The following is a 55,967-nucleotide window of genomic DNA, read 5'->3' as shown; positions in this document are numbered from 1 at the left end:
CCGCGCAGATTGAACACGCGCCCCGCGCCGCCCTCGGCGAATCCGTTTTCAAAGGCCGAGAGCCGCGCGTGCTCGTCGAAGATTTCATGCGCGCTGCGATAGGCGAAGGCCGCGCCATGCCCCAGGCGCGCCGCCACCTGGCTCAGCGCCCACCAGTCGGGCTGCGCCTCGCCGGCGGCGGGCACGAAGGCGCGCTGGCGCGAGATGCAGCGTTCGGAATTGGTGACGGTGCCGTCCTTCTCGCCCCAGGCCTGCGCCGGCAGCAGCACATCGGCCAGCGCGGCGGTGTCGGTGTCGCGCACCACATCGGACACCGCCACGAACTCGCAGCGGCGCAGCGCCTCGCGCACGCGGTTGGCATCGGGCAGGCTCACCACCGGATTGGTGGCCATGATCCACAGCGCCTTGATGCGGCCCTCGTGCACGGCCTCGAACAAATCCACGGCCTTCAGGCCCGGCTTGCTGGCGATGGCGGGCGAATTCCAGAAGCGCTGCACACGTGCGCGGTCCTCGGTGCGCGCGAACTCCATGTGCGCGGCGAGCGTGTTGGCCAGACCGCCGACCTCGCGCCCGCCCATGGCATTGGGCTGGCCGGTCATCGAGAACGGCCCCATGCCGGGCTTGCCGATGCGGCCGGTGGCCAGATGGCAGTTGATGATGGCGTTGACCTTGTCGGTGCCCTGCGAGGACTGGTTCACGCCCTGGGAAAACAGCGTCACCGTCTTTTCGGTGGCGGCGAAGCGCTCGTAGAAGCTCTGCAGCTTGTCGCGGCCCAGGCCGCAGGTGCGCGCCAGCGTCTCGAAGTCGCCAGCGCTTTGCCGCGCCACCGCCAGCGCCGCTTCGAAGCCACGCGTGTGCGCGGCGATGTAGGCAGAGTCGGTGGCCTCGTGTGCGGCCAGCCACAGCAGCAGACCGTTGAACAGCGCCACATCGCTGCCCGGCGCCAGCGGCAGATGCAGATCGGCGATGTCGCAGCTGGCGGTGCGGCGCGGATCGATCACCACCACGTACAGCTCGGGCCGGCGTTCCTTCTCGGCGGCGATGCGCTGATACAGCACCGGATGACACCAGGCGGTGTTGGAGCCGACCAGCACGATCAGATCGGCGCACTCGAAGTCTTCGTAGCAGCCCGGCACCACGTCTTCGCCGAAGGCGCGCTTGTGCCCCGCCACCGCCGAGGACATGCACAGGCGCGAGTTGGTGTCGATGTTGCCGGAGCCGATGTAGCCCTTCATCAGCTTGTTGGCGACGTAGTAGTCCTCGGTGAGCAGCTGACCGGAGACATACAGCGCCACGCTGTCCGGCCCGTGCTCGGCAATGCTGCGCGCGAAGGCATCGGCGATGCGATCCAGCGCCGCGTTCCAGCCTGCGCTGCGCATGGCCGCGTCGCGCCGCTCGCGCAGCATGGGCGAGAGCAGGCGCGAGGACAGCCCCAGGGTTTCACCCAGTGCGCTGCCCTTCACGCACAGGCGGCCGTGATTGGCCGGATGCGTGATATCGCCCAGGGCCTGCGCGCCGCGCCCGCCCTGCATCTGCACGCCGCAACCGACGCCGCAATACGGGCAGGTGGTACGGATGGCGCCAGGCAGATCGTTCATGCGCACAGAATAAGCCGCATCGGGACGCGGCATCGGAGTGGAAAGACAGGCATGCCGGATGCGTTCTTATTCGCGCAGCGCGAATTCGCGGCCGAACAGCAGGCGGCTGCGGATCGCGCCGATCTCGCGCTGGTCGTTGATCAGTTCGAAATACCAAGGGCCATCGCGGGTGTCGCCGAACAGCACCGCGCCGGTCACGCGATTGTCTTTCAACACCAGGCGCTTGTAGATGCCGCGTTGCGGATCGCGCAGCACCAGGTCTTCGCTGCCCTCGCCGCCCATGAAGTCGCCGGCGGAAAACACCTGCACGCCGGCCACCTTCAGCTGCGTGGCCAGCTGCGAACCGCGATAGCGGCTGTAGCCGCGCTCGGCCAGATGCGCGGCGCAGACATAGGCCTGGCCCCAGAGCGGATCGACCAGGCCGTAGGTGCGGCCGCGATGCTGCACGCACTCGCCCACCGCGTACACGCGCGGATCGAAGGTCTGCATGGTGTCGTTGACCAGAATGCCGCGCTCGCAACGCAGGCCCGCGCGCTGTGCCAGCGCGATCTCGGGCTTGATGCCCACCGCCATCACCACCAGATCGGCCGGCAGCTCGGTGCCGTCCTTCAGGCGCACGGCGTTGACATGCCCGGCACCCAAAATCGCCTCGGTCTGCGCTTCCAGCAGCACCGCGATCTCGCGTTCTTCCAGCGTCTGGCGCAGCAGCTCGGCGGCCGGCGCATCGAGCTGACGCTCCATCAGACGGTCCATCAGATGCACCACGCTGACCTGCATGCCGCGCTTGGCCAGGCCATGCGCAGCTTCCAGGCCCAGCAGACCGCCGCCGATCACCACCGCGCGGCCGCGCGTGGCGGTGGCGGCAATCATCTTTTCCACATCGGCGAGATCACGAAACGTGGTCACGCCCGCCAGCTCCACACCGGGGATCGGCAGCACCACGGGCCTGGAGCCGGTGGCGATCAGCAGACGGTCATACGCCGTTTCCAGACCCGAGGCGGAACGCACGATGCGCTGGCGCCGGTCGATGCCCAGCACCGCATCGCCGCCATGAAAGGCGATGCCGCGCTCCGCATACCAGGCCGGCGCATGCAGCATCAGATCCGGCAGCTTCTTTTCGCCGGCCAGCAAGGGCGAGAGCAGGATGCGGTTGTAATTGCCATGCGGCTCGGCGCCGAACACTTCGATCTGATACAGATCGGGCGCGGTTTCCAGCAGCTCGTCGATCACGCGCATGCCGGCCATGCCATTGCCCACCACCACCAGACGCGGCTTCTCGCTGCGCGTCTTCGGCGCCGGCGTGTAGCGGCGCAGCGGACGCGGGTCCAGCCAGATCATGCCGTCTTCGAGGCGCGTGGCGTAGGCCTGCACCGACCTGCCCGGGTCTTCCAGACAGCGGCCGGTGGCCAGGGCGAAATGCTGCTTGTAGATCGGCGAGGCCACCACGCGCTCGCCCTGCAGATCACCCACCAGGCCACGCGCGAGCACATTGGCGCCGGAGAAGGGGTCGGTGTTGTCGATGGCGTAGACGCGGTCATCCACGCGCAGGCGGAACACCGCGATCTGCCTGCCATCGATCAGCGCGGCGACGCCGGTATCGGGCACGATCTCATCCAGCGCACAGACCGGCAGCCAGGACGCAGCGGCATTCATCACGCGCCCTCCCCGGCCGCTTCGGCGACGATGGGAATGTTCTTCAGCTTGGCGCGCTCGGCCGCGCGCGCGGGGCGGATCTGGCCGCGCTCCTGCACGAACTGCACATGCTCGTCCCGGGCATCGCTGTTGACGAAGCTGCGGAAGCGCTTGAGCGTGGCCGGATCTTCGACGGCGGTCCGCCACTCGTCCTGATAGCTGCCGACCACCAGGGCCATCTCGGCTTCCAGCTCGGCGCCGATGCCCAGCGAATCGTGCACGACCACGTCCTTCAGGTAATCCAGTCCGCCTTCGAGATTGTCGCGCCAGACGCTGGTGCGCTGCAGGCGATCCGCGGTGCGGATGTAGAACATCAGGAAGCGGTCCACGTAGCGGATCAGGGTGGCGCTGTCGAGATCGGCGGCCAGCAGCTCGGCGTGGCGCGGCTTCATGCCGCCGTTGCCGCAGACGTAGAGATTCCAGCCTTTTTCGGTAGCGATCACGCCCACGTCCTTGCTCTGCGCCTCGGCGCATTCGCGCGTGCAGCCGGACACCGCGAACTTGAGCTTGTGCGGTGAGCGCAGGCCCTTGTAGCGGTTCTCCAGATCGATGGCGAAGCCCACCGAGTCCTGCACGCCGTAGCGGCACCAGCTGCTGCCGACGCAGGACTTCACGGTGCGCAGCGACTTGCCGTAGGCGTGGCCGGACTCGAAGCCGGCGTCGATCAGCTCCTTCCAGATCAGCGGCAGCTCATGCACCTGCGCGCCGAACAGATCGATGCGCTGGCCGCCGGTGATTTTGGTGTACAGCCCGTACTTCTTTGCCACCGCGCCGATGGCAATCAGACCATCGGGCGTGATCTCGCCGCCCGGCACGCGCGGCACCACCGAGTAGGTGCCGTCCTTCTGGATGTTGGCCAGGTAGTAGTCATTGCTGTCCTGCAGGCTGGCATGCTGCTTCTGCAGGATGAAGGCGTTCCAGCAGGACGCGAGGATCGACGCCACGGTGGGCTTGCAGATATCGCAGCCCAGGCCACGGCCGTGCTTGTCCAGCACCTGCTCGAAACTTTCCAGCTTGCCGATGCGCACCAGGTGATACAGCTCCTGGCGTGAATACGGGAAGTGCTCGCAGAGATGATTGTTGACGGTGACGCCCTGGCGCTTGAGCTCGCTCTTCAGCACCTGCGTGACCAGGGGCGCGCAGCCGCCGCAGCTGGACGCCGCCTTGGTCTGCTTCTTGAGCGCCGCCAGCGTGGTGCAGCCGCCGCCGATGGCCTCGCAGAGCTGCAGCTTGGACACGTTGTTGCAGGAGCAGATCTGCGCACTGTCCGGCAGCGCGTCCACACCTATGCCGCCGGGCTTCGCGGCACCCGCCGCCAGCGGCAGGATCAGGGTCTCGGGCGCCTCGGGCAGCGCCGAGGCATTGAGCATCATCTGCAGCAGATCGCCGTACTCGCCGGCATCACCCACCAGCACCGCGCCCAGCACGCGCTGCTTGTCGGCGGACACCACCAGCTTCTTGTAGACCTCTTTGACCTCGTCGCAGAACTGATAGGCCAGACTGCCGGGCGTCGCCCCCTGCGCATCGCCGATGGAGGCCACGTCCACGCCCATCAGCTTGAGCTTGGTGCTCATGTCCGCGCCCTGGAACTTCAGGGCCTGCTTGCCGGCGATCTGATCGGCGGCCACGCGCGCCATCTCGTAGCCCGGCGCCACCAGACCGAAAATCCGGCCGCTCCACAGCGCGCATTCGCCGATCGCGTAGATGTCCGGATCGGAGGTTCGGCAGGCATCATCCACCACGATGCCGCCGCGCGGCCCCACGTCCAGGCCGGCCGCGCGCGCCAGATCGTCGCGCGGGCGGATGCCGGCGGAGAACACCACCAGATCCGCTTCCAGCGCCGTGCCGTCGGCAAACTTGAGCTGATGCCGTGCCTGCACCCCGTCGACGATTTCGGTGGTGCTCTTCTGCGTGTGCACGCCGACGCCCAGGGCTTCGATCTTCTTGCGCAGCACGCGCCCGCCGCCCTCATCCACCTGCACCGCCATCAGGCGCGGCGCGAACTCCACCACCTGCGTGGCCAGGCCCAGATCCTTGAGCGCCTTGGCCGCTTCCAGCCCCAGCAGACCGCCGCCGATCACCACGCCGGTCTTCGCGTCGCGGGCTGCGGCCTGCATCGCTTCCAGATCCTCGATGGTGCGATACACGAAGCAGCCGGGACGCTGGCTGCCGGGAATCGGCGGCACGAAGGGAAACGAGCCGGTGGCCAGCACCAGCTGGTCATAGCCCAGCACCGCACCGTCCTGCGTCGTCACCGTCTTGCCGGCACGGTCGATGCTCGCGGCACGCGCGTTCAGGCGCAGATCGATGCCGTAGGCATCGGCAAAGTCCGGACGCGCCAGCGCCAGATCCTCGGCGCTCTTGCCGTTGAAGAAGTCGGTGAGATGCACGCGGTCGTATGCCGGCCGCGGCTCCTCGCAGAGAATGGACAGCTGGAGGTCCGGATGCTCGGCCAGGGCTTCGGCGAGCTTGTGGCCCACCATGCCGTGACCCACGATGAGGACACGCTTACGCTGAGTCATGAGCTGGATATCGATCTAGTTTTAATTGGATGGGGGATGCGAGCCGCAGCCGTGATCAGCCCGGCTCCATCGCCGCCGCCGGCGTGGCCGGCATGGCGCTGGCACGTTCGGCGACCGCCTGTTGATACAGGGCTTCCTCGCGGGTCTTGTGTTCCTGGCTGAAGCGCACGGCAATGGCGCACAGCGAGGACAGCACCACGGCACTGCCGAGAATGGTGAAGGTCTGCACGATGTCGCCGTGCGCCCCCTTCATCACGAAGCCCGCCGCCACCGCACCGACATTGCCGCCGGCGCCGATGATGCCGGCCACACCACCCAGGGACTTGCGGTCGATGAAGGGCACCAGCGCGTAGGTGGCGCCGCAGGCCATGTGCGTGCACAGGCCGAAGGCCAGCATCGCCACCACCGCCAGCGCCACGGAATCCGCCGAGGAGAACCACAGCAGACCCAGACCTTCACCGATCATCAGCGCGAACAGCAGCAGGGTGCGGCCGTCCAGACCCTTGAGGCGCGCGATGCGGTCGGAGAGGATGCCGCCCAGTGCGCGCGCGAACAGCGCCAGCAGACCGAAGCTGCCGGCAGCCAGGCCCGCCGACTTCAGATCGAGCTGGAACTTGTCCACGTAATAGCTGGCCGCGATGTTGTGGATGAAGATCTCGATGCCGAAGCAGGCGCCGTAGGTGACGAACAGCATCCACACACGGTAGTTGGCGCTGGCGGCGAGAAACACCGCGAGCCCGCCCTTCTTGCCGCTTTCGATCTCCACGCCCTTCTCGCGCAGTTCCTTGTAATTGCCTTCCGGGCAGTCCTGCGTGTACTTCCAGTACAGCACCGCGACGATGAGCATCAGCACGCCGGGCACGATCATCGACAAACGCCAGCCCAGGGTCTGCTCGACACCGAAGGTCAGCACCGCCGCCAGCACCAGCGGCATCAGGGTCTGCGTGACACCACCGCCGGCATTACCCCAGCCGGCGGCTGCGGCATTGGCGGTGCCCACCACGTTCGGCGCGAACATCACCGAGGTGTGGTACTGCGTGATCACGAAGCTGGCACCGATGGCGCCGATGGCCAGGCGGAAGAACAGAAAGCCGGCATAGCTCTGCGCCAGGGCGATGCCCAGCACCGGAATCGCGCCCAGCACCAGCAGCGCGGTGTAGGTCTTGCGCGGACCGTATTTGTCGCACAGCGGACCCACCAGCAGACGGATCAGGATGGTCACCGCCACGGCGGCGATATTGATGTTGGCGATCTGATCCTTGCTCAGACCGAATTCGGTCTTGATCACCGGCATCAGCGGTGCGACCGCGAACCAGGCGAAGAAGCAGACGAAGAACGCCAGCCAGGTGAGATGGAACGCGCGCATCTGCGGCGTTTTGAGGCTGAACAGATTGATGGACGTGGCCTTTGACACGGCGGGCTCCTGGAAATGACGACACGGGAGCGGGCACCGTTGACCGCGAGAGGATGCAGCACTCGGTTCTGCATTGAACCGGGCAAGTCCCAGCACAGCAAAGCACATGCCAGACAGCATGCACGTGATTCACAGGGTCGCAGGACGGGGCGCCGCGCACTGTGCACCAAAAAAACAGCGTCGACGCACCGCAAGAAGGCAACACGGCCTCAATCGGTGCGCCGACGCCAAGCAGGCTCGGTGGGGAGAGCCTAAAACTTATTGCACGATGATCTTGCCCTTCATGGTCGTGTGAATCGCACAGGCATACGGGTATTCACCCGGCGTGGCAAAGCTGCGCTGCCAGCTCTTGCCCATCGCCAGCCGGGGGCTGGCCTGCCCGTCGGCGAACTGCACGATGTGATTGGAGCCGTCGTTGTTGATGAAGGTGACGGTGCTGCCCGCCGCCACCGTCAGCACTTCAGGCGAGAACGCGAAGTTGTCGATGCTCACCGTGCCCGGCGCGCTGGCGGCGGCCGGCTGCGCGTCCGGCGGCGGGGCATGCGACATCGGCATCTCGGTCGGCGGCGGCGCGGCCGCGGCGCCGGCAGGCGGTTCGCTGTCGCCATAGGTCTCCGCTGCCCGGCCCGCCTGCTCCACGGTCACCGGCGCGTCGGCGTCCAGCACCTTGAGCTCGACGCGGCGATTCAGTGCGCGTCCCTCATCGCTCTTGTTGTCGGCAATCGGCACCGACTCGCCGAAGCCCTTGGCGTTCATGCGCATCGGCGCAATGCCCTTGCCCAGCAGATAGTCCATCACCGATTTGGCACGACGATCCGAGAGCTTCAGGTTGTAGGCGTCCGAACCCTTGCTGTCGGTATGTCCGTCGATCTCGACCTTGATGTCGCCGCGCTTCATCAGCGCCGCCGCCACCTGATCGAGCAGGCCCTTGGCTTCGACCGTGAGCGTCCACTTGTCGAACTCGAAGTTGACGCCGCGCAGAATCACCACATCGCCCGCCTTGCAGCCGGTGAAGTCCACGGCCTCGCCGCTCTTGGGCAGCTCACAGGGCGGCGGCGGCGGAGGCGGCGGCGGCGGCGGTGCCGGCACCACCGCCGGCGGCGCGGGCTGCGGCGGCGGCACATAGGCGATGCGATGCGGGCCCAGCGGAATGCGCACACCGACATTGAACACCCAGTCGATGTAATCGCCGCTGCCATTGAGCTGCACCAGCGCTTCCGTGCGCAGCGCCCAGCCATTGTCGCCGAAGGCCCAATCCAGACCGGGGCCGGCGTGATACAGCGCGAGCTTGTCCTTGTTCGACGCCATCACGTCGAGATGGATGAAGGGCCCGCCGAAGGGCCGCTCGCCGAACAGTCCGAGAAACAGATTGGTGCCGAAGCCGCCGCCGGACACGGTCTGACTCTTGTTGTCGCAAGTCGCGAACAGGCCGCAGGAATGCGTGCCGCCGTCGTCCTTGTACTTGAGATAGGTGCCGAGCAGTTCCAGCTCCACCCCCTTGCTCAGTCGCCAGCCGGCACCCAGCGTGCCGCCCAGGCCGTCATCGGTGGGCCGGTCATGATCGGCCAGCGAATAGGAAAACATCGGCGCGACATAGGTGTCGTCGAACCAGCTGTCGGCCTGCGCGGCAAGCGGCGCGGCGCAGGCCATCAACAGTGCCACTGCCTTGAGGCTTTTTTGCTTCTTCATGGAGATCCCCTTCTCGCACGGCTGCGTGCTACAGCCGGCGGTTTTGACCAGCCAAAAAAAAATCCACGCCCCGGCCGTGTTGGCGACCGATGGCGTGGACGACTTTGTCCGCTGCGGGCGACGTTGCCCACATTTACTGTGCAGCCATACCAGCCTGCGCAGGATTTCCGGCGCAAGCCTTGTGCCAGCCGCTGCCTGCGCGCCTGGATAAGCAGTGCGACGCTTGCACCTTTAAAGACAAGTGCGGCGTCTGCGGCCAGCCCGCGCACGCACAGTTTCGGATCGCATGGCGTACTTTCCCTCGCGCACGCCCCAAGCTGGCTCACCAAAAAGAAGCGCATGTGGCCTGGGCAGCATCGCAGGGCTTCGGTCCTGAGCCCCGGACAGCAGCAGGCCTCATCGCTGTCGATGCGCCGCGCGATCAGCACCAGCATGTTTCGCATTAAATAGGAGTGAAAATGCGAGGTTTGTTCGCTCAGCGCGGCAATACAGGGATTTCCACTGCGCTTGTGTGACTCTTGGCACAGCACTTGCAACTTTGACCACGCATGCGCCAGGGAATGGCGCATCAGACGCGTCAAGGGGTGCGGGCAAAGAAGCTCCATCCAAGGGACATCGACGTCCACGTGAATGGCTGAATCAGCCAGGACCGTGGACGTTTTTTTTTGCTTGCGATGGACCGGGTCGGCCGACGAGGGATCTTCGCATCCGCCGTCGTGGGAGTCAGCTACAGCGCGCGAGGGTTTGGTCCTCGCCAGAGTTCTTCCGAACACAAAAGGAGTTGGGGCAAATGAAACGGGTACGATTGGGTGGTCTGCGTCTGCTGCAATCCGCGGCACTTCTGGTAACAGCAGTTTGCAGTTCGGCGGCACATGCCGACTGGTACAACGACGGCAAGGTGCTGCTCACCGGCGGCGTGTTCACGGTCGATGGCGCGGGTGGTGGTGGTGCGGTGCCCTGGGCCACGATCAGCGGCTACGAAACCCGCGATGGCATCAACGGCAGCGCCGCCTTCACCTACGTGAACCTGCCGGCACTGCAGGTCTCGTTCTACGGCGTGAACGTGGGGTTCTATGATCGCCTGGAGCTGTCCTATGTCACCGCGCGGCTGTCGCTGAATCTTTCCAATGTGGACCTGGTGGGCCTGCTGACCCAGTCGCTCAATCTCGGCGACTCGCTCGGCATCAACGCCTGGAACAACACGCTGCAGATGGACACCTATGGCGCCAAGCTGCGGCTGTTCGGTGATGCGGTGTACACCTCGGACAGCTGGATTCCGCAGGTCTCGCTCGGTGGTCTGTACAAGAACAACATGAGCAAGGATCTGGTCCACACCCTGGGCGCCAACAAGAACAAGGATTACGAGGTGTATCTGGCGGCGACCAAGGTGCTGTTCCCGATCAGCACGCTGGTGAACTACACCGCGCGCTATACCTCGGCCAACGAAGATGGACTGGTGGGCTTCGGTGAATGCAGCGGCAATGGCAACTGCACCAACAAGCGCAAGATCCGCTCGGAAGTCTCGATCGCGCATCTGGTGGCCAAGAACACTGCAATCGGCGGTGAGTGGCAGCAGCACGGCGACAATCTGGACGGCAAGAGCCTCAACCTCAATGGCCTCGACACCCAGGGCCTTGCCAGTCTCCTGCAGAATCTGGGTCTGGGCGGTCTGAGCAACTCGCTCACGCAGAAGAAGGAAGGCGACTGGTTCGACCTGTTCATGGCCTACGCCCCGAACAAGCACATCTCCTTCGTGGTGGCGTATCTGATGTTCGGCAACATCTCGGTGGCGCCGGATCAGAACGGCTTCTACTTCTCCACGCATCTGACGTTCTGATGCGCGGCCCCAGACAACTTCATTCGGGAAGGATCATCAAGGAGGTATGGCAATGACAATCAGGAAATCGACTCTGTCGCTGTGCGCCGCACTGCTGGCGCTGTGCAGCGCCTCGGGCGCCATCGCCGGCGAAACCAAGACCAAACCCATCATGGGCATTCCGGCCAGTTCGGTCGCTGCCTTCGGTGGCGTGGACGGCATCCACAACTGGGTGGAATCGCTGTTCTACTACATCATGCTCGACAACCGCATCAACTACATCTTCAAGGAGTTCGGCAATGTGGATCGCCAGATCGCCTTGAACACGCAGCTGGAGCACATGGTGCTGGGCGGCCCCAACGAGTATCAGGGCGCCAGCATGAGCGCGGCGCATGCGGACCTTGGCATCACCATGACCAAGTTCAACGCGGTGGTGGAAGCCGCGTACAACGCCTGCGAGCGCAACAACATTCCGTACTACAACTGCAATGACCTGATCGCTGCGCTGGCACCGTTCACGCGCGTGATCGTCACCCGCTAAACGCGGCCTGGCGATGGTGTGCCCGCATCCCGCGATGCGGGCACACCACCTGCCTCGAATATCCGGATCAAAGCGCGGGCCTTGCGCCCGCAAGCCGCCAGGATGGCGGCCTGACAACCAAAACATGAAAGAGAAGATGGACACAGAATTCGCATCATCCGCCGCCATGCCAGTCGCCGGGCGTCGCAGCCTGCTGCGGCTGCTGGCCAGCCTGCCGCTGCTGCTGACGCAGGCGCGCAGGGCCGAGGCCTTCGATGTCTACACCACCTACCAGACCGCCGATGCCTTCGTCGCCGAAGCCTTTGCGCCGGGCGCCGCGCCGGCGCCGCAGACGCTGATGCTGGACGCGGCCAGGCAGGCGCAGGTGGCCTCGGTGTTCGGCAAGCCGTTTCCGCAGGCACGCCTGCGCTACTGGCGCGCCGCAGGCCGCAGCGCCTGGATTTTCGACGACGTGGGCAAGGACGGCTATGTGCCCACCACCTGCGGCTTCGTGGTCACCGCCGGCAGCATCGAACACGCCCGCGTGCTGATCTATCGCGAGTCGCGTGGCCAGCAGGTGGCCGAGCCTTCGTTTCTCAAGCAGCTGATCGGCGCGCACGCGGCGGGCGCCGGCCTGGATCGCAACGTGGACAATATTTCCGGCGCCACGCTGTCGGTGAAGATGATGCAGCGCATGGCGCGCACCGCGCTGCTGTTCGACACCCTGGCGAGCTGAGCACCATGAACCGCGCCAGCCTGCTGATCAACGACACCGGCGCCGCTTCGACGGCCCCGGAACAGAATCGCCGGCGTCTGAGCCAGCGCCTGCGCCTGTGGCGCGGCGCTGCGGCGGCACCCCGGCATCCCAAGCCGAAGCGCAATCTGATGGCCGTGCTGCGGCAGTGGCACGGCCGCGCCGGCCTCGCTGCTTTCGCATTCCTGATCTGGCTGGCGCTCAGCGGCATCCTGCTCACCCGCAGTGTGGAACTGGGCTTTGACACCGCGCGCGTGGACTGGCCCTGGTTGACGCGACTCTATGGCCTGCACGCCGAAGCGCCCGCCAACGGCTTTGCCGCCGGGGCGCATTATCTGGCGCAGACGCATGACTACACCCTGCTCGACGGCAAGCCGCTGCCCACGCAGATCAGCGCGCCGCTGGGCATGGTCGCGGGCGGCGAGCCCAAGGACGGCCTGCTGTTCGTGGCCTCGCCCGAGAGTCTGGTGCTGCTCGACGCCCAGGGCCAGCGCATCGACGAGTTGCGCGCGCCGCTGCTGCCGAGCAGCGCGGTGCGCCGCATCGGCGTACTCAAGCGCGATCCGCGCGTCATTGCGATTCAGGATCTCGACGCCTTCCAGAGCGCCGACGAGGGCAACAGCTGGACGCCGGTGCAGCCAGGCGAGGTGAACTGGGCCACGCCCACGCCGCTGTCGGACACGCAGCGCGCACAGCTGCTGGACTATGCCCGGCCGCGCATCATCGTCGAGCAGCTGCTGATCGATCTGCACAGCGGCCGCCTGTTCGGACCGGTGGGCGCCTGGGCCATCACCCTGGTGGGTTTCGTGGCACTGCTGCTGTCGGTCACCGGCATCTGGATGTGGTGGCGCATGCATCAGAATCGCAAGCGCAATCAGGCACGCTGAAAATTTGGGGCCGGCCGGGGGCGGGCCGGGATTTGCACGCGCTGCGACGGGAAACCGGACGACACCGTCGCGTCGTCACGACACATGATCGTCCACATCGGGAGCACAGACATGGATAAGTCTTACCTGCATTACACGAGCCTGTTCCTTTTGCTGCTGAGCGCCGGCGTTGAAGCCGCCGCACCGCTGCCGGGCGCCAGCCTGGACAAGCCGGGTGCGCCAACCGTGGGCGCGCCCGCCAACACCTCACCGGTGTCGGCGATGTGGGTGGACAAGAACGGCGATGGCCTGATTCAGAAGGACGAGGTGATTCCGGGCACGCAGCTGGCCAAGCGCTTCGACACCCGCGATGCCAATCACGATGGCACGCTCAGCCGCGACGAATACTTTTACTGATCGCGACGATCCGCACCCTTGGCGTCGCCGACGGTCGGCATGCGGTGACGTCAGCGGTTTTTTCTGGCGCTGCGGCGATGGGCGCCTGACTGCTTCCGCGCAATGATGTGCCTCCATGGGCTGGTTAAGAAGACCCTCTCCGCTGCAGCGCCGCTTCATGGCGATGGGCACGCTGGTGACCGTGACGGTGGTTTTCGATCGCGGTCGCCGCGCCCAGGCCGAAGCGGCGATCGGCAATGTCGAACGCATGCTGCTCAACTTCGGCCGCGACGGCTGGGCCTGGGGCAGCGGCGCGCTGGCGCGGCTCAATCAAAGTCTCGCTGCCGGTCTGCGTGGCGAGGTGCCTTCATCGCTGCGTCCGCTGCTGCAGCGCGCCTGCGAAATCCGGGCCGCCAGCGGCGGTCTCTACGACGCGCGCATCGGCGCGCTGGTGCGGCTCTGGGGCTTTGATGAAGCCTCGCGCGTCGTCAGCGCGCCGCCGGCGGATGATGAAATCGCCGAGCTGCTGACGGCACTGCGCGAGGCCCCGACCTATGACGGCGGCCGGCATTACGGACCGGCGCCCGGCGTGGTCTGGGATCTCGGCGGCATCGGCAAGGGCTATATCGTGGACGCCGCGCTGGAGCGTCTGGCCATTCTCGGTTTTGCCGATGCCAGCGTGGATGCCGGCGGCAATCTCGCGGTGCGCGGCACGCGCGGTGATCGCGCCTGGCGCGTCGGCATCCGCGATGTGCGCGCCGACGGCGATGGCGAGGATGCGGGCGAAGGCTCGGTGCTGGGCAGCTTCGATGCCTGCGACGAGTCGGTGATCACGCACGGCACGGACCAGCGCTATTTCATGCACGGCGGATACCGCTATTCGCATCTGCTGGACCCGCGCAGCGGCCGTCCCGCGCAAGGTCTGCGGGCGCTGACGGTGGTGCATCGCGACGCGACGCTGGCCGACGCCGCCGGCGCCGCGCTGTTCGTCGCCGGCCGCGCCCACTGGCCGGCGCTGGCGCAGCGCTTCGGCATCGAGCAGGTGCTGAGCATCGACGATCAAGGCCATGTCGCCGCCACGCCCGCCCTGGCGCGGCGGCTGCGCATGCAGACCGGCGTGGCGATCAGACGCGTGGCCTGAAGCCCGCAGCGCTCAGGGCTTGCGCTCGCTATGGCCCAGATCGCGTCCCGGCGCGATGCGGTCGCGGATCGCCTGCTTGAGCAGCGGCAGATCGGGAAAGCCGCCGTCGCGCTTGCGGTCGGCGAGCAGCTCATCATTCAGCAGCACGCGGAACACGCCGCTGTCCGCCGGCCGCAGCGCCACCTCGCCCAGTTCCGCCTCGAAGGTGGTGAGCAGCTCCTGCGCCAGCCAGCCGGCACGCAGCAGCCAGCGGCAGCGCGGGCAGTACTCAATCACCACCCGGGGCGCGCTCATGCGCCGACCGCCTCGGCGCGCGGCCAGGGCTTGTAGATCTGGAACTCCGGCGGCATGCGCTTGGGTCTGCCGCTTTTCATGTCCACGCACACCCACTGCGTCTGGCCGCGCAGCACGATCTTGCGGTCCGCCACGCGGATGATCTGGTAGCGGCGCCACATGTTGAGACGGAAGTCGTTTTCGTGCACCCAGGTGGCCAGCGCCAGCTGGTCGCCGACGAAGGTCGCGGCGAGGTAATCGATTTCGTGGCGGCGCGCCACGCAGCCGCTGCCCAGGCGCTGAAAGGCGGCGAAGTCCAGGCCAAGGGCGCAGGAATGCGCCCAGGCCACCTTCTCCAGCCAGCCCAGGTACATGACGTTGTTGGTGTGGCCGAAGGCGTCCAGATGCTCAGGACCGACGGTGACGGTTTCGATGAAAGGCGCCTGGACGTCCCAGGGCAGGTCTTGTGGGTTCATCGCGCAAGCCTAGCGCATGCCGGCGCGCGCATTGCAGTGCCGGTCGCGAATCCGTAAACTTTCAATCCGTACTGAATCGGTCCTTATTCGTGCTGAAGCTGAGCAAACTCGCTGACTACGCCACGCTGCTGATGACCGCCGTGGCGCGCGAACCGACGCAGACGCTGACCGGCCAGCAGCTGTCCGAGCGCACCCGCATCCCCGTGCCCACCGTCGCCAAGCTGCTCAAGCTGCTGGCGCGCGGCGGCCTGCTGGAATCGGTGCGCGGCGCGCACGGCGGCTACCGTCTGGCGCGCGAGGCGGCGCGGATCAGCGTCGCCGACATCATCGGCGCGCTGGAAGGCCCCATTGCGGTCACCGCCTGCTCCAGCCACGGCGGCGAATGCAGCATCGAGACCGACTGCGCCACGCGCAGCAACTGGCGGCTGATCAACAGTGCCATCCGCGGCGCGCTGGAGGCGGTGAGCCTGGCGCAGATGGCCGCGCGTCACAGCGAGCCGGCGCGCAATCCCGGCATCAGGGAGTTCCCGCTGATCCGGCTCTGAAAAGCCCGAGCCGACAGCCCACTGGATAGCAACCCCATGGAAGCCAATCCCACCGACATCGAAAAACTGGTCGCCGGCCGCAAGTACGAAGCCGGCTTCATCACCGACATCGAATCCGAGCGCGTGCCGCCCGGCCTGTCGGAAGACGTGGTGCGCCTGATCTCGGCCAAGAAGAACGAGCCGGACTGGCTGCTCGACTTCCGCCTCAAGGCCTACCGCCGCTGGCTGAACATGCGCGAGCCGCGCTGGGCGCACGTGCAGTACCCGGCCATCGACTACCAGGCGCTGTCGTATTACTCGGCGCCCAAGTCCATGGCCAATGCCCCCAAGACCCTGGACGACGTCGATCCCAAGCTGCTGGAGACCTACAAGAAGCTGGGCATTCCGCTGCGCGAGCAGGAGATGCTGGCCGGCGTGCAGCAGGTGGCGGTGGACGTGGTCTTCGACTCGGTGTCGGTGGCCACCACCTTCCGCGCCAAGCTCGCGGAGGCCGGCGTGATCTTCTGCTCCATCTCCGAGGCGGTGCGCGAGCACCCGGAACTGGTGCGCAAGTACCTGGGCAGCGTGGTGCCGTTTGCCGACAACTTCTACGCGGCGCTCAACTCCGCGGTGTTCTCCGACGGCTCCTTCGTGTTCGTGCCCAAGGGCGTGCGCTGTCCCATGGAGCTGTCCACGTATTTCCGCATCAACGAGCGCAACACCGGCCAGTTCGAGCGCACCCTGATCGTCTGCGAGGACGACGCCCACGTCTCGTATCTGGAAGGCTGCACCGCGCCGCAGCGCGATGAAAACCAGCTGCACGCGGCGGTGGTGGAACTGGTGGCCCTGGACCGCGCCGAAATCAAATACTCCACGGTGCAGAACTGGTATCCGGGCGACGAGAACGGCGTCGGCGGCATCTACAACTTCGTCACCAAGCGCGGCGACTGTCGCGGCGTGGCCAGCAAGATCTCCTGGACGCAGGTGGAAACCGGCTCGGCGATCACCTGGAAGTATCCGAGCTGCATCCTGCGCGGCGACGACTCCGTCGGCGAGTTCTACTCGGTGGCGCTCACCCACCATCATCAGCAGGCCGACACCGGCACCAAGATGATTCACCTGGGCAGGAACACCCGTTCCACCATCGTCTCCAAGGGCATTTCCGCCGGCCAGGGCCAGCAGGCTTATCGCGGCCTGGTGCGCGTGCTGGAGAAGGCCGAAGGCGCGCGCAATCACACGCGCTGCGACTCGCTTTTGATCGGCGACAAATGCGGCGCACACACCTTCCCCTACACCGAGGTGCGCAATCCCAGCGCGATCATCGAGCACGAGGCCACCACCTCCAAGATCAGCGACGACCAGCTGTTCTACTGCCGCTCGCGCGGCATCGGCGAGGAAGACGCGGTGTCGATGATCGTCAACGGCTTCTGCAAGGACGTGTTCAAGGAACTGCCGATGGAGTTCGCGGTGGAAGCGCAGAAGCTCCTGCAGGTTTCGCTGGAAGGCGCCGTCGGGTGAGCACCGGTTTCCGCAGGAAATGGAAAGCCGCCGAATGTGGCTTTCCAAGGTGCGAACGCCCGGCCAGGGCTGGCCGGGCCGGGGCCAGCTTCCCGCGCTGCTGTCGCGCCGGGGATGGCCACCCTTTCACCCTGGACTGACGCATGCCCATCATCAAAGTCGAAATCCTCGAAGGCCGCTCGCGCGAACAGAAACGCGAGCTGGCGCAGGTGCTCACCCGCGAGACCGCGCGCATCTGCGCCTGCAGCGAAGCCAGCATTTTTGTCGTCATCGACGACGTGAAGAAAGAAAACTGGGCGGTGGGCGGCACCCTGCTCGCCGACAAGTATCCCGATTGAGTCCGCAACCATGACCACATTGCTCGACATCCAGGACCTGCACGCGCGCGTGCAGGACAAAGACATCCTCAAGGGCCTGAACCTGACGGTGAACGCCGGCACGGTGCACGCGATCATGGGCCCCAACGGCGCCGGCAAGTCCACGCTGTCCAAGGTGCTGGCCGGCGCGGCCGATTACGAGGTCACCGGCGGGCGCGTGCTGCTGGCCGGCAAGGACTTGCTGGCGCTCAACCCCGAGGCGCGCGCCGCAGCCGGTGTGTTCATGGGCTTTCAGTATCCGGTGGAGATTCCCGGCGTCAGCAACATGATGTTCCTGAAAGCTGCGGTGAACGCGCAGCGCAAGCAGCGCGGCGAGCCGGAGCTGGAAGCCGCCGACTTTCTGGCCTGGGTGCGGCATCGCGTCAAGCAGATGAAGATGGATCCGGCGATGCTCTCGCGCGGCGTCAACGAAGGCTTCTCCGGCGGCGAGAAGAAGCGCAACGAGATCCTGCAGATGCTGGTGCTGGAGCCCAAGCTGATGGTGCTGGACGAGACCGACTCGGGTCTGGACATCGATGCCCTGCGCATCGTCGCCGAAGGCATCAATGCCATGCGCTCGCCCGAGCGCGCCACCGTGCTGGTCACCCACTACCAGCGCCTGCTCGATTACGTGCAGCCGGACCATGTGCACGTGCTGGCAGGCGGGCGCATCATCAAATCCGGTGGCCCGGAGCTGGCGCGCGAGCTGGAAGAAAAAGGCTACGGCTGGCTGCAGGCGGCCTGATGCGCGCACCGACTTCCTATCAAGCGGCCTTCGCGCAGTTCGCGCAGGGCCTGCCTGCGGCCGAGCGTGCGCTGCGTGAGCAGGCGTTTGCCAGCTTTGCCGCCGCCGGCTTTCCCGATGACAGCGCCGAGCGCTGGCATTACACAGACCTCAACAAGCTCGCCCCGCAAAACGTGCAGCTGCCCGCCACGCTCGGTGCGCCGGCGCTGGACGAGCTGCTGCTGCCGGGCTGCGAGAGCCGGGTCTGGCTGAACGGCCGCGCGCAGCAGGCCGCAGCCGGCGGCGAGATGCCATCCGGCGCCGGGGATGCGCTGGTGCAGCTCAACCGTGCCTTCGCCCTGCCCGGCCTGCAGCTGCAGCTGGCAGCGGGCGAGCAGCGCGCCCAGCCGCTGCACGCGCTGTTGCTGACGCAGGCGCAGGCGCCGGGCGAAATGCATCATCTGGCGCATCGCATCGCGCTGGCACGCGGCAGCCGCGCCACGGTGCTGCTGCACAGCGCCGGTCTGCCCGGTGCCGCCAGCTTCAGCAGCCATCAGCTGGATCTCGATCTCGCCGAGCAGGCGCAGCTCACGCTGATCTGCCTGCAGCAGGAAGGCGAGCAGGCCGCGCAGCTGCTGCAGACGCGCGCACGCATCGGCCGCGATGCGCAGCTGCGCCTGATCAATCTCGATTTCGGCGGGCAGCTGATCCGCAAGGACTGGCAGCTGCAGCTGGCCGAGGCCGGCGCGCAGCTGGAAGTCCACGGTCTGTTCGCCGCGCAGCAGCGCGTGCATCTGGACAATCAGTACGAGGTGGAGCATGCCGCGCCGCATACCAGCAGCCGCCAGCTGCTGCGCGGCCTGGGCAGCGGTCGCAGCAAGAGCATTCTCAATGACCGCGTGCTGGTGCGGCCGGGTGCGTTCAAGACCGATTCCGAGCAGCGCCTGGCGAACCTGATCCTGGAACGCGGCGCCGAAATCAACGCCAAGCCGGAGCTGGAGATCTACGCCGACGACGTGAAATGCGCGCACGGCAACAGCTGCGGCCAGCTCGATGAACGCGCGGTGTTCTATCTGCGTTCGCGCGGCGTGCCCGAGGCGCAGGCGCGCGCCCTGCTCACCTACAGCTTCGCCGACGCGGTGCTCGCGCAGCTGCCGATCGCCGCGCTGCGCCTGCGTCTGGCGCAGACGCTCACGCGCCAGCTTGGCGCGGAGCTGGACTTCGAGGACCTGACATGAGCGAGCTGGATCTGGCTGCCATCCGCGCGCAGTTTCCGATTCTGCAGCAGCAGAACCGCGGCAAGCGCCTGGCCTATCTGGACAGTGCCGCCACCACGCAGAAGCCCGAGGCGGTGCTGCAGGCCCTGGATCTGTACTACCGCAGCGCCAATGCCAATGTGCATCGCGCCGTGCATGAGCTGGCCGAGCGCGCCACCACCGCCTACGAGGGCGCGCGTGATCGCATCGCGCGCTTCGTGAACACGCCGCGCGAACAGATCATCTTCACGCGCGGTACCACCGAGAGCATCAACCTGGTGGCGCGCAGCTTCCTGCAGCCGCGCCTCCAGGCCGGCGACGAGGTGCTGCTCACCGGCATGGAGCACCACTCCAACATCGTGCCCTGGCAGCTGGCCGGCGCGAAGACCGTGGCTGCGCCGCTGAATGATCGCGGCGAGCTGCTGCTGGACGAGTGGCGCAAGCGGATCTCGCCGCGCACGCGCCTGATCGCGGTCTGCCAGATCTCCAACTCCCTGGGCACGGTCAATCCGGTGGCGGAGATGATCGCCATCGCCCGCGCGCACGGCATCCCGGTGCTGATCGACGGGGCGCAGGCCATCGCGCATACGCCGCTGGATTTCACCGCGCTGGGGGCGGACTTCTACGCCTTCTCCGCGCACAAGCTCTACGGCCCCACCGGCTTTGGCGTGCTGCTGGCCAGGCGCGAACATCTGGAAGCGATGCCGCCCTGGCATGGCGGCGGCGACATGATCCGCACCGTGAGCTTCGAGGGCAGCACCTGGAACGAGCTGCCCTACAAGTTCGAAGCTGGCACGCCCGACATCGCCGGCGCCATCGGCTGCGCCGCCGCCATCGAATGGCTGGATCAGCTGGGCGTGGCCAAGGCGGCGGCCCACGAGCAGGCGCTGCTCGACTACGCCACGCCGCGCCTGGCCGAGATTCCCGGCCTGCGCCTGATCGGCACCGCCGCGCACAAGGCCGGCATCCTGTCCTTCGTGATGGACGCCGCGCATCCGCAGGACATCGGCACGGTGCTGGACATGGAAGGCGTGGCGATCCGCACCGGCCATCACTGCACCATGCCGCTGATGCAGCGCTTCGGCGTGCCCGCCACCGCGCGCGCCTCGCTGGCGGTGTACAACGGCCGCGACGATATCGATCAGCTGCTGGCGGCGCTGCGCAAGGTCAACAAGCTGTTCGGCTAGCGCCGCTTGCCGCGAGGCCGATCACCGCGATGATCGGGCATCGCGTCAAGCGGCCGCAGCAGCGCGCGGCGGCGCGCGTCTTGCTGCGCGCTTGAGTGCATGCGCGCAGCAGCGACCACCCCGATCTTTCGACCCGCGACCGGTCTGCCCGGTCGTGCCGCGCTGCTCGCCGCTTCGCTGCTGCTGCATCTGCTCCTGCTGGCCCTGCTGCTGGACGAGCGCCGCACGCCCGAGCGGCATCTCGCCGCGCCCGCGCCGCTCAGCGTGCGGCTGCTGGGCGCCAGCGCGCCGCCCGGGGCGCCCGCAGCCACCGCGCGCGCACCTGCCGCGCCGCCCAAGCCCCGCCCGAAACCCAGCCCGCCGCGCAGCAGCACGCCTGCCGCTGCGTCCGCAGCCCCGGCGGCCGCGCTGCCGGCACCCGCCACCGCCGCGGCGGGCGGCGCCACTGCCCTCGCCGCGAGCACGCCGGATGCGCTGCCCGACACGCCGCCGCCGCTGGAATACCTGATCCGCATCGCGCGCCTGGTCTCGCGCAGCCAGCGCTATCCCTGGAGCGCGCGCCAGTACGGCCAGCAGGGTGATGTGCTGGTGCGTGTGCATCTGCATCGCGACGGCCGGGTGCTGTCGGTGCGCCTGCTGCAAAGCTCCGGCGTCGCCGCGCTGGACGCCGAGGCCTGCGCGGTGATGCAGCGCATCGCGCGCTTTCCGCCGTTTCCGGCGGACTATCTGCCGCAGATCGCCGAGTTCGATCTCGATCAGCCGGTGAATTTCCGGCACTACCAGGATTAAGAACCTATCCGTGAATTGCGCACGTCTGCGACGGAGGTCGTTTTGCCGCAGGGCAAGGCGGCAGACGCGCCGCTTGGTGATTCCAAGCAAGCGGCTGCCAACGCCGCCCTGCGGCAAAACGGCCCCGTCCCGAAAGGGTTGCGCCGAAAATCGCGCCGTGCGGCGTTGCGAAACTTGGCCTTGGAACCACCAAGGCCTGCGTTTCGCGCCTTGCCCGGCGCGATTTTCGGCAGCAACGCAGACGTGCGCAATTCACGGATAGGTTCTAAAACGCTGCCGGCGCGAGCAAGTGCGCCTGCCAGAAAGGCGCTGCCTCAAACGGCGCCTCGCCGCTAAGCTGCATCCTCAAAAACGCGGCAACAGATCGGGAGCGATGCATGGCGGAGCAATGGACGACGGCGCAGATGCCCTCGCAGGGCGGGCGCATAGCGGTGGTCACCGGTGCCAACAGCGGTCTGGGTCTGGAAACCGCCATCGCCCTGGCGCAGGCCGGTGCCAAGGTGATCATGGCCTGCCGCAGTCCGGACAAGGCCGCCGCCGCGCTCGGCGAACTGCGCGCACGCGTGCCGCGGGCCGACGCGCAGCTGATGCGCCTGGACCTCGCCAGCCTCGCCTCGGTGCGCGAGTTCGCCGCGGCCTTTCACGCGCAGCACACGCGCCTGGATCTGCTGATCAACAACGCCGGCATTCTCGGCGTGCCGCTCACCCATACCGTCGATGGCTTCGAAAGCCAGATGGGCACCAATCACCTGGGGCATTTCGCACTCACCGGCCTGTTGATCGACGCGCTGCTGGCCACGCCCGGCGCACGCATCATCACCGTCGGCAGCCTCGGCCACTGGCGTGCCGGCGGCCTGGACCCGGATGATCTGAATTACCGGCACACGCCGTACACGCCCTTCGGCGGCTACTGCAAGAGCAAGCTCGCCAATCTGCTGTTCGTGCTGGCGCTGTCGCGGCGCCTGCAGGCGAAGAACAGCTCGCTGATCTGCGCCGCCGCGCATCCGGGCGGTGCCGCCACCAACATCAAGAAATCCGAAGGCCGTCTGCGCGCGGCCATCGAACGCGCGGTGGCGCCGGTGGTGGCGAAGTTCCTGATCAACACCGCCGCGATGGGCGCGCTGCCCACGCTCTATGCCGCGACCATGCCCGGCGTGCGCAACAACGACTACTACGGCCCGAACGGCTTCATGGAATTTCGCGGCCACACGCCGTGTCCGGCCAGGCGCCATCGCAGCGCGCTGGATGCTGAACTCGCGCAGCGTCTCTGGCAGGCCTCGGTACGCGCCACCGGCGTGTCATTCCTGGATTGAGGCAAGGCCTCGCGAGGCGCCTGTCATGCCCGCGCAGGCCGGCATCCAGTGATTACCCCCGCGCTTGTCGGCCGCGCTCTGGACTCCCGCTTGCGTGGGCATGACAAACCAGGGGCTTTGTCATTTTTTGCGCGCCTTTGCGTTCTTTGCGCCCTGGCGTGATACTTTTTTGCCGGAGCTTCAGCGCTGGATGCTGCGCGGCGCGTAAGCCGCGTCGGGCTTGCCCATGTTGCGGGCGCTGGCGATGCGCTGATTGCGCCGGCCGATGATGCGGCGCTGATAGCGGCGCTCTTCGGCCAGGGCGTGCGATTCGTCGTCGTCCCAGGCCGATTGCAGCAGGAACTTGCCGGCCGCCACCGCATCGGGCGAGCGCGTCGCGAATTCGGCGGCCAGTTCCCGGGCCTTGCCCAGCGGATCGGCGGCCACATGCGTGACCAGATTCAGGGCCTGCGCCTGCGCGCCGTCGAGCATGCGCCCGCTCCAGCACAGCTCCTTGGCCACATCCAGGGGCATCAGCTCGCGCAGCAGCGCCGCGCCGCCCATGTCGGGAATCAGGCCCCACTTGGCTTCCAGCACCGAGATACGCGCGTCCGGCGTGGCGATGCGCAGATCCGCGCCCAGCGCCAGCTGGATGCCGGCACCGAAGCAGTTGCCATGGATCACCGCAATCACCGGCATCGGCAGCTCGCGCCAGAGCACCGACCAGCGCTGGAAATCATTGCGCATCGGCGAGAACAGGCGCAGCAGCAGGCCGAGCGCGCCCTTGCGATTGCCCAGCACTGACTTGATGTCGATGCCGGCGCAGAACGAAGGCCCTTCGCCGCTGAGAATCACGCAGCGCACCTGGCGCTGGTTCTTGAGCCAGCGCACCACCTGGCGGCCGGCCTGCATCATCGGCATGTCCACGGCGTTGTGACGATCGCCGCGGGTGAGGCGCACATAGGCGATGCCGTCTTCGACGCGCACCGCCATGCGATTCAGAAATTGCGTATCCATGCCCCCTATTTTAGCTCGGCCGAGGATTTGCCGAGCAGGCGCCGCGCGATGATCAGCTGCTGGATCTGCTGCGTGCCTTCGAAGATGTCGAGAATCTTGGCATCGCGCGCCCATTTCTCCAGCAGCTCGTCCTCGCCATAACCGAGGCTGCCGCACAGCTCCACGCACTTGAGCGTGATCTGCACGCCGCTGCGTCCGGCCTTGGCCTTGGCCTGGCTGGCCTGCAGGGAATTGGGCTTGCGGTTGTCGGCCATCCAGGCCGCCTGCAGGGTGAGCAGATACGCCGCCTCGTAATCGGCCTCCAGGCGCAGCAGCTCGGCAGCGGCGGCGGACTGCGTCAGCGCCGGCTGCGTGTAATCGACCTGCACGCCCGCCGCCGCCAGCAGCTCGCGGCTGCGCTCCAGGCTGGCGCGTGCCAGACCCACGGCCATCGCCGCCACCAGCGGCCGGGTGTTGTCGAAGGTCTGCATCACGCCGGCAAAACCCTTCTCGACATTGATCGTCGGATCCCCGAGCAGGTTTTCCTTCGGCACACGGCAGTCCTTCAGCACGAAGGCGGCGGTGTCCGAGGCGCGGATGCCCAGCTTGTGTTCCAGGCGCACCAGCTCGAAACCCGGCGTACCCTTCTCCACCACGAAGGACTTGATCGCGGCGCGACCGATGTTGCGGTCCAGCGTCGCCCAGACCACCACCAGTTCGGCGCGCTCGCCGGCGGTGACATAAATCTTCTCGCCGTTGAGCACGTAGTGATCGCCATCGAGACGCGCGGTGGTGCGGATGGCGGCGGAGTCGGAGCCGCAATGCGGCTCGGTGATGGCCATCGCCGCCCAGCGTCCTGCGAAGCGCTTGAGCTGCTCCTCGCTGGCCACCGAGGCAATCGCGGCATTGCCCAGGCCCTGGCGCGGCATGCTCAGCAGGAAGCCGACATCGCCCCAGCACAGCTCCATGGTGCCCAGCGCGGTGGAGAGGTTGCCGCTGTTGCGGTTGCCGGTCTCGCGCGCGCCTTCACGGCGCACGCCGGCGGCACCGGCCCCTTCACCGCCACCGCCCTCATTCATGCCGTCGAGCAGCGCACCCAGCATGTCCAGCTGCTGGGGATACGCATGTTCGGCGCGGTCGTAGTGGCGCGAGTTGGGACGGAAGATCTCGCGCGCGACCTGCTGCGCCTGCGAGACCAGCATGCGGAACTTCTTCGGTGTTTCCAGATTGATCATGGTCGTCCCCTCAAACCAGCAGCATGCCTTCCAGCATTCCCGCCGCACGCAGATCGCGATACCAGCGCTCCACCGGATGCTCCTTCACGAAACCGTGTCCGCCCAGCAGCTGCACGGCGTCGGAGCCGATGCGCACGCCTTTTTCGGCCGCCAGCTGACGCGCCAGCATCGCTTCGCGCGCAAACGGCAGACCGGCATCGGCGCGGCTGGCCGCGCGCCAGTTCACCAGACGCAGGCCTTCGAGTTCGATGCTGATGTCGGAGATGGTGAAGGCCACCGACTGGCGGTGACTGATCGGCTCGCCAAAGGCCTGCCGTTCGTTGACATAGGGAATCAGGTAATCCAGCGCCGCCTGCGCGGTGCCGGTAGCCAGCGCGCTCCAGGCGATGCGCGAGAGCGAGATGCATTCGGCGTACACGGCCGCATCGCCGGCAGCCAGCAGGGCCGTCGCCGGCAGCTTCACCCGGTCCAGCTGCAGACGCGCGGTGGCTGCGGCGCGCAGGCCCATCGCCGGTTCCGTGCTCAGGCCCATGCCGGCGCCGCCGGATTCGACGATGAACAAGGCCGGGCCCACGCCTTCCAGCTGCGCGGCGACGATGAACAGCTCGGCCTGCGCCGCACGCGGCACCAGCGACTTCACGCCGCTGAGCACAAAGCCCTCACCCTCGCGACGCGCGCTGGTCTGCAGTGCGAAGGGATTGAACAGCACCTGCGGCTCCTGCACCGCCAGCGCCGCCACCGGCGCGTGCTCGGCGGCAAAGCTGGGCAGATAGCGCGTCTGCTGCTCGGCATCGCCCCAGCGCGTCAGCGCATTGCTCACCGCACTCGGCGCCAGACAGGCCAGCGCCAGGCCCATGTCGCCCTGCGCCAGCGCCTCGGCGATCAGCACCTGGGTGACGGCATTGGACTCGGTGCCGGCACCATCGAGTTCTTCGGGAATGCCCAGCAGCGTGATGCCCAGCTCGGCGGCGCCGCTGAGCAGCTCGGCCGGCGCCGCGCAACTGCTGTCCGCCTCGCTCGCGGCGGGGCGCAGGGCCTCCATCGCGAAACGCTGCGCCGCGTCCTGCAGCATGCGCTGCTCTTCGCTGGGCGAAAGATCGAACAGCTGCGGATCGGACGCGGCCCGCGGCAGGCGCGAGGGCGCCAGCAGCTTGCGCGTGGCGGCAAAGCGCCGCGCCGCACTGGTGGCGATGCGAAAGCCGTTGCGCGAACCGACGCGCAGCGCGCGTTCGGTGGCCTTGCGCAAATGCAGGCGATCCAGCTGCTCGGAGCTGGACACACGATTGATCAGACGCAAACCCAGGCCCATGGCCTTGTTCACCAAGCTCATAGCTCTCCCCATGCCGGCGTACATCGCGCCGGCGCTGATGACGGAAAAAGTGTCAGCGCGACGTGTTCAGCGCGTCGCGGGTGTTTTCCAGAAAAGTGTCGACCAGGCGCGTGAACTTGCCCTGGATGAAAGACGGCGCCAGCAGGCGGTACATCAAGGGCACCGGGACTTCGCGCAGCTTGCCTTGCACATCGAAGCTCAGCTTGGTGGCCTTGCCCTGCGAGTGCAGACGGAAATGCCCTTCGATGGCGGCGTTGCCGTATTCCGGCAGCGGCTTCCAGCTGAGCTGCCCGCGCTTGGCATCGACGCTGTATTTGGCGGCGTAACTGACCTCATGCGCGATATTGGCGGCGCGCGAACCGATCGCCGACATCTCCCACAGATACGCATTGCTGCCCACCTTGGTGAGCTTGCGCAGCTTGGGAAAGCGACGGATGGTGCTCTCCAGATCGTCGAGCAGCACCTTCACGTCTTCATACGGGACGTCCACGTCCAGGCTGCGCTGGATTTTGATATCGATGTTCATGGTGCTGCGACCTGTCTGATGCTCTCGCCTGTGGTGTGTATCGCGGACGCCTCAAGCTTGGCATCCGCGCGGGGGAATCTGCCTTGGCTGCGCCGCGCTGGCCCGGGTCACGGCAGTCAATCAGAAACGCAGCTGTCCGGAGACGATCTGCGCATGCAGGGCCGGCGTCAGCGGCTCATAGCCGACCTGCCGGTCGAGCAGCACATACAGCGGATCGGCCGTGCGCTGCGGATCAAAGCCTTCACTCTTGAGATCCACCTTGCGGAACTTGAAGGTGGCGGTGGTTTCCTGCGACTGGCGCAGGCGCAGAAACAGCGGCACGGCATAAGGCGGCAGCTGCGCGCAGAGATGCTGCGCCAGCGCGCGACGGTCCAGCTCGCCTTCCGGCGTCAGCGCTGCCATGCCGGCGCGCCCCTCGGCACCCGGCAGCTGCACGCCATAGACCACCGCCTCGCTGATGCCGGCAAAGCGATTGATGGCGCCTTCCACCTCGGTGGTGGATACGTTCTCGCCCTTCCAGCGGAAGGTGTCGCCGACGCGATCCACGAACTGGATGTGGCGGAAACCCTGATCGCGCACCAGATCGCCGCTGTTGAACCAGCAGTCGCCGCGCTTGAACACATCGCGCAGCAGCTTGGCTTCGTTGGCCTTGTTGTCGGCGGCTTTGCCCGCCACATAACCATCGAAGGGCGCGCGTTCGGAGACTTCGGTGATCAGCAGACCCACGCCGCCCTTGGCGACGCGGCGCAGATGGCCGTCGGCGCCGCGCCGGGGCTCATCGGCGGCGGTGTCGTATTCGACGATGGCGAAAGCCAGCGGACAGTAACCGGCCGTGCGCGGCAGCCCCAGGCCGTTGACGAAGGCGAGATTGGCTTCGCTGGCGCCATAGAACTCGCAGATGTGCGCAATGCCGAAGCGCTGCTGGAACGCGTCCCACAGCTCCGGCCGCAAGCCGTTGCCGACGATGGCGCGCACGCGATGCTGACGATCCTGCGCGCTGGGCGGCTGATTGAGCAGATAGCGGCACAGCTCGCCGATGTAACAGAAGGCGCTGGCGTCGAAACGCCGGATTTCATCCCAGAAGCGCGAGGCGCTGAACTTGCGGCCCAGGGCCAGCGTGGCGCCGGCTCCCAGCACGCTGCCCCAGGACACCGTCAGGGCATTGTTGTGATACAGCGGCAAGGGGCAGTACAGCACATCATCGGCGCGCAGGCGCAGCGCCAGCTGGCCCATGCCGGCCATGCCGCGCGTCCAGCGGTAGTGCGACATGCGCGAGGCCTTGGGCAGGCCGGTGGTGCCGGAAGTGAAGATGAAGAAGCAGGCCTCGCTGAGCCGGATCTGCGCGGTCTGCGGCGGATTGTCCGGCAGGGCCTGCGCACTTTCCCGGCGCAGATCGGCAAAGCCCGCCGGCGCCGGCGCCTCGCCCTCCCACCACAGCTGCAGCGCGCCCTGCTGCTGCGCGGCATAGTCGCTGCTGGCCAGCGCGTCCTGGCATTCCTCGCCGACGATCAGCGCACGTGGATTGGCCAGACTCATGCTGTGCGTCAGTACCGCGCCGCGCTGCTGCGGATTGAGCATCGCCGCCACCGCGCCCAGCTTCACCACCGCCGCCACGCAGGCCAGGGTTTCGGCGCGGTTCTCCATCAGCACGCCCACCGCCTCGCCGCGACGCAGGCCGGCGGCCTGCAGGGTGTGCGCGATGCGGTTGACCCAGGCGTTGAATTCCTCGTACGTCCAGCTGCGCGACTCGAAGCGCAGCGCGATGGCGCGCGGTTGGCGCGCCGCCAGCTCCTGCAGGCGCAGCCCGATGGAATAAGTGCTGCCCGGCTTGAGCCGCGCCATGTTGTACAGGCCCGCCGCGCTGCGCGGCAGCTCCGGCAGCAGGTGCAGGCCGGCCCGCAGCAGATCGGCAAAACGGATGCGATCCTTGTTGTCTTCCATGGTCTCCCCTAGGGCCTGTTAATGCTATGGACAATCGCTGCGTTGCTGCCGGAAATGGCGCCCGGCAAGGCGCGGGACGCAGGCCTTGGTGGTTCCAAGGCCAAGTCTCGCAACGCCACTGGGCGCCATTCCCGGCGCAACCCGGATGGGACGGGGCCGTTTTGCCGCATGGCGGCGTTGGCAGCCGCTGGCTTGGAGTCACCAAGCGGCGCGTCTGCCGCCTTGCCCTGCGGCAAAACGACCCCCGTCGCAGCGATTGCCATAGTGTTAACAGGCCCTTGTCGGGGCATTGTCGCGAGCGTGTGCGTAGCAGCGACAGCGCCGCGCGGACAGGCCCGGCTGTCAGCACAGGAAGCCGGCGTTTACACTGCGCCGCATGGGAGACCTGCCCAACAACGAAGAAGCCCGCGACGCGGTACTGGCCTCGGTGCTGGCCGCGCAGCAGCTGCGCGTGTCGATCGTCGCCGTGTCGGACTACTGCGGCAACTGGTTCGAAAACGAGCCGTCCATGCCCTGCGGCATTTTCCACCTGATCGATCAGGGCAGCTGCTGGGTGCGCGCGCCGATTCTCGATACGCCCCTGCAACTGCAGTCCGGCGATCTGATCGTGTTTCCGCGCGGCGGCGCGCATGTGCTCTGCGGGCGTCTGACCGAAAGCGAAAGCTCACCGGAATTCAGCACTCTGATCTGCGGCGAATTCGCCTTTGCCAGCGCCCGCTCCAACCCGATTCTCAGCGCGCTGCCGGAAGCCTTCGTGGTGCGCCAGCAGGACGCCGGCCCGGCGCTGCGCGAGCTGGCCGAGGTGCTGCGCAGCTGCGCGCACCGCAAGCTGCCCGGCCAGCAGGTGCTGCTCGACAAGCTGGCCGACAGCCTGTTCGTGATGGCGGTCTGCCAGTTCGCGGCGCAGGCGCAGAACCGTCGCGGCCTGCTCGCGGCCCTGGCCGATGCGCGTCTGGCCAAAGCCCTGGCCGCACTGCACCGCGAGCCCGGCAAGCCCTGGCGCGTGGACAGTCTGGCCCAGGTGGCCGGCATGTCCCGCACCGCCTTCGCCGTGGAATTCACGCGCCTGCTCGGCGCCAGCCCCATCGCTTATCTCACCGATTTCCGCATCGCCGAAGCGCGCCGCCTGCTGCGCGACAAGCGCCTGTCGGTGGCGGCGGTTGCCGAGCAGCTCGGCTACCAGAGCGAGGCGGCGTTCCGTCGCACCTTCAAGCGCCTCGAAGGCGTGGGCCCGGGCCAGCTGCGCCGCGAGGCAGGCGAGAGCGAAGGCGGCTGAGCCGCGCCCTCGGGATTCAGACGCCCAGGCGCTGATACCAGGCCACGCCCTCGGCGTCCTGCGTCACGCCGATCTCGCCACGCTGCAGCAGGTAGTTGAGATTGGCCAGGCTCTCGCCGGTGGCCATGCCCAGCAGCGAGGAGTCGTCGATGCGCCGCGCAAACAGCGCGCTGAACACGTCCACGGCGCGCTGCGGCTGGCTCAGGGCTTCGCGCAGACGCGTCAGCGCGCGCTCCTGGCTGGCGGCCAGATGCGCGATGCGAGCATGCAGGCCACGGAAGGCCTCGTTGTGCGCGGGCAGCACCAGCACCTCGTCGGGAATGTGTTCGCGCAGCTTCTGCAGCGACTGCAGCCAGTCGGCCAGCGGATCGGCATCCGGCTCGATGGCGTGCACGGACACATTCGAGGAAATGCGCGGCAGCACCTGATCGCCGGAGATGAACAGCTTGAGTTGCGGGCAGTACAGGCAGGCGTGCTCGGGCGAGTGGCCGCTGCCCACCACCACGCGCCATTGATGCGCACCGATGCTCAGCACCTCGCCGTCCACCAGACGCCGGTAGCTGTCGGGCAGGCGGTAAATGGTCTTGCCGAAGGCGCCGAAACGCGCGCGGTAGTTTTCCAGCTCGGCCTCGCTCCAGCCGGCGCGGTGATAGAAGCTGGTGCCGTCCAGCGGCGCCTCGCGGCCGGTATCGCCCACCAGCACGCGGCAGCTCATGTATTCGCTGCGCGTGATCCACAGGCGGCAGTTGAACTTGCGCGTCAGCCAGCCGGCCAGGCCGATGTGATCCGGATGCATGTGGGTGACCAGCACCCGCGTCACCGGCCTGCCCTGCAGGGCCTCCCGCAGGAAACGGTTCCAGATCTGCACCGAGGCCGGCACGCTCAGGCCGGTGTCGACGATGGCCCAGCCCTCGCCGTCGGCAATCGCCCAGAGATTGATGTGATCCAGGGAGAACGGCAGCGGCATGCGCAGCCAGAGCACGCCCGGCGCCACCGTCACCGCCTCGCCCATGCCCGGCGCCGGATCGATGGGATATTGCAGGACGGTCTTGCCGGTATCGCTGCTGAGCAGGGAGCTGTCGTTCATGATCGCGGCCTGTGGAAGCTTCAAGACCGGTGATTATCACCTGTGCAGCGCGGCCTTGCCGCGCGCAGCGGCCGGCATCCCGTCCAGGCAGAGCAGTGCGATTTTCCCAGAGGCCCGGTTCGCGTTCCTGACTTAGAGTCGCAAGCGGGGGGCTGTCTCGACATGAAAAAATTTCTTCATCCTCAGGCTGCGCTGCTCGGCCTGAGCTTGCTGCTCGGCGCCTGCGGTCATTCCGCTCCGGTGGAAGAGCGCGCGGCGCTCACGCGCAGCGAGCAGGCACAATGTCTTCTCAAGAGCGGGTATCTGCAGGTAGGCGCGGGCCTGGATGCCACGGGGCGCCTGGAAGTCGATGCGCCCGCTGCCGCGGCGGCGCAGGGCGTCTGCGCCGGCAACACGGCTTTTGCCTACGGCAGCGGGCTGTACGACATCACCGGCGTGGTGGCCAATACCAGCGGCATGGGCTGGGAGTCGCCCACGCAGGTGTTCAGCGGCCTGCATCAGCGTCAGTACGCGCGCGCCTTCGCCATCGCCTCGCCTTGCAACGGCAAGCGCGTGATGTTCGTGGACAGCGATACCGGCATGATCTTCGGTGCGGTGCGACTGAAGGTGCTGGAACTGATCGCCGCCGATCCTGCGCTCTCGCCCTTCTACGGCCCGGACAATCTCATGCTCTCGGCCACGCACACGCATGAAGGCCCGGCGGGTTACTCGCATTACCTCGCCTTCAATCTCTTCCACTTCGGCTACGACGAAGACACCTTCCAGGCCATCGCGCAGGGCATCTATCAGGCGGTCCGCCTGGCACAGGCCAATCTCGCCGCACACCCGCAGACGGGAAGCATCAAGCTGGCGGTGGGCGAGCTGCTCAACACCAACATCAATCGCTCGCTGCCGGCATTTCAGCTCAACAGCCAGAGCGAGCGCGAGCAGTTTCGCAATGCGCGCGGCGAGGTGATCGACACCGACAAGCGCATGGTGCAGCTGAGCTTGGTGCGCGACAACGGTTCGGCCGTGGGCCTGATCAACTGGTTCGGCGTGCACCCGACCATCATCGGCGAGAACCTCAAGCTGGTCAGCTCCGACATGAAGGGCTATGCGGGCCTGGGCTTCGAAAAGCTCATGCGCACCGATTACGCCGCACCCGCAGGCCAGGACAATTTCGTCGCCGCCTTTGCGCAGGCCGACGAAGGCGATTCCTCGCCGAACCTGTTCATCCGCGAGCGGCCATATCCCGATCCCACGCGCGGCGGCGGCAAGGACGAATACGAGTCGGCCGCGATCTCCGGCACCAAGCACATCGCCAAGGCGCTGGAACTCTACGATCAGGGCAAGGCCTTGCGCGGCCCGGTGGATTACCGCCTGATGTTCGTGAAGATGGACGAGGTGACGGTGACCGATCCGGTGGTGCTGGCCAGCCTGCAGCATCCCGCCGAACTCGATGCGCCGGTGAAACGCACCTGCTCGCCGGTGCTCGGGCCTTCCTTCGCCGCCGGCGCCGAAGACGGTCCCGGCCCGGCCACCGAGGGTCTGAGCTGCGCGTCCAGCCCCGAGCTGCTCGCCGCCGCGATGGCGGACTTCCAGACCCTGCTCAACTTCAATCCCGACAATCCCACCGGCCACATCCTGCCGCTGCAGCTGGTCTCGCAGGCCGCGCTCTGCGATCTGTCCAAGCTGCCGCCGGTGGCGGGCGTGGACTTCAGCTGCCAGGCGGAAAAGCCCATCGCCCTGCCCGTGGGGCCACCGGTATCGGCCGAGCCGGTGATTCTGCCGCTGCAGATCTTCCGCCTCGGCAATCTGGCCCTGGTCGGCATTCCCTGGGAAGTGACGACGATGTCGGCGCGCCGCATCCGCGCGCAGCTGCTGGCGCTGCTGGCGCCGGTGGGCGTGGACACCGTGGTGCTCGCCGGTCTGGTCAACGACTACGTGCACTACCTGCCCACGCGCGAGGAATACGCCTCGCAGCAGTACGAGGGCGCCTCCGACATCTTCGGGCCGTGGACGCTGGCCGCCGTGCAGCAGGAGCTGCGCAAGCTCGCCATCAGCCTGCGCGATGCAGTCGCGGCACCGTCGGGGCCTGCGTACGTGGACGGCGTGCCGCTGCTGATCCGTCCGCCTTACGTGCCTTCCGATGTCGCCGGTCTGGGCAAGGACTTCGGCGCCTTGCTGACGGACGTGCCGGCCAGCGCCCGGCAAGGCGAGACCGTGAGCGCGGAGTTCCAGGCCGGCCATCCGCGCAACGACCTGAAGATCCAGTCCAGCTATGCCTATGTCGAACAGCTGCAGGCCGACGGCAGCTGGAAGGTGGTGGTCAGCGACAGATCACCGGAGCTGTGGTTCGTGTGGAAGCCCACCCTGCCCTCGCCGCTGCCGATCGATCCGGCCGTGATCGGCAGCTCCACCGCGCAGGCGGTCTGGCACATCCCCGCCAATCAGCCGGCGGGCACGTATCGCCTGCGTCACGACGGCGCGGCGCAGACCCTGCTGCTGCCCAGGCAGGCCTACAGCGGCGTGTCGAGCGCGTTCACGCTCGGCGCGCCGGCATCGGCCTGCCCCTGACAGCGCCGGCGATGCGCGGGCATCGCCGGCTTCAGAACTGCAGCTTGACGAAAGCCTGTGCGAAGTCGCGATCGCGCAGCAGATTGTTCGCGCCGCCGCCCATGAACGCCACGTAGCCGATGTTGAACGAGAGAAAATCCTTGTAGCGGGTTTCCAGATTGCTGATCAGCTGCTTGCGATTGGCGATGAAGTTTTCCGCCGGGCCGGGCGCGGTGCCTTTCACGTCATGACCCCAGATGAGGCTCGGCTGCAGGCTGATGGCGGGCAGCACGCTTTCGTACTTGACGATCATGATGATGCGATAGCCGTACGAGAGCGCGTCGCTGTAGCCCTTGAGATTGGCCTGATGCGGATTGAAGCGCAGGCCATCGGCGCCGGCATTGCAGGCGCTGTTGGTCGAGCAAGCCTGACGCGAGCCGTCCGCACCGCTGCCGTCGGCGCCTGCCGAGGCATGCAGGAACTGCCCCGGCGCGTCGATCTGCAGACGATCGAGCGAGGGCAGGCCGGGAATCCACTCGGCGCCCAGTTCGGCAACGAGCTGCACCTGATCGGCCGCCAGATAATTTTCGGTGGCGCCGAGCACGCGCGTGGTGCTCACATCGAACTGGAAGACATCGAAGCGCTCGTAGCCGCGGATATAGCCCGGATTGTGGCGGTCATAGCGCCGGCCCGGATCGCTGCCCGGGTTCTCGCCGACCACGCCGCCGCGATAGGCCGTGACGAAGCTCGGATAGGCGCGCGCCGAGCCCGGCAGATGTCCGACCACCAGGCTCAGCGTATCGGGATAGGGATTGCTGCCGCTGGCGTCCTGAAAATCACTGCCGCCATACACCGTGCGACTGCCATCGGCCGCCCAGCCCAGGCCCGAATGCGTGCCGGCGCAGCCGCCGTCCGGCGCATTGCCGCAGCTGTTGAGCGTGGGGCCCAAGGCCGCGAAGCCCAGATCCGTGACCGCGATCTGCAGCGGCAGGTTCGGACGGTAGGCCACCTCGCCCTGGAACGAGTAGTCGCCATAGGTGGTGTTGAAGCTGAAGCCGTAGAGCTGGATGTTTTCCGGATACTCGAAGACCACACGCGGCTGATCCAGCTCCGCGGCATCGGACAGCGGCGCATCGGGATTGCCGCCGAGCAGCAGGCCCTGCAGGGTGGTCAGCGTCGCCGGCAGGTCGGCAAGATTGGTGACGCCCAGATCGCTCGCCAGCCCGACGGGATTGACCAGCAATTGATTGGCAACCAGGCTCAGGGTATCGACCTGCAACTGCTGCCGGGCCTGGGCGTTGGCGGTGGCCGGGATGTTGGGACAGGCCTGGAAGAAGGTCACCGTGTTGGTCACGCTGCGCTGATGACTGCAGGCCGTGGGCGCGGCGAACATGCTGATATAGGGCAGCTTCGAGTGGTAGTTCATGAAGTACAGCCCGAACTCGGTGCCGCTGCCCAGTTCCTCGGCGTAGTACTTGAAGGCCAGACCGAACTGGCCCTGACTGCTGGCGTCCATGTCGCGCTCGCGCCGCCAGGTGCCCGTGGTCGGCGTGATCAGCGCCAGCGGGTTGTCCATGTAACCCTTGCGCGTGTTGTCGGTCGGCCCGCCCCAGGCATGCTCGGGATCGTCGGCCACGGCACCGAAGCTGTAGTTCACCGAAGCGCCGGCATTGCGCGTGCCCAGATCGTTGGTGGCGAAATAGCTGCCCGGCGGCGGCGCATCCAGCGGCTGCCATTCGAACTGATAAAAGGCTTCGATGGTCGCGCTGGAAAACGGTTCGATGCTGGCGAACACCATGCCCACCGGCATGAACACTTCTTCCACCTGCGTGCCGACGCGGAACAGATTGTTGGCGTTGACCGGGTTGGCCTGGTTGATACTGTTGATGGCCAGCAAGGTGGACTCGCCCCAGTTCACCGTCTGGCGGCCGATCTTGAAGCTCAGCTCCTGGTCGCCCAGGAAGGGCAAGGGCAGCTTGCCGAAGACGTTGAGCTCGTGCAGCTGCAGGGCGGTGCCGATCTGGCGCAGCGTCGAGCCGTCGTTGCGCTTGCTGCGCACGGAAGCACCCGGCCCGTAGACATGCGGGAAATAGCGATTGGCGATCGGGTCATTCGTGAAGCCGACCTGATCGGCATTGCCGCGCGTGATCAGGTCGGGATGGGTTTCCGTAAAGTTGTTGTTGGTGAAGTCGTAGAAGTACAGCCACTTCGCAAAGAAGCCGAGCCCTTCCCAGTTCAAGGTCAGATCCTGCGTGACCTTGCCGACGGTCTGGATCAAGTCGAAGCGGCCGTAATTGAGATTGCCGTCGTCCGCCCGCATCGCAAACTGTCCCGGCGCCGCCACCAGCCGCTGCGAGGGATAGACCTGATCCCGGAACAGGCCCTGGCAGGACTGATACTGCCGCGCACACAGCTCCGGATTGAGATCCGCCTTGCCGATGAGATCCGCCGCCGGCTTTTCCAGGCGCATGGCGGCGCCGAAGGTCACGGTGGTGTTGAGGGTGCCGCTGATTTCACCATCCAGCCAATCGAGGCTGATGGCAAAGGACGGTGAACTGGCCACGAGGGCCAGCGCCGCCGCAGAGAGCAGACAAGGACGTACCGACATCAGCATCTTCTCCAGATGGGTCCGGCAGGCGCCATCCGGCGCGCCGCATCCATTAATTGAACGACTGGTTAACTTCGCGCAGCCTACGAGCGCTCCCTGCCGGCGCCATTGGCCACTTGGCCACAGGCCTGCCGTCCTCGCAGAACGCCGGCTCATCTTTTGACCGATCTGCGGGGTCATGCCATTGATCTGCGACAGCCCCCGTCACGGAGCCAGGCACTAGCCTGCGATTTTCACCATGGGGGACGGCCGCATGAATGGCGGGGAGATCATTGCGCGGGTGCTCAAGGCCCAGGGCCTGCGCTTTCTGTTCACGCTGTGCGGCGGACACATTTCGCCGATTCTGGTCGGCTGCAAGCAGGCCGGCATCCGGGTGATCGATACCCGTCACGAGGCCACGGCGGTGTTCGCCGCCGATGCCATGGCACGCCTCAGCGGCGTCCCGGGCGTGGCCGCCGTCACCGCCGGGCCGGGGCTCACCAATACCCTCACGGCGGTGCAGAACGCGCGTCTGGCGCAGTCGCCGCTGGTGCTGCTGGGTGGCGCCACCGCCACCGTGCTGCGCAATCGCGGCGCGCTGCAGGACATCGACCAGCTGGCGCTGATCCGCTCCAGCGTGAAGTGGGCCGCGCAGGCCAAGCGGGTATCCGAGCTGGCGCCCTTGCTGCGCCAGGCCCTGCACTGCGCCATGGACGGCACGCCCGGTCCGGTGTTCCTGGAATGCCCGGTGGATCTGCTTTACGACGAGGCGCTGGTGCGGCAGTGGTACATCGCCAAGTCGCAACCGCGTCCCGGTGCCGGCCTGGGCGAACATCTGATCGCACGCTATCTGCGCCTGCATTTGTGGCGGCAGTTCTTCGGCGTGCAGCCGCCCGCCGATCAAGCCGTGACGACGACGCCGCTCCTGCCCTCACCGCGCGTCGTTCGCGCCGCCGCCAGGCGCCTGGCGCGGGCACAACAAGCGCTGCTGGTGATCGGCAGCCAGGCCATGCTCGATACCCAGCAGCTGCCGGCCCTGCGCCGCGCCGTGGAAACGCTGGGCCTGCCGGTCTATCTCTCCGGCATGGCGCGCGGCCTGCTCGGCCCTGATCATCCCTTGCAGTTCCGCCACCGGCGCCGCGAAGCGCTGCGTGCCGCCGACCTGGTGATCCTGGCCGGCGTGCCCTGCGATTTTCGCCTCGACTATGGCGCGCACATCCGCCCGCGCGCCGCCCTGATCGCCGCCAACCGCAGCCGCCAGGATCTGCATCTGAACCGCCGTCCTCAGGTGGCCGTGCAGGCCGACGCCGGCGCCTTCCTGTGCGCCCTGGCCGATGAACTCGGCGCACAACCGCAGCGCTCAGGCGCGTGGTTTGACTCGCTGCGTCAGCGCGAAGCGCAGCGGGACGGCGAAATCGATGAACAGGCCGCATCGGTTCCCGGCGAGGGCCTCAATCCGCTGACGCTGTGCCGGCAGATCGATGCCCAACTGAGCGAAGACAGCCTGATCGTCGCCGACGGCGGTGATTTCGTTGCCACCGCCTCCTATGTGCTGCAGCCGCGCGCGACGCTGGGCTGGCTGGACCCCGGCGTGTTCGGCACGCTGGGCGTGGGCGCCGGCTTCGCGCTCGCCGCCAAGCTGCATCGCCCGGACAGCGAAGTCTGGGCCTTGTTCGGCGACGGGGCGCTGGGCTACAGCCTGATGGAATTCGATACCTTCGTGCGTCACGGCCTGGGCGTGCTGGCCGTGGTGGGCAACGATGCCTGCTGGTCGCAGATCGCCCGCGAACAGATCGAGGTGCTCAAGGACGATGTCGGCTGCCCGCTGCTGCCCAGTCATTACGAGCAGGCGGTCCAGGGCCTGGGCGCTGCCGGCCTGCTGCTCGATCGTCACGAGAACAGCGAGCGGGTGCTCGGCCGCGCCAGACAGCTGGCGGCGGCCGGATCGCCGGTGCTGATCAACGCCCTGCTCGGCCGCAGCGATTTTCGCAAGGGCTCCATCTCGATGTAGAGCCGTCGGCTGCAGGCGCAAATAAAAAAGCCCGCTTCTTGCGAAGCGGGCTTCTTCATGACGGATGGTTGGGAGACTAGGACTCGAACCTAGATAAACAGAGTCAGAATCTGTTGTCCTGCCATTAGACGATCTCCCATCCGGTTCGGGAAATCTTGCGAGGCGGCGAGTATAACGCCGCCGCCTCGAATTCCAAGTACCAAATGAAAAATTAGCGCTTGGAGTACTGCGTGCCGCGACGGGCCTTGTGCAGACCGACCTTCTTACGCTCGACTTCACGGGCGTCGCGAGTGACCAGACCCGCTGCACGCAGCGGCTTGCGGAATTCTTCGTCGTACTGGATCAGCGCGCGGGTGATGCCGTGGCGGATCGCACCGGCCTGACCGTTGGGGCCACCGCCGGCGACGGTGATCTTGAGGTCGAAGCGGCCGACGGAGTCGGTCACTTCCAGCGGCTGACGCACCAGCATGCGCGAGGTCTCGCGACCGAAATAATCTTCGACGCTCTTGTCGTTGATCTGGATCGCGCCGGAGCCCGGCTTGAGGAAGACGCGCGCGGCGGCCGTCTTGCGGCGGCCCGTGCCGTACTTGTATTCGATGTTCTTTGCCATGGTAGTGACCGGACTTAGAAGTTGAGGGCCTTGGGCTGCTGCGCGGTGTGCGGATGCGCACTGCCGGCATAGACCTTCAGCTTGCGGAACACCGCGTAACCGAGCGGACCGCTCGGCAGCATGCCCTTCACCGCCTTCTCGATGGCGCGCTCGGGATGCTTGTTGAGCATCTCCTGCAGGCTGGTCGAGCGGATACCACCCGGGTATTCGGTGTGGCGGTAGTACACCTTGTCGCGCAGCTTGTTGCCGGTGGCCTTCACCTTCTCGGCATTGATCACGACGATGTAATCGCCGGTATCCACGTGCGGGGTGTATTCGGCCTTGTGCTTGCCGCGCAGGCGGCGTGCAACCTCGGTGGCGAGGCGGCCCAAGGGCTTGTCCGTTGCGTCAATCACGTACCAGTCGCGCTTGACGGTTTCGGACTTCGCGAAGAGAGTCTTCATCGGTCCATTCCAGTCGGTAGTTATAGTTCAGTTCGGGTGATGCCTAGACCCCGAACCTCGAAAAAGGCGCGCGAGTGTAGCTGCGAGTGGGCAGTGACGCAAGCCTCAGGCCAGAACCAGGCTCTTGGGATCGCTGGCCTTGCGCCGCGCGGCGGCGGCGTCCACCAGACCGGCACGGACCAGAACCGCCAGCGCCTGATCCAGGGTCTGCATGCCCTCGCGCTGACCAGTCTGCAGCACCGAGACCATCTGCGCCACCTTGTTCTCGCGGATCAGGTTGCGGATCGCCGGCGTGCCCAGCATCAGCTCGAAGGCGGCCACGCGTCCGCCACCGCCGGCGGCCGGCAGCAGGGTCTGGGCGATCACCGCGCGCAGGGATTCGGCCAGCATCGCGCGCACGCTCTCCTTCTCGCCGGCCGGGAACACATCGATGATGCGGTCGATGGTCTTGGGCGCCGAGGCGGTGTGCAGGCTGGCCAGCACCAGATGCCCGGTCTCGGCGGCGGTGAGCGCGAGGCGGATCGTCTCCAGATCGCGCAGCTCGCCGACCAGCATCACGTCCGGGTCTTCGCGCAGACCCGAGCGCAGGGCGCTGGCGAAGCTCTGCGTGTGGCGGTGCAGCTCGCGCTGGCTGATCAGGCTGCGCGCCGGCTCGTGCACGAACTCGATGGGATCCTCGATGGTGAGGATGTGCAGGGCCTGGGTCTGGTTGAGCCGCTGCACCATCGCCGCCAGCGTCGTGGACTTGCCCGAGCCGGTGGGGCCGGTGACCAGCAGCAGCCCGCGCGGCAGTTCCAGCAACTCGCTCACCACCGGCGGCAAGCGCAGGGTATCGAGATCCGGAATGCGGCGCGGCAACAGTCGCATCACCAGCGCCGTGCCGCGCAGCTGGCGGAAGGCATTGACGCGCACGCGGCCCACACCCGGCACCTCGCTGGCGAAGTCCACGTCCTCGCCGCGCTGCCAGAGCGCGCGCAGCGGCGCAGGCATCAGGGTTTCGGCGGCGGCGCGCAGATCACCGTCCTGCAGCGGCGCATGGTCGATGGCGGCCAGCTCGCCGTCCTGACGCAGACGCGGCGGCAGACCGGCGGAGAGATGCAGATCGGAAGCGCCGCGCGCGGCAGCCAGCTGCAGCAGTTGCGTGAGGTCCATGATCGAGGTCCGGGCGCCCAGGGCAGTGATCGATTATGTTAGCCGCCCTTTCTTGCCGCCCCGTGCAGCCCGTCACGCCGCCGATGACGTCCATCGCCGATAACCTGCAGCAAGTCCACACCCGCATCGCCCGCGCCTGCAGCGCCGCCGGCCGCGACCCGGCCAGCGTGCGCCTGCTGGCAGTGAGCAAGACCTTCGACGCCGAGGCGATCCGCGCCGCGATGGCCGCCGGCCAGCGCGAGTTCGGCGAGAGCTATGTGCAGGAAGCCATCGCCAAGCAGGACGCGCTGGGCGCGCAGGCCAGCGCGCTGTGCTGGCATTACATCGGCCCCATCCAGTCCAACAAGACCCGCGAGATCGCCGAGCGCTTCGCCTGGGTTCACGGCGTGGAGCGGCTGAAGATCGCGCAGCGCCTCAGCGCGCAGCGGCCAGACGATCTGCCGCCGCTGAACGTCTGCGTGCAGGTGAATATTTCCGGCGAGGCCAGCAAGTCCGGCTGCGCGCCGCAGGAGGCGCTGGCACTGTGCGCGGAAGTCGCCCGGCTGCCGCGCCTCAGGCTGCGCGGCCTGATGGCGGTGCCGGCGCCCAGCGAGGACGCGCGCGAGCAAGGCGCCGCGTTTCACCGCCTGCAGGAATTGTTCATCGCCCTGCGCGCGCAGCTGCCGCAAGCCGATACCCTTTCTGCCGGCATGTCCGACGACCTGGAAGCGGCCATCGCCGAGGGCTCGACCCTGGTGCGGATCGGCACGGCGGTGTTCGGGTCGCGCTTGCGCAAGCCTGCCGGCCTGTCGTGAATGGGCGGCGGGCATGTACGCGCGCACCCCAGCCAGTAAACTTCGCACAGCTTCGGCTTGCTGACGGTGATGCCCGCGCCCGCGGGCATCCGGTGCGCAGCCGAAGCACCCGACACACCTGATTCCGGGATGCCCGCGGGCGCGGGCATGACAAGCCAGAAACCCTTATCCGAGACGCCACACCTGTCATGAGCCAAGACCTCGCCAAGCGCAAAGCCGCCGAAGCCGCCCTCGCCTACGTACAAGCCGGCCGCGTGCTCGGCGTGGGCACCGGTTCCACGGTCAATATCTTCATCGACCTGCTCGCCGAAAGCGGCCTGGCGGGCAAGATCAAGGGCGCGGTGTCCTCGTCCAATGCCAGCAGCGAGCGCCTGCAGAAAATCGGCGTGCCGGTGCTGGACTTGAACAGCACTGGCGAGCTGTCGATCTATGTCGATGGCGCCGACGAGTCCAATCCGAAGCTGCAGCTGATCAAGGGCGGCGGCGCGGCGCTGACCCGCGAAAAGATCGTGGCGGCGGCCAGCGAGCAGTTCATCTGCATCGTGGATCGTTCCAAGCAGGTGGAGGTGCTGGGCAGGTTCCCGCTGCCGGTGGAAGTGATTCCGATGGCGCAGGCCTATGTCGCGCGCCGCATCGAAGCGCTCGGCGGCCAGCCGAAGCTGCGGCAGAACGTGATCACGGACAACGGCAACCAGATTCTCGACGTGCATGGTCTGGCGATCCACGACGCCGTCGCCCTGGAAACCGAGATCAATCTGATCACGGGTGTGGTCTGCGTGGGCCTGTTCGCGCGGCGCGGCGCGGATGTGCTGATTGTCGGCACGCCGGAGGGCGCGCAGATCATCAAGCCCTGATGCCGGCGGCTAAGCGCCTGAGAGCTGCCGGTCCAGGTCGTCGCCGAGGAGTTCGCGCCGCGTACCATCCTTGAGTGTGAGCAGCAGCTCGTCGCCGGCTCACCGTTGCAGGCGCGTGGGCTGGGCGTACGGCGCCTCCGCCAATGCGCGGCGCAGGGCTGCGGCCTGCTTGCGGTCACTCGCCTCACGAAATGGCGCCGGCGCCGGCGCTGAAACCGGGATGAGCGCTTCGTTCTGCACCAGCTGCTGCTTGGGACGGTAGGCCTGGAAATAGGCTTTCACGCCGCCCAGCATGCTCAGCGCCAGCTGGCTCTGATACTCGTCACTGGCCAGCAGCCGCTCCTCACGCGGATTGGTGATGAAGGCGGTTTCCACCAGCACCGAAGGAATGTCCGGCGCCTTGAGCACCACGAAGGCGGCTTGCTGCACCTCGGGCTTCTGCAGATTGTTGACCCCGCCCATCGAACGCAGGATGCGCGTGCCGACATCGAAACTGGCTTCCAGGGTCGCGCTCTGCGACAGATCGATCAGCACCGCCGCCAGCTGCTTGTCCTTGCCATGCAGCTCCACGCCGCCGACCAGGTCCGCCGAGTTTTCCTTGTTGGCCAGCCAGCGCGCCTGCTCGCTGCTGACGCCGCGATCACTGAGCACATACACCGCGGTGCCGCTCATCTCGCTGCGCGAGAAGGCGTTGCAGTGCACGGAGACGAACAGATCCGCCTGATTCTTGCGCGCGATCTCCACGCGCTGACGCAGTTCCAGAAAGTAATCACCGTCGCGGGTGAGCACTGCGCGCATGCCGGGCTGGGCGTTGATCAGCAGTGCCAGCTTGCGGGCGATGGCCAGAGCCACGTCCTTTTCCTGCAGACCGCTCGGGCCATGCGCGCCCGGGTCCTGGCCACCGTGGCCGGCGTCGATCACCACCACCACCGGCTTGTCGGCACCGCGTGGCGGCAGCCGTTCTTCACTGCGTGCCGGCGGCGGCGCGGGCGGCGGCGCGACACTGGCCATCGCCGGCGTCACCGGTGCCACGGCAGGCGCGGGAGCGGGTGCGGGCGGCGCAGACGCGGCAGCGGCGGCCGGAGGATTGAGCGGACTGAGCTCGACAATCAGACGCTGCGCGGCTTCGCTGCCGGGCGAGGGGTCGAAACGCTGCACCTTGACCGCCTGGCCGACATCCAGCACCACGCGCACGCCCTTGTCGCGCGGACCGCTGCGCAGGGCCTGCACCAGACCCTTGACCGGGGTGTGCTGCGCGCGCTTGATGGCGCTGCGCGACAGGCTGTCGAAATCCACCACCACACGCTGCGGGTTTTCCAGGGTGAAAATCTTCACCGGGCTGACGCCGTCCAGATCGAAGATCACGCGCGTGACGCCGGGGCTGTCCGCAGGCTCATCCTGCACGCGCAGCGCGCGCAGCTCCGCGGCCTGGGCCAGCGGCGCAGCACACAGCACAGCGATGGCCAGCCATTTACGCATACGGAAAGAAAGCCCCAGAATGAACACGAGCCTAGCGCAGTTACTCTGGGATAAGCAAGTTATTCTCAGCTTAAACAGCCAGCTACGCTTACTTTTTAAGGTGGTTCAAAACCACTGCTACAGCTTAGCGGCGTGCAGCAGCCGGTCCAGGGCCGGCCGTCCGGCGGCGGCACAGGCCAGCTCGGCGGTGCGGCCCTCGGCGGCATTGCTCAGCTTCAGTGCCAGATCGGGCGGCGGCAAGAGTTCACCGGCACGCTCGGGCCATTCCACCAGCCAGATGCTCTGCTCGGGCGGGTCGTCACGCAGGCCCAGGTTTTCCAGCTCGTCGGGCGACTGCAGGCGATAGAAATCCATGTGCAGCACGCGCAGCCCGCCCAGCTGATAGGGCTCCAGCAGGGTGTAGCTGGGACTGCGGATCGGTCCGCTCGCGCCAAGTGCGCGCAGCAGTCCGCGCACCAGCGTGGTCTTGCCGGCGCCCAGATCGCCCTGCAGCGTCACCAGCCCCGCGCCGCGTGCCGCCAGCCATTGCGCCAGCACTGCGCCCAGCGCTTCGGTGGCGCTGGCGTCGGCCAGATGCAGACTCGGCGGCGATTCGCTCATAGCGGGTTGGCCAGGCTGCGCAACACCACCAGCAGATCGCTGGGCAGCAGGCCACGCTCACCGCCAGCGGCCACGCGATCACCGGCCAGGGCGTGCAGCACTGCGCCGTTCTGCGCGGCCGCCTCGGCGCTCAGACCTTGCGCGCGCAGCGCGGCGATCACGCCGCTGAGCACATCGCCCATGCCGCCGACCGCCATGCCGGGATTGCCGAAGGTGCAGACCGCCGGCGGCCGGCCGCTGATCAGCGTCCCGGCCCCCTTGAGCAGCACGGTGGCGCCGTAGCGCGCTTCGAGCGCCCGCAGCGCGCCGAGCCGGTCGGCCTGGACCTGCGCATTGCCCAGACCCAGCAGACGCCCGGCCTCGCCCGGATGCGGGGTGAGCACGGCATCGGGCAGCGCGACGGGCTCCGCGGCCAGCAGGTTCAAGGCATCGGCATCGACGATCAGCGGCTTGCCGGATTCCAGCGTGGCGCTCCACAGGCCACGCGCCCAGGCGTCCTGCCCCAGCCCCGGACCGATGGCGACCACATCGGCGCGCGCCAGCAGCGGTCGCAGCTCGATGGCATCGCGCACACCGCGCGACATCAGCTCCGGCTGCGCCGTGCTCAGCAGCGCCGCGTGTTCGGTGCGCGTGGCGACGCTGACCAGGCCGGCGCCGCAGCGCAGGGCCGCGCGTCCGGCCAGCAGGGCCGCGCCCATCATGCCGAGATTGCCGCCGATCAGGAGCACATGCCCATGCTCGCCCTTGTGCGCGCCGCGACGCCGGCGCGGCAGGCTCTGCGCCAGCAAGGCCTGAGGCAGCCGCTGCGCCTGCGGCGCGAAGGCTTCGTACACCGCCTCGGGCACCTGCAGATCGTCGAAGTGCCGCGTGCCGGCATAGTCAGGACCATCGCCGGTATGAAGGCCCAGCTTGTTGCCGATGAAGCTCACCGTGGCTTCGGCGCGCACCGTAGGCGTGAAGGCGCGGCCGCTGCTGGCGTCCAGGCCCGACGGCACGTCCACCGCCAGCACACCGGCATTGGCGGCGTTGATGGCCTGGATCGCCTGCGCGGCCACGCCTTCCGGGGCGCGCGCCAGACCCGTACCGAACAGCGCGTCGACCATCACGTCCGCCGGCGCCAGCGCGCCGCTGAACGCCTCGATATCGCCCCGCTCCGCCTGCCAGGCCTGACAGGCACGCAGACCATCGCCCTGCGTGGGCAGAGCCTCGACGGCGTAGACCTTCACATCCAGCCCTGCGGCGCGCGCCAGGCGCGCGATCTCGTAGCCGTCGCCACCGTTGTTGCCACGCCCGCAGATCACCGCGATGCGCCGCGCCTGCGGCCAGCGCTCGCGCAGCACCCGCCAGCAGGCCTGCGCGGCGCGCTGCATCAGCGTGTAGCCGGCGATGCCCTGGCCTTCGATGGCCAGGCGATCCAGCTCGCGTACCTGTGCGGCACTGTAGAGGCGGTCTTCTCGGTTCATGCGCACAGTATAGAAAGCCGCGCGCGGCGGATCGCTACAATCGCGCGGCCATGCGCACCGACCCCGCCCCGCCCCGCCCCGACGCCGCCGCCTGGCAGGCGCTGCGCGCGCTGCCCGAGTGGGCCCGCGAGCTGGGCTTTGCCGACGCCGGCTTCGCCACGCTCGCGCTCGACGAAGATCTTGCGCACCTGCAGCGCTGGCTCGACGAAGGCCTGCACGGCGGCATGGACTGGATGCGTCGCGATCCGGCGCTGCGCGCGGAGCCCGCGCGTCTGCGGCCCGGCACCTTGAGCGTGATCTCGGCGCGCATGGCCTATCCCATCGACGCGGCGCTGGCGCAACAGGTGCTGGGCGATGCCACGCGCGCCTACATCTCGCGCTACGCCCTGGGCCGCGACTATCACCGCGTGCTGCGCGCGCGCCTGCTCCGGCTCGCGCGGCGCATCGAGCAGGCCATCGGGCCGTTTGGTTATCGCGTGCTCGCCGACAGCGCGCCGGCGCTGGAGAAAGCCATGGCGCGCAATGCCGGCCTGGGTTGGATCGGCAAGCACACCCTGCTGATCCAGCGCGAGGCCGGTTCCTGGTTTTTCCTGGGCGAGATCTACAGCGATCTGCCGCTGCCGGCGCAGGACGCGAGTGCGGCGAAGAATCTCTGCGGCAGCTGCAGCGCCTGTCTCGACATCTGCCCGACGCAGGCCATCATCGCGCCGTATCGCCTCGACGCCGCGCGCTGCATCTCGTATCTGACCATCGAGCATCACGGCGCGATTCCCGAGGCCCTGCGCGCGGCCATGGGCAATCGCATCTTCGGTTGCGATGACTGCCAGCTGGTCTGCCCCTGGAACCGCTACGCGCAGAAAAGCGGCGAGGCCGATTTCATGGCGCGGCACCGCCTGGACCGCGCCGGCCTGCTGGAGCTGTTCGCCTGGGACGAGGCCGAATGGCTGCGTCGCACCGAGGGCATGGCCCTGCGCCGCGCCGGTTATGCGCGCTGGCTGCGCAATCTCGCCATTGCTCTGGGCAACGCCCCGCCTTCAGACGCGGTGCGCGCCGCGCTGCAGGCCCGCCTGCACAGTGACGACGAGGTACTGCGCGAGCATTTGCTGTGGGCCCTGCAGAGGCAGGGTGCGGCCTGATTGAAGCTCAGCGCATGCGCAGCTGCAGCTTGTGCATCAGCTCGTCGGTGGAAGGGTCCAGTGGCAGATCGGACTTCGGATCCAGGATGCGGTTGGCGAGCTGCTTGCCGAATTCCACGCCCCATTGATCGAAGGCATTGATGCCCCAGATCACGCTCATCACGAAGGTGCGGTGCTCGTAGAGCGCGAGCAGCGCGCCCAGATGGAAAGGATCCACACGCGGCATCAGCAGCATGTTGCTGGGCCGGTTGCCGGGGAACACGCGATGCGGCACGGCGGCCTCCAGCGCCTCGCCTTCCAGACCGCGCGCGACCAGCTCGGCACGCACTTCCTGGGCGCTCTTGCCGCGCATCAGCGCCGAAGCCTGCGCCAGGCAATTGGCCACCAGCTTCTTGTGCATGTCCTTGTACGGGTGCTCGGCATAGACCGGCAGGATGAAATCCACCGGATGCACGGCCGGCCCCTGATGCAGCATCTGGAAATAAGCATGCTGGGCATTGGTGCCGACATTGCCCCACAGCGCCGGAGTGGTGGCGTAGTCCACGCGGCGACCCTCGCGCGTCACACTCTTGCCGTTGGACTCCATCTCCAGCTGCTGCGCCCAGGACACGAACAGCGAGAGGCGTTGCGCATACGGCGCCAGCACCTGGGTGGCACAGCCCAGAAAATTATGGTTCCAGATCGCCAGCAGGCCGAGCAGCACCGGCAGGTTCTGCTGCAAGGGCGCGCGCCGGAAATGCGTGTCCATGGCATGCGCGCCACGCAGCAAGCCGGTGAAGCGTTGCGGTCCCAGGGCCAGCATGATCGACAGACCGACCGCACTCCACAGCGAGTAGCGTCCGCCCACCCAGTCCCAGAACGAGAACATGTGATCGGCGTCGATGCCGAAGGCCTCCACCGCCTCCTGATTGGTCGACACCGCAACGAAGTGCTTGGACACCGCCTCGATGTCCAGGGAGGACACGATCCAGGCGCGCGCATGCAGCGCATTGACCAGGGTTTCCTGCGTGGTGAAGGTCTTGCTCACCACCACGAACATCGTGGTCTCCGGCCGCAGCCGCGCGAGGATGGCGTGCAGATCGGCGCCATCGACATTGGCCACGAAATGCGGGCGCGGCCCGTCGATGCTTGCGGCCAGCGCTTCACAGACCAGACGCGGCCCCAGATCCGAACCGCCGATGCCGATGTTGACCACATCGGTGATCCGCTTGCCCGTGGCACCACGCCACTGCCCGCTGCGCACCCGCTCGCAGAATTCGGCCATGCGGTCCAGTACGGCATGCACCTCGGGGCCGACACGACGGCCGGCGTCGCGGAAGTCGGCGGCACGCGGCGCGCGCAAGGCCATGTGCAGGGCGGCGCGGTTCTCGGTGTTGTTGACGTGCTCGCCGTTGAACAGGCGCTCGCGCCAGGTTTCGAGCTGTTGCTGGCGCGCCAGATTGCGCAGCAGTTCCAGGGTCTCGACGCTGACACGCTGCTTGGAATAGTCCAGATAAAAACCGACGTCCTCGCAGCTCATTTCCCGCGCCCGCTGCGCATCAGCGGCAAACAGTTCGGCGATGCGGGTCTGATCCATGCTCCTGGCATGGATCTGCAAAGCGCGCCAAGCAGCGCTGGCGCTCAAACCGGCGTTATTGGTGGAAGTCATGTACCGCTAAGACTAACGGCTGAAGAAGTCGGCGGAAACTGCTCCGCAAGATTTTTGCCGTGGGGCCTTGCGCGACTCAGCACCAGTGGTAGTTGAAGCTGATGCTCACGCGTTCTTCGTCGACCGGATTGGCCGGCACCTCGTGCCGCAGCCAGCTCTCGAACAGAATCAGTTTGCCGGCCTGCGCCGGGTACTGAATGTGGGGCTTGAGCGCCGGCCGGGCGCTGGCGCGGCGCGGCGGCGCCGCCATGAACGAGTCCAGACGCGGGTCTTCGAACTTCAGGCCGCTGCAGCCACGCGGGGTTTTCACATAGTAGGTGCCGCTGATCACGGCCTGCGGATGGATGTGAAAGCTGTGCGCACAGCCGCGCGGCATGACGTTGAGCCAGCAATCGGTCATCAGCAGTCGCCCGCCGCGCAGATTCCAGGACAGCGCGCGCGCATAGCGCCGCACATGCGGCTCCAGGCGCTGGCGCAGCTCCTCGAAAGGCGAGGCGAACTGGTGCAGGCGATCCAGCGAGCCGTAACTGGTGTAACCCAGGGGATAGTTGGGCTGCGACCAGCGCCGGCCGGCTTCGTCGTGCTCGCGGATACGCTGGCAGGCGTCCAGCAGATCAGCATTGAAGGCCCGCAACGAAGACCGTTGCAGGCGCTCGCAATAGATCAGCGTGGGAAACCACGCCTGGACGCTGCTCACCTTGAAAAGGCGCTCAGGCGGCCTGGACCGGAATGGTGTTGCCGGTGCGGGTGACGCGGTTGCGTTCGTCCAGATACACCAGACGCGGCGCGTGGCTGCGGGCGGCGGCCGGGTCCATCTGCGAGTAGGCGCAGATGATCACGCGGTCACCGACGCGCGCCTTGTGGGCGGCGGCGCCGTTCACGGAAATGATGCCCGAGCCGGGCTCGGCCTTGATGGCGTAGGTGGTGAAACGCTCACCGTTGCCCACGTTGTAAATCTGGATCTGTTCGAACTCCAGGATGCCGGCGAGTTCGAGCAGCTTGGCGTCGATGGCGCAGGAGCCTTCGTAATCCAGTTCGGCATGAGTCACGCAGGCACGATGCAGCTTGCATTTGAGCATGTGCAGTTGCATGGGTTTGATCTCGATTGGAAACGTCGGCGGCCCACCAAGACATACGCGCGACGTTTTACGGTTCGGACGACGGCGGGCGGCCCAATAAGACATACGCCCGTTGCCTGTGACGGTGGTCACGAAGCGAGGCACAGATTCTAGATCATTTCGCTCTGTCTTTAAACCTTAACCGATGCTGTACCGGATTCGCGCCCGGCGTGGCGATGAGCAGGAAATATCTTACAGATCAAAGGGAAATGGCGATGTTGTCAATCAATCTGGTATTGCCCAGATAAGCCGCGACCAGCACGCGGAGCTGCCGTGCATCGGACGCCGGCGCCCCCAGATCGGATGCCCGCAGGCTCAGGTACTGCACGCGGAAACCCGCCTGGGCCAGTCGCGCAGCCTGCTCGGCGCAGAGCGCCTCGTAGTCGCGACGGCCTGCCCGCAGCGCCTCGGCCACCGCCTGCAGGCTGGCATGAATCAGGGCCGCCTGCGCGCGCTCCTGGGGCTGCAGGTACTGGTTGCGCGAGGACATCGCCAGACCGTCGGCCTCGCGTTCGGTGGCCACGCCGACGATCTCGATGGGCAGATGCAGATCCGCCACCATCTGCCGGATGACCTGCAACTGCTGATAGTCCTTCTCGCCGAACAAGGCCACGTCCGGCTGCACTTGGTTGAACAGGATGTTCACCACCGTGGCCACGCCATCGAAATGCCCGGGCCGGAACGCGCCTTCCAGCAGACTGGCGTGGCGCGGCACGGTGATGGTGGTCAGACCCTCGCGCCCCTGCGGATACATCTCCGCAACGCTGGGCGCGAACAGCAGATCGCAGCCGGCGGCGGCGAGCTTGTCGGCGTCCGCCGCGAGCGTGCGCGGGTAACGGTCGAAGTCTTCATTGGGACCGAACTGCAGCGGATTCACGAACACGCTGGCCACCACGCGTGCGGCGCGCAGCCGGGCCTGCTCGACCAGGCGCAGATGCCCCTGATGCAGATTGCCCATGGTGGGCGTGAAGGCGATGCGCTCACCCTGTCGCCGCCAGCCGGCCAGCGTGGCGCGCAACTCGGCGACGGTATGGACCGTGTTCATCGCTTCACCGTGGTTTCGAAGCAGTGCTCGGGCGCGGGATAGGCGCCGGACTTCACCTCGCGCACATAGTCGGCGATCGCCGCCTCGATCACCCCGCCCTTCTCGCCTTGCGCCACCGCGCCGGCCATGTAGTTCTTCACGAAGCGCGGGGTGTGCCCCAGGGTCACCTGCGGCGAGATGCCGAGCAGATCGTGCAGCACCAGAATCTGGCCATCGACGCCACTGCCGGCACCGATGCCGATCACCGGCACCGGCGACTGCGCGGTGATGCGCGCGCCCAGCTCCGCCGGAATGCATTCGAGCAACAGCAGATCGGCGCCGGCCTGCGCCAGCACCTGCGCGTCGTGCAGCATCGCTTCGGCCGCCGCCTGCTCGCGACCCTGCACCTTGAAGTTGCCCATCTTGTGGATGAACTGCGGCTGCAGACCCAGGTGCGCGCAGACCGGCACGCCGCGCACCGAAAGATATTCGACGATGGCGGCCTGCTCGCGACCACCTTCCAGCTTCACCATCTTGGCGCCGCCTTCCTGCATCAGCCGCTGCGAGGCATCCAGCGCGCGCTCCAGCGTGGCGTAGGAGAGAAACGGCAGATCGGCGACCAGAAACGCACGCTGCAGATGCGGTGCCACGCACTTGCTGTGATAGCTGATCTGCTCCACGGTCACCGGCGTGGTGGTGTTGCCGCCCTGAATCACCATGCCCAGGGAGTCACCGATCAGAATCAGATCGACGCCGGCGCGATCCTGCAGCAGCGCGAAGCTGGCGTCGTAGCAGGTGAGACAGGCGATTTTTTCACCGGCCGCACGCATGCGGCGCAGCTCGGCGATGTTGACGGGTTTGCGGCTATTCATTGTTGGCGCTCCGGCGATGCCAGCCCGATCCGTAGCCAGGGCGGCAAGGCCTGCGGGGGAACACCGGCGGCCCACCAAGACATGCGCCTGCGTTCACGACCTTATCAGACAGCGGCGGGCGGCCCACCAAGACATGCACCCGGCGCGCGCACTGCGCGACGCGGCGCGAGTGTAGCCCATCAGGGCCTGCGGTCAAACGCTATTCACGCCAGAGCTGCAAGCCGGCCTCACCGAGCCGGCCTGCGGCAAGATCGACCCGCCCCAGACCCGGCACCACCAGGTCCGGCGCGATCTGCGCCCAGGGCTGCAGCACGAAGTTACGCTGCGCGATGCCGGGGTGCGGCAGACGCAGCGCCGCGCTGTCCAGCACCACGCCTTCGACATGCAGCAGATCCAGATCCAGGGTGCGCGGTCCCCACTTCACATCGCGCACGCGTCCGGCCTCGCGCTCGATGGCCAGCAAGGCCTGCATCAGCGCCTCCGGCGGGATATCGGTATCGAGAATGCAGACCGCGTTGCAGAAGTCCGGCTGCTCGCTGGGCCCCATCGGCAGGCTGCGATACAGCGGCGACTGCGCCAGCAGCCGGCCCAGCTGCTCCAGGCGCGCCAGCGCCCAGCGCAGCTGCGCCGGCGGATCCCCCAGATTGGCGCCCAGACCGATGTGGGCGCGAAACCGCGGACTCACGTCTGTGCCGGTTGCGTGCTGTTGCGGCGACGGTTGCGTCCGCCGCGGCGACGGCGGCGCTTGCGCGGCGCGCCTCCGGGCTCGGCACCGTCGCTGCTCTCTTCGGCCTCGGTTTCCAGATCCGGCTCCGGTGGCAGCGGCGGCAGGCCTTCGCCGACCTGCGCGCGCGTCCACCAGTCGGCGACGGCCTGCTCGATTTCGCCGGACTGCGCACGCAGCACCAGGAAGTCGTAAGCGGCACGGAAGCGCGGGTGCGTGAGCAGACGCTGCTGACGGCCGCCCTTGCGCAGATCGAAGCGCGGCTGCAGCGTCCAGATTTCCCGCATCGGCAGCGAGAAGCGCTTGGGGATCACCACGTATTTCTGCGTCTGCGCCAGCACTTCCTCGCTGGCCTGCACGATGGCGACATTGACGTGCTGGCCTTCTTCCTCGATCAGGCGCTGCATGCGCGCCACCACCGCCGGCCACAGCAGGGCGGCGTAGAGGAAGGCCGGACTCACGGTCTGCTCGCTGGCGATGCGATCGGCGGTGTTGCGCAGGGCGCGCGCGATGAAATCGGCGCTCTGCGGCTTGGCCATGGCCTTGTCCGCCTGCGGCAGCAGCTGCGCCAGCAGGCCGTACTCGCGCAGACCATTGAGATTGGCCTCGGCGTCGCGACACTGCAGCAGCTTGATGATCTCGTCGAACAGACGCGCCGCCGGAATCTCGCGCAGCAACGGCGCCAGCTTGCGGATCGGCGCCGCAGTGGCCTTGTCGATGGAGAACTTCAGCTTGTTGGCGATGCGGATCGCCCGCAGCATGCGCACCGGGTCTTCACGGTAGCGCAGCTCCGGATCGCCGATCAGGCGCAGCACCCGCCCCGCCACGTCCTCCAGGCCGCCGACCAGATCCACGATCGAGAAATCGCGGATGTCGTAATACAAGGCGTTGATGGTGAAGTCGCGCCGGAAGGCGTCGGTCTCCAGCGTGCCGTATTCGTTGTCCGAGAGGATGCGGCCGGTCTCGTCGCGCTCGTGGCTGTCGGTGATCGGACCGCGGAAGGTGGTGACCTCGGTGATCTCATCACCGAAGCGCACGTGCGCGATCATGAAGCGCCGGCCCACCAGGCGGCAGGAGCGGAAGATGCGCTTGATCTCCTCCGGATGCGCGTTGGTGGCGATGTCGAAGTCCTTGGGCTCCATCCCCGCCAGCAGGTCTCGCACACCGCCACCCACCACATAAGCCTCATAGCCCGCATCCTTCAGGCCATAGAGCGTACGCAGCGTTCCCGAAGGAAAACTGGAGCGGGAAATCGGGTGCTCCGCGCGGGGCACTCTTCTGGTTTGCGTGGCAGCCTTTCGGCGCGGCAAAAATTTCTTGAGCCAATTCATGCGGCGCGTATAATACGCGGCCTCGTGTGCGGCCAACAGTTGCTCCTATCGTCTAGAGGCCTAGGACGGAGCCCTCTCAAGGCTTAAACCCCGGTTCGAATCCGGGTAGGAGCGCCAACCGCGTGCCGCCACGAGTGCCGTCGCCATCGCGTGGCGGCTTGCTCCGGCGGGCCGGTTTCAGCCACACCCGCCGCCGCCACGAGCCCCTCGGACCGCTCTGGCGCCACCCCTGCCAGCACCATTTCAGCCTTGCCGCAGAGGCGCCTGCGCGTCCTGCAGCCAGCCCCGGTAAAACGCCACGAAGGCCCGAGCCGCGGCGGGCGCATGCCTTCCGGGCGGATACACCGCATAGAAGCCGCCGCTGGGCAAGGACCATTGCGGCAAGAGCTGAACCAGCCGCCCGTCGCGCAAATGCGGCTCGATACTGTTGCGTATGAAGGCCGAAACCCCCGCGCCGCTCAGAATCAGCGCGCGCAAGGCCAGACTGGAATCCGTGCGCAGGCGCGCGTTCATGCGCACGCTCTGCGTCCTGCCGCGCGCGGAGCTGAACTTCCAGGTCAGCGGCGTCCGCAGCAGCGTCAGCGCCAGCCAGTCATGCCCGGCCAGATCGGCCGGCTGGCGCGGCAGGCCGCGGCGCTGCAGATAGGCGGGCGCCGCCACCACACATTGCGCAAACTCGCCCAGCTTGACGGCCCGCGCCGTGGAATCCCGGGGCCAGCCCACGCGCAGCGCCAGGTCTATGCCTTCCGCCATCAGGTTCAGCACGCTGTCGCTGATGCGCAGCTCGATCTGCAGCGCGGGGTGCAGCTGCGCAAATTCCGCCACGGCCGGCGCCAGCAGCTGCTCGGCATGATCCACGGGCGCACTGAGCCTGAGCGTGCCGGACAAGGCCGCCTGCTCGTTGCCGGCCCGGCTCAGTGCATCCTGCAGCCCGCGCAGCAGCGGCTGACAGCCGCTGAACAGTTCGCGCCCCGCTTCGCTGAGCGAAACCTGCCGCGTGGTGCGATGGAACAGGCTCAGTCCCAGCATCTGCTCCAGACGCTTCACCGTGGTGCTGACGCGGGCCTTGGGCATGCCCAGGCGCGCAGCCGCCTGCGTGAAGCTGCCGCAGTCGGCCACCACGGCGAAGACGTTCAGTGCGTTGAGATCGGCAGGCTTGGTGGCGGCTTTCATTTGTTCGCGATCCGATAACAATCATTTCTGATTATGGCGATTTATAGCCCAGCAGCGATGCGCCAGGATAGGCGCCGTCCCCACACGGAGTTTCATCATGAATATCGTTCTGCTGGGCGCCAGCGGTTACATCGGCGCCGCCCTGCTGCAGGAAGCACTCAAGCGCGGCCATCGCATCAGCACGCTCAGCCGAGAAGCCGGAAAACTCGCCTCGACGCCGGCACTGCAGGTGAGCGTCGGCAGCGTGTTCGACACCGCCACGCTGCAAACGCTGTTCGCCGGCAAGGACGCGGTGATCAGCGCCTTCAGCGGTCATTCCTATGGCGATGTGCGCGGCGAGTATCTGCGCGGCGTGCGCAGCATCATCGACGCCGCCAGGGCCAGCGGCCGGCGCCTGCTGATGGTCGGCGGTGCCGGCAGCCTGGAAATCGCCCCCGGCGTGCAGCTGCTCGACTCGCCCGAGTTTCCGGCGCAGTGGCGCGCCAGCGCCGAAGGCGCGCGTGATGCCCTGAACCTGCTGCGCAGCGAAACCGAACTCAACTGGACCATGCTCAGCCCCGCCGCGCTGATCGAACCCGGCCCCGCCACCGGCCACTTCCGTCTCGGCGGCAATCAGCTGCTCAGCGATGCACAGGGCCAGAGCCGCATCAGCACCGGCGATTACGCGGTGGCCATGCTCGACGAGCTGGAATCGCCGCGCCATTTGCGGCAACGTTTCACCGTCGCCTACTGACCGCAGACAGCCGCCGCCGTGATCGCCCACTACGCAGCCATCAAGACGCTTCATATCAGCTGCGTCATCCTCAGCCTGAGTCTGTTCGTGCTGCGCGGGCGCTATGCCTTGCGCGATCAGGCCTATCCCGGCGGCCGGCTGCTGCGGGTCTTGCCGCATCTGGTGGACACCGTGCTGCTGGGCAGTGCCCTGCTGCTGTGCTTCATCCTCGGACAATATCCCTTCGTGCAGTCCTGGCTCAGCGCCAAGCTGCTGGCGCTGCTGCTCTACATCGCGTTCGGCCATGTCGCCCTGCACCAGCGTCACGGCCTGACGCAGCGCCGCCTGGCTTTCGTCGCCGCCCTGCTCTGCGCGGCCTATATCGTCGGCGTGGCTCTGAGCCATGACCCGCGCAGCTATCTTGCGCTCTGAGACAAGCTTAACGCGCGACGGGCAAAGGGCTGCGTGATACGCTGCAAACGGCTGATGAAAGGCCGAATCAGACCT

At 67.2% G+C, this 55,967-nt stretch carries 50 protein-coding genes and 2 tRNA genes (1 of these 52 only partly in view); 23 read left to right on the top strand and 29 right to left on the bottom strand.

What is annotated here, in order from left to right; genetic code table 11:
• The 5 genes from BMY12_RS05645 to BMY12_RS05625 all read right to left on the bottom strand — a co-directional run.
• Window positions 1-1,598, bottom strand: partial view of a nitrate reductase gene (locus BMY12_RS05645; RefSeq protein WP_093283254.1) — the 5' portion only. The gene continues 1,111 nt to the left of window position 1, outside the view; 1,598 of the gene's 2,709 nt are visible here — the first part of the coding sequence; its start codon is at window positions 1,596-1,598; its stop codon lies beyond the left edge, outside the window.
• A 66-nt stretch (window positions 1,599-1,664) separates the two neighbouring features.
• The gene (nirD, locus tag BMY12_RS05640) at window positions 1,665-3,251 is read right to left on the bottom strand and encodes a nitrite reductase small subunit NirD (protein ID WP_093283182.1); all 1,587 of its coding nucleotides are present in this window, start codon (window positions 3,249-3,251) and stop codon (window positions 1,665-1,667) included.
• Window positions 3,251-5,812 carry a nitrite reductase large subunit NirB gene (gene nirB / locus BMY12_RS05635; protein ID WP_093283179.1) on the bottom strand — a complete coding sequence of 854 codons (2,562 nt, stop codon included), beginning with the start codon at window positions 5,810-5,812 and terminating at the stop codon, window positions 3,251-3,253. The genes nirD and nirB overlap by 1 nt, the downstream gene beginning before the upstream one ends.
• 55 nt (window positions 5,813-5,867) lie before the next feature.
• Window positions 5,868-7,178 carry a NarK family nitrate/nitrite MFS transporter gene (locus BMY12_RS05630; protein ID WP_093283251.1) on the bottom strand — a complete coding sequence of 437 codons (1,311 nt, stop codon included), beginning with the start codon at window positions 7,176-7,178 and terminating at the stop codon, window positions 5,868-5,870.
• A gap of 306 nt (window positions 7,179-7,484) precedes the next feature.
• Entirely contained in the window at window positions 7,485-8,915 is a 1,431-nt protein-coding gene (locus BMY12_RS05625) for an OmpA family protein (protein ID WP_093283177.1), read from the bottom strand.
• A gap of 790 nt (window positions 8,916-9,705) precedes the next feature.
• Here BMY12_RS05625 and BMY12_RS05620 point away from each other — a divergent pair.
• From BMY12_RS05620 to BMY12_RS05595, 6 genes are all read left to right on the top strand, one after another.
• Window positions 9,706-10,752 carry a DUF3034 family protein gene (locus BMY12_RS05620; protein ID WP_093283174.1) on the top strand — a complete coding sequence of 349 codons (1,047 nt, stop codon included), beginning with the start codon at window positions 9,706-9,708 and terminating at the stop codon, window positions 10,750-10,752.
• A 52-nt stretch (window positions 10,753-10,804) separates the two neighbouring features.
• The gene (locus BMY12_RS05615) at window positions 10,805-11,272 is read left to right on the top strand and encodes a group I truncated hemoglobin (RefSeq protein ID WP_093283172.1); all 468 of its coding nucleotides are present in this window, start codon (window positions 10,805-10,807) and stop codon (window positions 11,270-11,272) included.
• Window positions 11,273-11,408: 136 nt separating this feature from the next.
• Complete coding sequence (locus tag BMY12_RS05610; protein WP_245732366.1) at window positions 11,409-11,987, top strand: FMN-binding protein; 579 nt, start codon at window positions 11,409-11,411, stop codon at window positions 11,985-11,987.
• 5 nt (window positions 11,988-11,992) lie between these two features.
• Entirely contained in the window at window positions 11,993-12,892 is a 900-nt protein-coding gene (locus BMY12_RS05605; RefSeq protein ID WP_093283169.1) for a PepSY-associated TM helix domain-containing protein, read from the top strand.
• Window positions 12,893-13,003: 111 nt separating this feature from the next.
• On the top strand, window positions 13,004-13,288 hold the full coding sequence (locus BMY12_RS05600; RefSeq protein WP_093283166.1) for an EF-hand domain-containing protein: 285 nt from the start codon (window positions 13,004-13,006) through the stop codon (window positions 13,286-13,288).
• A gap of 157 nt (window positions 13,289-13,445) precedes the next feature.
• Entirely contained in the window at window positions 13,446-14,408 is a 963-nt protein-coding gene (locus tag BMY12_RS05595; protein ID WP_245732365.1) for an FAD:protein FMN transferase, read from the top strand.
• A 12-nt stretch (window positions 14,409-14,420) separates the two neighbouring features.
• On the opposite strand, the gene BMY12_RS05590 is transcribed toward BMY12_RS05595, so the two are convergent.
• Together BMY12_RS05590 and BMY12_RS05585 are read right to left on the bottom strand one after the other, a co-directional pair.
• Window positions 14,421-14,702, bottom strand: a complete 282-nt coding sequence (locus tag BMY12_RS05590) for an Rdx family protein (protein WP_093283159.1) — start codon at window positions 14,700-14,702, stop codon at window positions 14,421-14,423.
• Window positions 14,699-15,157 carry an acyl-CoA thioesterase gene (locus BMY12_RS05585; RefSeq protein WP_093283155.1) on the bottom strand — a complete coding sequence of 153 codons (459 nt, stop codon included), beginning with the start codon at window positions 15,155-15,157 and terminating at the stop codon, window positions 14,699-14,701. Before BMY12_RS05585 ends, BMY12_RS05590 begins: the two co-directional genes overlap by 4 nt.
• A gap of 89 nt (window positions 15,158-15,246) precedes the next feature.
• Here BMY12_RS05585 and BMY12_RS05580 point away from each other — a divergent pair, with 89 nt between their 5' ends.
• From BMY12_RS05580 to BMY12_RS05545, 8 genes are all read left to right on the top strand, one after another.
• Window positions 15,247-15,702, top strand: coding sequence for an SUF system Fe-S cluster assembly regulator (locus BMY12_RS05580; protein ID WP_245732363.1), 456 nt, complete (start codon window positions 15,247-15,249; stop codon window positions 15,700-15,702).
• Window positions 15,703-15,738: 36 nt separating this feature from the next.
• Entirely contained in the window at window positions 15,739-17,199 is a 1,461-nt protein-coding gene (gene sufB, locus BMY12_RS05575; RefSeq protein ID WP_093283151.1) for a Fe-S cluster assembly protein SufB, read from the top strand.
• Window positions 17,200-17,342: 143 nt separating this feature from the next.
• Window positions 17,343-17,537, top strand: coding sequence for a tautomerase family protein (locus BMY12_RS05570; RefSeq protein ID WP_093283148.1), 195 nt, complete (start codon window positions 17,343-17,345; stop codon window positions 17,535-17,537).
• Between the two features lie 10 nt (window positions 17,538-17,547).
• On the top strand, window positions 17,548-18,300 hold the full coding sequence (gene sufC, locus BMY12_RS05565; RefSeq protein WP_177188857.1) for a Fe-S cluster assembly ATPase SufC: 753 nt from the start codon (window positions 17,548-17,550) through the stop codon (window positions 18,298-18,300).
• Window positions 18,300-19,517: a SufB/SufD family protein gene (locus tag BMY12_RS05560; RefSeq protein ID WP_093283144.1), complete on the top strand. Its 1,218-nt coding sequence runs from the start codon at window positions 18,300-18,302 to the stop codon at window positions 19,515-19,517. Before sufC ends, BMY12_RS05560 begins: the two co-directional genes overlap by 1 nt.
• Window positions 19,514-20,722: an aminotransferase class V-fold PLP-dependent enzyme gene (locus tag BMY12_RS05555; protein ID WP_093283141.1), complete on the top strand. Its 1,209-nt coding sequence runs from the start codon at window positions 19,514-19,516 to the stop codon at window positions 20,720-20,722. Before BMY12_RS05560 ends, BMY12_RS05555 begins: the two co-directional genes overlap by 4 nt.
• Before the next feature lie 99 nt (window positions 20,723-20,821).
• On the top strand, window positions 20,822-21,511 hold the full coding sequence (locus BMY12_RS05550) for an energy transducer TonB (RefSeq protein ID WP_093283137.1): 690 nt from the start codon (window positions 20,822-20,824) through the stop codon (window positions 21,509-21,511).
• Between the two features lie 377 nt (window positions 21,512-21,888).
• Complete coding sequence (locus tag BMY12_RS05545) at window positions 21,889-22,824, top strand: oxidoreductase (RefSeq protein ID WP_093283134.1); 936 nt, start codon at window positions 21,889-21,891, stop codon at window positions 22,822-22,824.
• Window positions 22,825-23,004: 180 nt separating this feature from the next.
• Here the strand turns inward: BMY12_RS05545 and BMY12_RS05540 are convergent, their stop codons facing one another.
• The 5 genes from BMY12_RS05540 to BMY12_RS05520 form a co-directional block, all read right to left on the bottom strand.
• On the bottom strand, window positions 23,005-23,820 hold the full coding sequence (locus tag BMY12_RS05540; protein WP_093283132.1) for a crotonase/enoyl-CoA hydratase family protein: 816 nt from the start codon (window positions 23,818-23,820) through the stop codon (window positions 23,005-23,007).
• Window positions 23,821-23,825: 5 nt separating this feature from the next.
• Window positions 23,826-25,034 carry an acyl-CoA dehydrogenase family protein gene (locus BMY12_RS05535; protein ID WP_093283129.1) on the bottom strand — a complete coding sequence of 403 codons (1,209 nt, stop codon included), beginning with the start codon at window positions 25,032-25,034 and terminating at the stop codon, window positions 23,826-23,828.
• Window positions 25,035-25,044: 10 nt separating this feature from the next.
• A complete protein-coding gene (locus BMY12_RS05530; protein WP_093283246.1) occupies window positions 25,045-26,343 on the bottom strand; it encodes an acyl-CoA dehydrogenase family protein in 1,299 nt (432 codons plus the stop codon).
• Window positions 26,344-26,416: 73 nt separating this feature from the next.
• Window positions 26,417-26,890 (bottom strand): SRPBCC family protein, encoded by a 474-nt coding sequence (locus tag BMY12_RS05525; RefSeq protein ID WP_093283127.1) that lies wholly within the window; start codon window positions 26,888-26,890, stop codon window positions 26,417-26,419.
• 120 nt (window positions 26,891-27,010) lie between these two features.
• Window positions 27,011-28,831 carry a long-chain-acyl-CoA synthetase gene (locus tag BMY12_RS05520; protein WP_093283124.1) on the bottom strand — a complete coding sequence of 607 codons (1,821 nt, stop codon included), beginning with the start codon at window positions 28,829-28,831 and terminating at the stop codon, window positions 27,011-27,013.
• Window positions 28,832-29,207: 376 nt separating this feature from the next.
• On the opposite strand from BMY12_RS05520, the gene BMY12_RS05510 reads away from it, so the two are divergent.
• A complete protein-coding gene (locus tag BMY12_RS05510; RefSeq protein WP_093283120.1) occupies window positions 29,208-30,107 on the top strand; it encodes an AraC family transcriptional regulator in 900 nt (299 codons plus the stop codon).
• 16 nt (window positions 30,108-30,123) lie between these two features.
• On the opposite strand, the gene BMY12_RS05505 is transcribed toward BMY12_RS05510, so the two are convergent.
• Window positions 30,124-31,194, bottom strand: coding sequence for an MBL fold metallo-hydrolase (locus tag BMY12_RS05505; protein ID WP_093283117.1), 1,071 nt, complete (start codon window positions 31,192-31,194; stop codon window positions 30,124-30,126).
• A gap of 162 nt (window positions 31,195-31,356) precedes the next feature.
• Here BMY12_RS05505 and BMY12_RS05500 point away from each other — a divergent pair, with 162 nt between their 5' ends.
• Window positions 31,357-33,750 (top strand): neutral/alkaline non-lysosomal ceramidase N-terminal domain-containing protein, encoded by a 2,394-nt coding sequence (locus tag BMY12_RS05500; RefSeq protein WP_093283116.1) that lies wholly within the window; start codon window positions 31,357-31,359, stop codon window positions 33,748-33,750.
• A 31-nt stretch (window positions 33,751-33,781) separates the two neighbouring features.
• Here the strand turns inward: BMY12_RS05500 and BMY12_RS05495 are convergent, their stop codons facing one another.
• Window positions 33,782-36,337 (bottom strand): DUF1302 domain-containing protein, encoded by a 2,556-nt coding sequence (locus BMY12_RS05495; protein ID WP_093283244.1) that lies wholly within the window; start codon window positions 36,335-36,337, stop codon window positions 33,782-33,784.
• Between the two features lie 253 nt (window positions 36,338-36,590).
• On the opposite strand from BMY12_RS05495, the gene BMY12_RS05490 reads away from it, so the two are divergent.
• Window positions 36,591-38,327, top strand: coding sequence for a thiamine pyrophosphate-binding protein (locus tag BMY12_RS05490; protein WP_093283114.1), 1,737 nt, complete (start codon window positions 36,591-36,593; stop codon window positions 38,325-38,327).
• Window positions 38,328-38,392: 65 nt separating this feature from the next.
• Here the strand turns inward: BMY12_RS05490 and BMY12_RS05485 are convergent.
• From BMY12_RS05485 to BMY12_RS05470, 4 genes are all read right to left on the bottom strand, one after another.
• Window positions 38,393-38,466 (bottom strand) — tRNA-Gln (locus BMY12_RS05485).
• Window positions 38,467-38,538: 72 nt separating this feature from the next.
• Window positions 38,539-38,937 carry a 30S ribosomal protein S9 gene (gene rpsI / locus BMY12_RS05480; protein ID WP_093283111.1) on the bottom strand — a complete coding sequence of 133 codons (399 nt, stop codon included), beginning with the start codon at window positions 38,935-38,937 and terminating at the stop codon, window positions 38,539-38,541.
• Between the two features lie 14 nt (window positions 38,938-38,951).
• A complete protein-coding gene (gene rplM / locus BMY12_RS05475) occupies window positions 38,952-39,380 on the bottom strand; it encodes a 50S ribosomal protein L13 (RefSeq protein ID WP_093283108.1) in 429 nt (142 codons plus the stop codon).
• Between the two features lie 105 nt (window positions 39,381-39,485).
• On the bottom strand, window positions 39,486-40,532 hold the full coding sequence (locus BMY12_RS05470; RefSeq protein WP_093283105.1) for a type IV pilus twitching motility protein PilT: 1,047 nt from the start codon (window positions 40,530-40,532) through the stop codon (window positions 39,486-39,488).
• A gap of 83 nt (window positions 40,533-40,615) precedes the next feature.
• Between BMY12_RS05470 and BMY12_RS05465 the strand changes: the two genes are divergently transcribed.
• Window positions 40,616-41,326 carry a YggS family pyridoxal phosphate-dependent enzyme gene (locus BMY12_RS05465; protein WP_093283102.1) on the top strand — a complete coding sequence of 237 codons (711 nt, stop codon included), beginning with the start codon at window positions 40,616-40,618 and terminating at the stop codon, window positions 41,324-41,326.
• 188 nt (window positions 41,327-41,514) lie between these two features.
• Window positions 41,515-42,180, top strand: coding sequence for a ribose-5-phosphate isomerase RpiA (gene rpiA, locus BMY12_RS05460; RefSeq protein ID WP_093283099.1), 666 nt, complete (start codon window positions 41,515-41,517; stop codon window positions 42,178-42,180).
• A 99-nt stretch (window positions 42,181-42,279) separates the two neighbouring features.
• Here rpiA and BMY12_RS05455 read toward each other — a convergent pair whose 3' ends face one another.
• The 3 genes from BMY12_RS05455 to BMY12_RS05445 all read right to left on the bottom strand — a co-directional run bounded on the left by BMY12_RS05455 (window position 42,280) and on the right by BMY12_RS05445 (window position 45,722).
• Complete coding sequence (locus tag BMY12_RS05455) at window positions 42,280-43,659, bottom strand: N-acetylmuramoyl-L-alanine amidase (RefSeq protein ID WP_093283096.1); 1,380 nt, start codon at window positions 43,657-43,659, stop codon at window positions 42,280-42,282.
• Between the two features lie 117 nt (window positions 43,660-43,776).
• Window positions 43,777-44,259: a tRNA (adenosine(37)-N6)-threonylcarbamoyltransferase complex ATPase subunit type 1 TsaE gene (gene tsaE / locus BMY12_RS05450; RefSeq protein WP_093283093.1), complete on the bottom strand. Its 483-nt coding sequence runs from the start codon at window positions 44,257-44,259 to the stop codon at window positions 43,777-43,779.
• Complete coding sequence (locus BMY12_RS05445) at window positions 44,256-45,722, bottom strand: NAD(P)H-hydrate dehydratase (protein WP_093283091.1); 1,467 nt, start codon at window positions 45,720-45,722, stop codon at window positions 44,256-44,258. The genes tsaE and BMY12_RS05445 overlap by 4 nt, the downstream gene beginning before the upstream one ends.
• Before the next feature lie 50 nt (window positions 45,723-45,772).
• Between BMY12_RS05445 and queG the strand changes: the two genes are divergently transcribed.
• Window positions 45,773-46,858, top strand: a complete 1,086-nt coding sequence (queG, locus tag BMY12_RS05440) for a tRNA epoxyqueuosine(34) reductase QueG (RefSeq protein WP_093283088.1) — start codon at window positions 45,773-45,775, stop codon at window positions 46,856-46,858.
• A gap of 7 nt (window positions 46,859-46,865) precedes the next feature.
• On the opposite strand, the gene pgi is transcribed toward queG, so the two are convergent.
• From pgi to pcnB, 7 genes are all read right to left on the bottom strand, one after another.
• Entirely contained in the window at window positions 46,866-48,506 is a 1,641-nt protein-coding gene (gene pgi, locus BMY12_RS05435) for a glucose-6-phosphate isomerase (protein WP_093283087.1), read from the bottom strand.
• Window positions 48,507-48,582: 76 nt separating this feature from the next.
• Window positions 48,583-49,203, bottom strand: a complete 621-nt coding sequence (locus BMY12_RS05430) for a TIGR02466 family protein (RefSeq protein ID WP_093283083.1) — start codon at window positions 49,201-49,203, stop codon at window positions 48,583-48,585.
• 13 nt (window positions 49,204-49,216) lie between these two features.
• The gene (gene panD / locus BMY12_RS05425; RefSeq protein WP_093283080.1) at window positions 49,217-49,597 is read right to left on the bottom strand and encodes an aspartate 1-decarboxylase; all 381 of its coding nucleotides are present in this window, start codon (window positions 49,595-49,597) and stop codon (window positions 49,217-49,219) included.
• Window positions 49,598-49,823: 226 nt separating this feature from the next.
• On the bottom strand, window positions 49,824-50,669 hold the full coding sequence (panC, locus tag BMY12_RS05420) for a pantoate--beta-alanine ligase (protein WP_093283077.1): 846 nt from the start codon (window positions 50,667-50,669) through the stop codon (window positions 49,824-49,826).
• Window positions 50,666-51,520: a 3-methyl-2-oxobutanoate hydroxymethyltransferase gene (gene panB, locus BMY12_RS05415; RefSeq protein WP_093283074.1), complete on the bottom strand. Its 855-nt coding sequence runs from the start codon at window positions 51,518-51,520 to the stop codon at window positions 50,666-50,668. Before panB ends, panC begins: the two co-directional genes overlap by 4 nt.
• Window positions 51,521-51,719: 199 nt before the next feature.
• Window positions 51,720-52,205 carry a 2-amino-4-hydroxy-6-hydroxymethyldihydropteridine diphosphokinase gene (gene folK / locus BMY12_RS05410; RefSeq protein ID WP_093283071.1) on the bottom strand — a complete coding sequence of 162 codons (486 nt, stop codon included), beginning with the start codon at window positions 52,203-52,205 and terminating at the stop codon, window positions 51,720-51,722.
• Window positions 52,202-53,575, bottom strand: a complete 1,374-nt coding sequence (gene pcnB / locus BMY12_RS05405) for a polynucleotide adenylyltransferase PcnB (RefSeq protein ID WP_093283068.1) — start codon at window positions 53,573-53,575, stop codon at window positions 52,202-52,204. Before pcnB ends, folK begins: the two co-directional genes overlap by 4 nt.
• Window positions 53,576-53,616: 41 nt before the next feature.
• Here pcnB and BMY12_RS05400 point away from each other — a divergent pair.
• Window positions 53,617-53,692, top strand: a tRNA-Glu gene (locus BMY12_RS05400).
• Between the two features lie 126 nt (window positions 53,693-53,818).
• Here BMY12_RS05400 and BMY12_RS05395 read toward each other — a convergent pair.
• A complete protein-coding gene (locus tag BMY12_RS05395; RefSeq protein ID WP_093283066.1) occupies window positions 53,819-54,748 on the bottom strand; it encodes a LysR family transcriptional regulator in 930 nt (309 codons plus the stop codon).
• 97 nt (window positions 54,749-54,845) lie between these two features.
• Between BMY12_RS05395 and BMY12_RS05390 the strand changes: the two genes are divergently transcribed.
• Together BMY12_RS05390 and BMY12_RS05385 are read left to right on the top strand one after the other, a co-directional pair.
• The gene (locus BMY12_RS05390; RefSeq protein WP_093283063.1) at window positions 54,846-55,481 is read left to right on the top strand and encodes an NAD(P)-dependent oxidoreductase; all 636 of its coding nucleotides are present in this window, start codon (window positions 54,846-54,848) and stop codon (window positions 55,479-55,481) included.
• Between the two features lie 18 nt (window positions 55,482-55,499).
• Complete coding sequence (locus tag BMY12_RS05385) at window positions 55,500-55,892, top strand: SirB2 family protein (protein ID WP_218140092.1); 393 nt, start codon at window positions 55,500-55,502, stop codon at window positions 55,890-55,892.
• Window positions 55,893-55,967 lie beyond the last annotated feature (75 nt).

This window comes from Solimonas aquatica, from assembly GCF_900111015.1.
GTDB classification, from domain to species: domain Bacteria; phylum Pseudomonadota; class Gammaproteobacteria; order Nevskiales; family Nevskiaceae; genus Solimonas; species Solimonas aquatica.
Note: the sequence above shows the minus strand (reverse complement) of the source record. Positions and strands in the feature narration are given on the sequence as shown.

What these genes read in the sequence shown, in the direction of transcription:
- nirD (WP_093283182.1), bottom strand. Translation starts at nt 3,251, where the DNA reads ATGAATGCCGCTGCGTCCTGGCTGCCGGTCTGTGCGCTGGATGAGATC.
- nirB (WP_093283179.1), bottom strand. Translation starts at nt 5,812, where the DNA reads ATGACTCAGCGTAAGCGTGTCCTCATCGTGGGTCACGGCATGGTGGGC.
- BMY12_RS05630 (WP_093283251.1), bottom strand. Translation starts at nt 7,178, where the DNA reads ATGCGCGCGTTCCATCTCACCTGGCTGGCGTTCTTCGTCTGCTTCTTC.
- BMY12_RS05625 (WP_093283177.1), bottom strand. Translation starts at nt 8,915, where the DNA reads ATGAAGAAGCAAAAAAGCCTCAAGGCAGTGGCACTGTTGATGGCCTGC.
- BMY12_RS05620 (WP_093283174.1), top strand. Translation starts at nt 9,706, where the DNA reads ATGAAACGGGTACGATTGGGTGGTCTGCGTCTGCTGCAATCCGCGGCA.
- BMY12_RS05615 (WP_093283172.1), top strand. Translation starts at nt 10,805, where the DNA reads ATGACAATCAGGAAATCGACTCTGTCGCTGTGCGCCGCACTGCTGGCG.
- BMY12_RS05610 (WP_245732366.1), top strand. Translation starts at nt 11,409, where the DNA reads ATGGACACAGAATTCGCATCATCCGCCGCCATGCCAGTCGCCGGGCGT.
- BMY12_RS05605 (WP_093283169.1), top strand. Translation starts at nt 11,993, where the DNA reads ATGAACCGCGCCAGCCTGCTGATCAACGACACCGGCGCCGCTTCGACG.
- BMY12_RS05600 (WP_093283166.1), top strand. Translation starts at nt 13,004, where the DNA reads ATGGATAAGTCTTACCTGCATTACACGAGCCTGTTCCTTTTGCTGCTG.
- BMY12_RS05595 (WP_245732365.1), top strand. Translation starts at nt 13,446, where the DNA reads ATGGCGATGGGCACGCTGGTGACCGTGACGGTGGTTTTCGATCGCGGT.
- BMY12_RS05590 (WP_093283159.1), bottom strand. Translation starts at nt 14,702, where the DNA reads ATGAGCGCGCCCCGGGTGGTGATTGAGTACTGCCCGCGCTGCCGCTGG.
- BMY12_RS05585 (WP_093283155.1), bottom strand. Translation starts at nt 15,157, where the DNA reads ATGAACCCACAAGACCTGCCCTGGGACGTCCAGGCGCCTTTCATCGAA.
- sufB (WP_093283151.1), top strand. Translation starts at nt 15,739, where the DNA reads ATGGAAGCCAATCCCACCGACATCGAAAAACTGGTCGCCGGCCGCAAG.
- BMY12_RS05570 (WP_093283148.1), top strand. Translation starts at nt 17,343, where the DNA reads ATGCCCATCATCAAAGTCGAAATCCTCGAAGGCCGCTCGCGCGAACAG.
- sufC (WP_177188857.1), top strand. Translation starts at nt 17,548, where the DNA reads ATGACCACATTGCTCGACATCCAGGACCTGCACGCGCGCGTGCAGGAC.
- BMY12_RS05560 (WP_093283144.1), top strand. Translation starts at nt 18,300, where the DNA reads ATGCGCGCACCGACTTCCTATCAAGCGGCCTTCGCGCAGTTCGCGCAG.
- BMY12_RS05555 (WP_093283141.1), top strand. Translation starts at nt 19,514, where the DNA reads ATGAGCGAGCTGGATCTGGCTGCCATCCGCGCGCAGTTTCCGATTCTG.
- BMY12_RS05550 (WP_093283137.1), top strand. Translation starts at nt 20,822, where the DNA reads ATGCGCGCAGCAGCGACCACCCCGATCTTTCGACCCGCGACCGGTCTG.
- BMY12_RS05545 (WP_093283134.1), top strand. Translation starts at nt 21,889, where the DNA reads ATGGCGGAGCAATGGACGACGGCGCAGATGCCCTCGCAGGGCGGGCGC.
- BMY12_RS05540 (WP_093283132.1), bottom strand. Translation starts at nt 23,820, where the DNA reads ATGGATACGCAATTTCTGAATCGCATGGCGGTGCGCGTCGAAGACGGC.
- BMY12_RS05535 (WP_093283129.1), bottom strand. Translation starts at nt 25,034, where the DNA reads ATGATCAATCTGGAAACACCGAAGAAGTTCCGCATGCTGGTCTCGCAG.
- BMY12_RS05530 (WP_093283246.1), bottom strand. Translation starts at nt 26,343, where the DNA reads ATGGGCCTGGGTTTGCGTCTGATCAATCGTGTGTCCAGCTCCGAGCAG.
- BMY12_RS05525 (WP_093283127.1), bottom strand. Translation starts at nt 26,890, where the DNA reads ATGAACATCGATATCAAAATCCAGCGCAGCCTGGACGTGGACGTCCCG.
- BMY12_RS05520 (WP_093283124.1), bottom strand. Translation starts at nt 28,831, where the DNA reads ATGGAAGACAACAAGGATCGCATCCGTTTTGCCGATCTGCTGCGGGCC.
- BMY12_RS05510 (WP_093283120.1), top strand. Translation starts at nt 29,208, where the DNA reads ATGGGAGACCTGCCCAACAACGAAGAAGCCCGCGACGCGGTACTGGCC.
- BMY12_RS05505 (WP_093283117.1), bottom strand. Translation starts at nt 31,194, where the DNA reads ATGAACGACAGCTCCCTGCTCAGCAGCGATACCGGCAAGACCGTCCTG.
- BMY12_RS05500 (WP_093283116.1), top strand. Translation starts at nt 31,357, where the DNA reads ATGAAAAAATTTCTTCATCCTCAGGCTGCGCTGCTCGGCCTGAGCTTG.
- BMY12_RS05495 (WP_093283244.1), bottom strand. Translation starts at nt 36,337, where the DNA reads ATGTCGGTACGTCCTTGTCTGCTCTCTGCGGCGGCGCTGGCCCTCGTG.
- BMY12_RS05490 (WP_093283114.1), top strand. Translation starts at nt 36,591, where the DNA reads ATGAATGGCGGGGAGATCATTGCGCGGGTGCTCAAGGCCCAGGGCCTG.
- rpsI (WP_093283111.1), bottom strand. Translation starts at nt 38,937, where the DNA reads ATGGCAAAGAACATCGAATACAAGTACGGCACGGGCCGCCGCAAGACG.
- rplM (WP_093283108.1), bottom strand. Translation starts at nt 39,380, where the DNA reads ATGAAGACTCTCTTCGCGAAGTCCGAAACCGTCAAGCGCGACTGGTAC.
- BMY12_RS05470 (WP_093283105.1), bottom strand. Translation starts at nt 40,532, where the DNA reads ATGGACCTCACGCAACTGCTGCAGCTGGCTGCCGCGCGCGGCGCTTCC.
- BMY12_RS05465 (WP_093283102.1), top strand. Translation starts at nt 40,616, where the DNA reads ATGACGTCCATCGCCGATAACCTGCAGCAAGTCCACACCCGCATCGCC.
- rpiA (WP_093283099.1), top strand. Translation starts at nt 41,515, where the DNA reads ATGAGCCAAGACCTCGCCAAGCGCAAAGCCGCCGAAGCCGCCCTCGCC.
- BMY12_RS05455 (WP_093283096.1), bottom strand. Translation starts at nt 43,659, where the DNA reads ATGCGTAAATGGCTGGCCATCGCTGTGCTGTGTGCTGCGCCGCTGGCC.
- tsaE (WP_093283093.1), bottom strand. Translation starts at nt 44,259, where the DNA reads ATGAGCGAATCGCCGCCGAGTCTGCATCTGGCCGACGCCAGCGCCACC.
- BMY12_RS05445 (WP_093283091.1), bottom strand. Translation starts at nt 45,722, where the DNA reads ATGAACCGAGAAGACCGCCTCTACAGTGCCGCACAGGTACGCGAGCTG.
- queG (WP_093283088.1), top strand. Translation starts at nt 45,773, where the DNA reads ATGCGCACCGACCCCGCCCCGCCCCGCCCCGACGCCGCCGCCTGGCAG.
- pgi (WP_093283087.1), bottom strand. Translation starts at nt 48,506, where the DNA reads ATGACTTCCACCAATAACGCCGGTTTGAGCGCCAGCGCTGCTTGGCGC.
- panD (WP_093283080.1), bottom strand. Translation starts at nt 49,597, where the DNA reads ATGCAACTGCACATGCTCAAATGCAAGCTGCATCGTGCCTGCGTGACT.
- panC (WP_093283077.1), bottom strand. Translation starts at nt 50,669, where the DNA reads ATGAACACGGTCCATACCGTCGCCGAGTTGCGCGCCACGCTGGCCGGC.
- panB (WP_093283074.1), bottom strand. Translation starts at nt 51,520, where the DNA reads ATGAATAGCCGCAAACCCGTCAACATCGCCGAGCTGCGCCGCATGCGT.
- pcnB (WP_093283068.1), bottom strand. Translation starts at nt 53,575, where the DNA reads ATGAATTGGCTCAAGAAATTTTTGCCGCGCCGAAAGGCTGCCACGCAA.
- BMY12_RS05395 (WP_093283066.1), bottom strand. Translation starts at nt 54,748, where the DNA reads ATGAAAGCCGCCACCAAGCCTGCCGATCTCAACGCACTGAACGTCTTC.
- BMY12_RS05390 (WP_093283063.1), top strand. Translation starts at nt 54,846, where the DNA reads ATGAATATCGTTCTGCTGGGCGCCAGCGGTTACATCGGCGCCGCCCTG.